We start from the raw sequence: 50,525 nt of genomic DNA on the forward strand, positions 1-50,525 counted from the left end.
CTGACGGCAACGTCCCTAGCCGAGGGCATCCCCCAGCTTCCGCAGCGCCGCCCGCTTGTCATCGAGCGAGGTGTGAGCGTAGATCGTCATCGTGACCCCGATGTCGCTGTGCCCGACGATGTCCCGGACGACGTTCGGGGCGATGCCCAGGTGCAGCAGCAGCGAGACGCAGGTGTGCCGCATGTCGTGGAAGCGCATCGACTCCAGGCCGGCGGCAGCGCGGACGCGGCCCCAGCTACGGCGAAGGTTGTCCGGCTCCATAGGCGTGCCGCGCCGAGACGGGAAGACGAGGCCGTGGTCTTCCCAGTCATCCCAAGCGTCGGCCCGTTCGGCCGCCTGCCTCACCTTGTGCTCGCACAGGGCCGTGATGCAGACGAGCGGCAGCGGAATGGTTCGCTCGGAGTCGCCTGTCTTGGGACGGACGAACCGCAGCGCTCCCCCGACCCACTGAAGGGTCTGAGCGACTCCAAGGGCGGCCCGCTGCGTGGCCCCCGCTTCCGGGTTGGGCTCGGTCATTTCATGGAGGGCTGAGAACTGTGCGGTCGCCGTCCCGTTCGTAGGCCACGACCTGGACGACCGGGAGGCGGGCCGTTTCCGGGGGTGTGCCGCCGGCGCGTGGGCCCGGTACCACCAGCAGCGGCGTCCCGCCCGGCCGGTCCTGGCCCTTCTCGTGTGAGCCCAGTTCACCGACCGTCTTCAGTCGTACGACGCTCGGACCCGCCGCCGCCACCAGATGCCAGCGCTGGGGCGACCGCCACCACAGGACGGCGGCCATCGTCCCTGCTGAGGAGGTGGTGTCGCTGTTCGTCCTGCCCCGCTCGGACAGTGCCCGTCCATCGTCGGAGATCAGGATCGAGATGCCCGGGGCGCCCCGCGGCGAGGACGCGTCAACGGTCAGCAGCGTTGCCCGGTCGCCGCCGTCAGGCAACTCGCCGCTCCACAGGTGGCCCAGCAGCAGGTCGCCCGACTCGCTCAGCGTCATCGCCGACTCGCAGGCGACGGCGTGCAGCGCCGCCCAGCGGAACCGCTCCTTTTGTTCCGGCGGGTCGCGGAACCACACCCGCGGCGCCGGGGACCGCGGGTTGTTCGAGGCGAGCTGCGTGACCGTATGTTGCCGCCCGCCAGTGGCCGGTCGGAACGTCATCTGGAAAACCACGTAGTTCTGGCAGCGCGGTGTGAACCAGTGCCACGGCAGCGGATCGCTCAGCCCGTCCCGGACCGTCACCGGCAGCCAGTCCGGAGAGCGTTCGGACGGCACCGCCGCCCGCACGTCCTCCAGCCATGGCGGGACGAGGTAGCGCCACGTCATGCCCAGCATGATCAGTTGCCCCGCGCCCGTCCCGAGCCTGCCGACCGACTCCACGCCGCGTGACAGGCGCCGCTCGAAGTACTGCGCCACGCTGGGCGTCTCCCTCGGCCCGGGAGAGTCGCGCAGCACGACGAGGGACGCGCCGTCCACCATCCCGGCGTACAGGACGACGACGCGGCCGATCGGCGGGTCGCGGCGGTCGGCCCGCCAGGCGTCGGCGGCCCGGCGCAGCAGCCTCGCGTCGTGTCGCAGCCCGCCCTGGGCGGGCCATTCGTTGATGGTGGGCGTGCCGGTCGTCCGCCACGCGCGCGGGTCGATCGCGGAGGGCTCGCCGGCCCCCTCGTCCGGCCGGGTGAGGACGAACCCGGCGACCACCAGCAGCGCCCCCGCGAGCACGGCCGCCACGGCGGTGCGCCAGGCGGGCGGGCCGGCGGGTGGCGGGCGGAGCCGGACGAGGTCGGGTTCGAACGCCTCGATCTCGGCCCGCTGCGCGGCCTCGTCCAGTCCCGTCCGGCCGTCCACGGCGGCGGTGGCCCGGTCGACGTCCCGGAAGTCGACCCGGATGTGGACGCCCAGCTCGGCGGCGACCTCGGGTGCGGTGAGGCCGTTGCGGCGCAGCAGGTAGGCGAGCCGCTCGTGCGGCGACAGTTCCAGCAGCGCCGCCTGGACCGGCCCCGGCGGGGTCCGCGCGGGCTCGAAGACAAGGCGGTGCAGCCGGTGCCGCCCGGTGGGCGGCTCGGTCAGCAGGATCGCGACGAGCCGTGCCCGCATGGCCGGGTAACCGCCGTGCCGCACCCGGGTCGCGGCGGCGGCGACGCGACGGGCGCGCATGAGTGGGGCGTCGCCGTCGTCCAGCACCAGGTACGCGAGCCGCAGAAGGTTGGCGTAGTGCTCGCGGTCGACCATCCGCATCGGGCACCTCCGTCCGCATTGTGCGCACCGGCCGGTAACGGCTGGATTGAGATGGCCGTCATATGCGCCGCGTTGAGTTCAACCCGGCAACTTGGCGGATACGGCCCCGCTTCGACGAAGGTTGTCCGGTTCCAGGGGCTGTCGATACGGGACGGGGAGGCCTTGCCGGTTCTGCCAGTGTCTGTGCGTTCGGTCTGCTTTCTCGGGGGTGATGCGCGAGGCGGATAGCGGGATGATGCACTTGGTGTCGTCGGTTTCGGCCGGATGAGCCCAGCGCCCACCGCTCGCGAATGAGAGCTCTGTGTCGCTGCCGGAAGGACCAGGACTCGTGTTGGTCGACGAGAGGCGGCATTGCCTGCCCTGGAGGGGGCCTGAGGTGTACGAAGAGTTGGCCAAGTGGGCTGTCGTCGAGGGGGAAGTAGTCGCCCACATGCACTACGGCCTGCGCGTTCGGGTTCCGTCCGGAGAAGTCGGCGTGGTCGACGTCTCGCTGGTGGGACTTGCCCGACAGGACTGGCCGCCGGTGGGCGAACGGGTCACGGTGGTCGGCGCCGACTACACGCGTACAGGACCCGACCGCAAAATCCGCCGCCAACTCAGGCTGACCATGCGCCCTGAGCATCTGCGCGAGGCCCGAGCACGGCAGAGGGGACGAGTGCCAGCGCAGCCGACGCCCGTAGAGGACGATCGCCGGCCCGCTGGATGAGACCTTGGATGAAGCTAGGTGGCGTGGTCGCCTTGCGAGAGATGGGCCTGCGGTCTTGCGTTGTTGCTGAGGATCAGGTCCGGAATCGTGGACGCCCGTCACACAGAATGATCATCCAGGGCTAGATGGGCTGGCCGCCTGCGATCGGGACCAGCTCAAGCCCGGGTTCCGTGACGGCGCGGAAGACCTTGGCGCCCTCGGGCGGGAAGCCGGCTCAGAGGACGTCTGCTTGAGCCTCGAACAACGCCCGCGCGGTCTCCCAGCCGTCGCCGGGTTCGAATCGGCAGACGAACCATGGCTGATCGACGTCCGCCAGATACAGCGTGCCGATCAACGTCTCGCCGCGCTGCACCCGCCAGCCCGATACCGCTTGGGGACCTTCGGCATGGCCCGCCTCTCCAACACTGGCCGCGGAACATCATGGCCCACTCCTGGGCCGCGGTTCGGATGCACGTCGAGCGGCAGCCGGTGTCGGCCCTGGGAACGTCTTGGGTCGCGTTATGGGTGTGGCGGGTTTGCAGGCAGTGGGGGAGCTTTCCGAGCATGCGGTTGGATGGATGTCGCAACGCGGCGGTATGCCGGTCGCTGCGGTGGCGTCGGCCGCTGGTGGGGGTTGCGGGCGGGATCGGCTTCGGATGCCGCGTACAACGCCTGGCTGAACCCGGTGGCCATTGCTCTTATTCGAGTACCGGGTGACCGAGACGGGCTGTTGGTGGTTTCCCTTACGCCTCTACTTGTGAGGCGGGACGGTCAAGGCCATGGGATAGCTGGGCTTCGGCGTTGTCGAGCCACTGGCGGTACCACCGGGCGAATCCCATCGGCGTCCCGTCGGTGTCGAGCAGCGGCCGGAAACCGCAGCCGTCAGCGGTGTCATCAGCCCACATCTGGCCCCGAGCCGGGCCGCTGACGACGAGCGCCTCGCGATTTGCACAGCCCAGGTGACACAGGTAGAGAAGCCCAATCGAATGCTCAGGACGGTAGACGACCTCGTCGTGCTTCTCCCAGTAGGCGTCCTCGGCCGCGTTGAAGGCCTCCAGCGAACTGTAGTCCTCTTCGTCGGGCGGGTCAGGCAACGCGTCGGCCGGGTTGAACGCCTCAGTGTGCGGAAAGGGGTCTGCCAGCGTGTCGAGATCGGTCAGATCGGCGCCGTCGCCCTCCCAGCGCCATCGCCCATCCACGCGACGGACCGGGAAGAGGCCATACGCGGGTCCTGCCCCTCCTCTGCCTGCCTCCAAGAGGAACGATCGATACTCGCCAGGCAGCTCCACCCGCAACTGCTCCTCGATCTCTCTAATCTCGGCGGCGCTCAGCGGCGGCTCAAGGCGCCATCCGTGACTCTCCGCCCCGAAGACGTTGCCCGCGTCTGTGTCAGCGGCCAGGCGCGCGAGCCGTTCACCTACATCCGACCAGTCAGAGGGCGTCACGGTCGGCACGATATCCCAGGGCCGTCCGACCTCACGAGGTGACGGCGACGCGTTCACGTCGGTCGGCGCGAAGGGCTGGTCGCGGTGAGCCGGGCCATCTGCGCCGCGGCCAGCGCGGGGGTCCCCTCCACGACCCGCAGGACCCGGCGGAACCGCGCGGCGTCAGCGGGATCGCCCTCGGCGACGGCGCGCAGCAAGCCGTGCAGCGCCTCGAACAGCGCGGTGAACGGCCGCTCGCGGGCGGGACGGGCCGCCAACTCCTCCTCCACCAGGAGGTGGTCGTATTCCGGACGGGCGCCTACAAGCAGGCGACCTTGGAACCGCGACGGCACATAGGGCGTTTTGAGCCGGTCTGCGGGCCGAGGCGGATGGATGAAGACGAGGGGCTAGGGGTGCTCTTGGGAGGGGCGGGGGGTGGTCAGGAAGGCTGTGGCGGCGGCCAGGGTGGCTATTCCTTCGCCTATGAGGCTGATTGTTTTCTCGGTGTACCAGGCGGGGTCGTGCATGGCGGGGATGGGGCCGAGTTGGCCGACGTCCACGTAGTAGTAGAGGAGGAGGGCGCCGACGGCGCTTCCGGCGACGAGGAAGGCGACCGCGTACGTCCATTTGCGGGCCCAGGCGAGGACGAGGACGCCTGATACCGCGGCGAGGACGGCTTGGGCTCGGAAAAGGTCGTCGCCGGGGATGGTGCCGTCGCTGCCGCCAGGGCCGGGGGCCATGTCCGGTGCGAACTGCCAGTGGACGTAGGCGTCGGCCGCCAGGCCCGCGGCTGTGAGTAGACGCAGCAGGATTCCCATACCAATGGAACGGTGCGCCGGCCGCTGACGGATCAATTCAGTGGTCCGGGAAAGCCTGGGTGTGGTTGGTGATGGCGGCGGGGCGGTCAGCTCCTCGGCGATGCTGGCGGCGGTGGTCTCGTTGGTGAGCTGTTCGATGAGGCCGCCTGGGTGTCTTCGCGGGCGGCGGTGCTGCCGAGCTCTTGGTGGCTACCGTCCTGGGGTTTTGGGTTGTTTGCGCTGGTTAGGCAGGGATGCTTGGGATTTGGGGCGTGGCGTTCGGGCATTTCGGGGTGCGTTCGGTGTGTATGTTCTGGGGGCATGCATCTGGCGCGGGTGTTCGACGAAGGTGCGGGTAACGGGAAGCGGCCGTCGGTGTCGCGGCCTCCCGTGCCAGAGCACGAGGTCGAGCGGGTAGTGCAGTACCTGCGGAACGGAAAGGTGGTCATGGCGGCGCGGTCGTACGCGCCGGACCAGGTCGATCCGTCCCGGGGCGACGAGGTGCCCCTGGTCTTCCACACCGACGGGACGTGGGTGTGGGCGGGGGCCGTCTACTACTACCTCAAGGAGCACGGCATTCCGCCGCAGCCCGAACTGGTCCATCACATTCGGGCGCGGAACTTCCAACCGGCTGAGGTGGACGACGCCACGATGGATGTGGCGATCGAAATCGCGACGGGTCAGCGGGAGCCGGATCCGCCCGCGCCGCTGCCTCCTCCTGGGCCGCCCCAGCCGGGGCCGCCTCCGGCACCGTATCCGGGGCCGTTCCAGGGGGCGCCGGGGGCGTACGGGCCGGGTGCAATGCCTTTCGCTGGGCCTCCGCCCGTTCCGCCCGCGCCCGCGTGGCCGCAGGGGTACGGACAGCCTTTCCCGGGTGGGCCGGCGCCGTTTCCTGGGGCGCCCCCAATGCCACCGCCTCACGCGCCCGTACCTCCGCAGCCCGTACCTCCGCAGCCCGCACCGCCGGAAGAGTGGGCGGCAGAGGTGAAGCGGCGCTTGAAGGAACTGGGTGTGGACTCCGGCGCGTACCGGATCGGCGAGGTCGTGGACGGCGCCTGGTGCATGGTGCCGGAGGGCGGTCGGTGGGCGGTTTTCCAATCGCGTCATGGGGAGCGCCGCAGGCACGCCATGTTCGACGCCCCTGAGCAGGCGGCGACGTATCTCGTCGGCGGTCTGCTGTTCAAGCGTGGGCGCAAGCGTAAGGACGGGTCGATCGAGCCGCTTCCGGGTGAGCCCCCACTCAATCTGTTCCGTAACCGGCAGATGATCGAGCTTCCTCCGGGGACGACGGTCGATCGCTACGGCGACAACAGCGGGAACGTGGCGTTCACCGCAGGCACGCCCGTGCCGCAGCGGTCACTGCCACCGGACTGGGCTAACCGTCCCTACCAGGCGTTCCGGTTGCAGCGGCCGCTGAAGGTGCTGATGGGCGTGACGCTGCCGTCCTTCGAGCAGCCCGGGGGCGGCACCGCGTACATCTTCGAGCGCTCCATCGCCGAGTTGCTCGCCGACGGTTCGATGGTCGTCGCTCACTAGGTGTTCGCCGCGCGGCCCGTCATGTCGGTGGCTTCGGCAGGGTGAGGGCGGCTGGGGCGTCGGGTGGGACGGCGGGGCTGCGCGGCGGGACGCTTTGGACGCGGCGGTAGGGGGTCCCCAGCGGGGGGCGCGGGTCGGCGTCGCCGCGGTTGGGCCAGAAGCTCATGGCGCGTTCGGCCTGGGCGGTGATGGTGAGTGACGGGTTGACGCCCAGGTTCGCCGTCACGGCGGACCCGTCGACGACGTGCAGGCCCGGGTGCCCGTAGACGCGGTGGTACGGGTCGATGACCCCTGTCTCGGGGGAGTCGCCGATGACGCAGCCTCCGATGAAGTGGGCGGTGGTCGGGATGTTGAACAGGTCGAACCACGTGCCGCCAGGGGTGGCGTCGAGTTCTTCTGCCAGCAGCCGCACGGCCTTGTGCGCGACGGGGATCCAGGTGGGGTTGGGTTCGCCGATGCCTTGGCGGGCCGTCAGGCGGCGGCCTAGGAGGGTGCGGCGTTCGGTGACGGTGATGGAGTTGTCGGCGGTCTGCATGACGAGGGCGATGATGGTGCGCCGTGACCAGTCCCGTAGGGAGAGGCCGCGTAGTACGACGTCGGGTCGCCGTACGGCATGGCCCAGGAACTTCGCCCAGCGCGGGATGCGGCCGCCGCCGTCGATGAGAAGGGTCCGGATGAGCCCCATGAGGTTCTGGCCCGGCCCGTAGCGCGTCGGTTCGACGTGCGTGTGCTCGTCGGGGTGGAAGGACGAGGTGATGGCCAGGCCGGTGCTGTGGTCGACGTCCTCGGAGCGGTGCCGCAGGGTCAGGCGTTCCACGCCCAGGAGCGCTTCGGAGTTGGTGCGGGTCAGTTCACCCAGGCGTGGGGACAGGTGGGGAAGAGCGCCCTTCGCCCGCATGCGGTGGAGCAGCCGTTGGGTTCCGTACGTTCCGGCGGCGAAGACGACGTGTTGCGCGGTGAGTCGCACCTGGCGGCGGCCGGGGAGCGCCCCGGAGCGGACGGCCTGTATGTCGTAGCCGCCGTCCGGCCGGGGGAGGACAGCCGTGACGGTGGTGTCGGGGACGATTTCGGCGCCGGCGCGCTCGGCCAGGTAGAGGTAGTTCTTGGTGAGGGTGTTCTTCGCGCCCACCTTGCAGCCGACCATGCAGCCGCCGCAGGCCGTGCATGCGCTGCGCCGGGGGCCGGCGCCTCCGAAGTAGGGGTCTTCGGTCTCCTCCCCCGGCTTGGTGTGCGCGTCACCGAAGAACACCCCGACGGGGGTCGGGTGGTAGGTGTCGCCCACGCCCATCCGTTCGGCGACGCGGCGCATCGCCTCGTCCGCTGGGGTGACCAGGGGGTTGAGGGTGACGCCTAGCATTCGGCGGGCCTGGTCGTAGAACGGCTGGAGTTCGTCCTGCCAGTCGGTGATGTGTCCCCACTGGCGGTCGGTGAAGAACGGGCGGGGCGGCTGGTAGAGGGTGTTGGCGTATACGAGCGAGCCGCCGCCGACCCCGGCACCGGCCAGCACGAGCACCCCGGCCTTGCCCCGCACCAGGTGCATTCGCTGGATGCCGCGCATGCCGAGGCGTGGCGCCCACACGTACCGTCGCAGACGCCAGGAGGTCTTGGGCAGGGTGGACTCGTCGTAACGCCGCCCGGCCTCCAGGACGGCGACCCGGTAGCCCTTCTCGGTCAGCCGTAGCGCCGACACGCTGCCGCCGAACCCCGATCCGATCACGACCACGTCGACGTCGAAGCCGCCGGGGTCAGCCGCCATGGGCAACCTCCCGAGTACACCCTGAAGCCAGAACACGGTCTCCGACTATCGGCCTGTCGCGGTGCCGCGCACCACGCAGAAAAGGTGGCAACTATGGGTGAGAACTGTGAGCAGCGTGATAAATGCCGGCTAACGGGCCATCCGAAAGGGCGCCCAGTGGAGGGGCGGAATCGAGGGCCTTGCTCAAGGTGTTTGTTCGACGTTTGGGTGCACGCTTCGGATGTCAGCCCTCATACGGAACTTGTACGTTGACCGCGCGCGCTTGGCCCGGCCAGGCCGGGCGTCCGCTCGCGGGCCACTCGATGCGGTTCGTCTGGCGTGGCATGGAGGGCGTACGGGCGCGGCGCCGTTCGTGCCTGGGGAACGTCAGCACTGCCAGTACGGCCGACACCACCGCGGCGGCACGCAGCAGGAAGAGGGCACGGTCCTGGGGCCAGGGCTCCCCGAAGATGAGGGTCGCCGACAGCAGCAGGTGAATCTTCGCCGTCAGCGTGAGGACGGTGACGAACACGCCCAGCCGGCAGCGTTGCAGCCCGATCGACAGCAGCCCCAGGCCGAGCAGCCCGGCGAGCAGGAACAGGTAGGGATGAGGGGTGCGGTGCACGCCGAGGCGTCCGTCGGCAAGCATCAGGGCCGTGCCCAGGCCGAAGACCTCGGCCGTCCCCAGGAGCACGCCGGCGCCCACGCCGTAGGCGATTCCGGTCAGGCGGCGGGCGTGGCGTCCTTGGACGGCGCGGTCGCCCACGCTGAACATCCACAGCGGGATGACGAGCGACGGCACCACGACCACCGCGACCGTCCACCAGGGCGCGTCCGGCGCGGCCAGTGCCTCGTCCCTGCCGGGGAGGGCGAAGGCCGCTGCGCGCGTCTCGAGGACGACGGACGCCGCCGCCAGGAGCATCCCGGTGACCGTGAGGGCCACCCCCAGCCATTCCCGTCCGGCGAAACGCTCGCCGAACCACCGGTGCCCCACGAACAGCACGAGGGCCAGGCCGAACCCGTAGGCGGGCAACGCGGCCACCAGCGGGAGGCTGAGCAGCGCGACGTCACCCATGGCGAACCCCGCGACGAGCAGCAGCAGGCCCAGCAGCCACAGCGCGCTGCCCGCCGCCTGCGTCAGCACCGGCAGGGGGCGGCGTCCCGTCAGCGGAGACATCGCGCCTGTGGCTCTTTTGAACAAGACGAACGCGACGATGTAGACGACCTGGGCGGCGCATGCGAGCAGTACCGCTGTCACGGCGCACCTCCGGGGGCGGGGCTCACCACAGTGGGGAGCCGGGGTGAAACCGGCGGGCGGCGTCCGTCCGGCCGTCGACACGGAAGGAATACATACCGCCAACCGGTGGACACCGCCCGTGATAGCGATGTTGGCACAAGCGTCTGGCCGTTGAATCTGCGTGAATGACGGAGATTGTCGTGGATATGTGTGCCGGATTGAGCAACTCGGCACCCGAATGACGCCCCGTGGGCGCAAGGTTTGCAGGCGTGTCCACATCAGGTCAACATCGGTGTGCGCGCCACATTGCCCATCACTCAGCGCAGGGGAATGATTGCGGTGCGCACCCGACCGCGGAATGGTGATCACGTGATGCTCGGCAGGACGAACCCGGCCCCGGCCCGACGGACGCGGGACCTCCCGCACTCCGCCGCGCGGCGGCCCCTACCGGCAGTGACGCCATGACCGCCGCGATGGACGCCCTCGGCGACCGGCTGGCCCTCACCGAGGGCGCACGGCAGGGACGGGCCGCCCGCAGGCTCGTCCGGGAACGCGCCGCCAAGGTGGTGGGCGATCCGGCGGCGCTGGACGACATCGAGCTGATGACCGCCGAGGCCGTCGCCAACGCCGTCCTGCACGGCACCGGGGTGGTGCAGATCGGCGTGGCCACGGACGGCCGGCGGCTGCGCGTCGAGGTCCGCGACGAGGGCCCCGCGCGGCGCCCGGGTCACGCGTCCGGGGCCGAGGACGGGGACGACGCGCCCTTCCGGCCGGGATCGTTCCAGCCGAACCGCCCCGCGGCCCCCGAGGCCGCCCGCTCACCGGCCGGGGACGCCGACCCCTCGTGCCGGCACCCGGCCGACCATGGCCGCGGGCTGATCGTCATCGACAGCCTCGCCGAAGAATGGGGCCTGGAGCAGACCCCCACCGAGACGCTCCTCTGGTTCGTCATCAACGCCTGACGCCGCTCGCCTCCCGACGACGCCGAAGGGGAGTGGCAAAAGCGTCTGCGCGCAGGTGCCGCAAAGGGACTCACGACGGCTCAGTGGCGGGATGGTTTCTTGTCACCGGAGCCCATAGTTCTGATCGTCTTGAGCGTGGACACTCACCCCCGGGAGACGCGCGGCCGTCTGGGGAGCGCGCAGCGTTGCGAGTGGGGGACACATGACACGCTCCGTCCGTCGCCGGGCCGTGAGCACTTGGCGGGGTCGGGCGGCTGCTGGAGCGGTCGCCACGGCGACGTTGGCGGGAATCGTCGCGGGCGCCCCCGGCACGGCCCAGGCACAGGTGCGTGCGGACGACGGTGCGCGCGTCACCGCCGAATCGCGGCGCGGCACCTACGAGATGGACGTCACCATCAACTCCCCCGCGCTCGGGAAGTCGGTCAAGGCGCGGCTGCTGCTGCCGAAGAACTGGTCGCGCAACGCCAGCACGACGTGGCCGGTCGTGTACGCGTACCACGGCGGCCAGGACGACTACACGTCCTGGACGCGCAACACCGACATCGAGTCGTGGGCGCGGAAGTACAACGTCATGGTCGTCATGCCGGAGGGGGCGGACGGCTCGTACACCGACTGGTACAACTACGGCAAGGGCGGTACGCCCAGGTGGGAGACGTTCCACACCCTTGAGGTCCGGCAGCTCATGGAGCGCAACTACCGGGCCGGTGGCGCGCGCGCCGTGATCGGGAACTCCTCCGGCGGCGGCGGCGCGATGACCTACGCGGGACGTCACCCCGGCATGTTCAAGTACGTGGCGTCCCTGAGTGGTGTGCTGTCCATGCGTTCACCCGGTATGCCGGTGATGCTGGTGCTCACCAACGCGGGCAACGGGCAGGACCCGTTCGCCATCTGGGGCATTCCCTATGCCGACGACGCGAACTGGGCCGCGCACGACCCGTACGAGCTCGCGCCCAAGCTGCGCGGCACCGGGCTGTTCTTCTCCGCCGGGACGACCGGTCGTCCCGGGCCCGGCGACCCCGACGTGGCGCCCTGGGACATCGGCCTGCTCAGCGAGATCGCCATCGGCGCCAACAACAAGGACTTCCGCAAGCGGCTGGACGCGCTGCGCATTCCCTACACGGCGCACATCTACGGCGACGGGCGGCACAACTGGCCCGCGTGGCGTCGCGAGGCGTCGTCCGTGTGGCCGGCGATGATGAAGGCGATCGGCGCCAAGAAGGTCTGACCTCGCGCTCAGGTCGTCGGCACGCGGATCGTCTCGGCCCAGGACGGCGGCTCCGGGCCGCCCGCGCCGATGAGCACCGCGATCAGCCGGCACGTGGCGGGCTCGTCCGGCCAGGGCGTGTAGCCGTCGGTGAGGACGATGACGACGCTGGGCGGGTGCGGCGCGTCCAGGGCCCGGCGGATCCCGACGCGCATGTCGGTGCCGCCGCCGCCCTTCAGCTCGATCTGGTCGGCTGTGGTGACCCGGGACGCGGCCTGCACGTCGGCGTCGACGCTGAGCACGGTGACGCGGTCGCCGCGCACGCCCACCTCGCGCAGCACCCCGGTGACCTCGGCGAGCGCGGTGGCCAGCGCGTCGTCGCCCATCGAGCCGGAGGTGTCGATGACGACGGCGACGCGCGGCAGCGGGCGGCGCAGGCTCGGCAGGACGACGCCGCGCAGGGCCGGGCCGCGGCGGGACGGGCGGTGGTAGGTGTAGTCGGCGGCGCCGCTCGCCCATGACAGCGCCTCGCGGACGGCCCCGGCCAGCACGCGCCGCCAGTCGACGGTCGGTTCCAGCACCTGTTCGGCCCAGCGCCGCCATCCGGCGGGGAGGTTGCCGCGGCCGCGGTGGTGGGCGCGCATGGCCTCGGCGGTGTGCCTGCGGATCGCCTTGGCCTCGGCCTCGGTGACGCGCGCGGCGTTGCCGTCGGTGTCGCCGAGGTCCCACGGGGCGGGCTCGCCGTGGGCGCCCGATCCGCAGTCGAGCGCCCCGCCGGAGGCGGGCACGCCGGACAGGTACTCCTCGAACAGCCGTCCGGGCGGCAGGTCGTAGGTGGCGGGCGTGACGCGTCCGGCGGGCAGGCTCAGCCCGTCGGCGATCAGGTCGTCGTTGATCTCGCAGTCCTGGGCGATGTTGACGCGCAGCCGGTCGCGGCGCAGCCCCGGCGCCAGCAGGTCGGCGCGGCCGTGGTGGTCGCGCAGCAGGTGCGCGGCCTCGTGGATCCACACGCCCGCCAGCTCCTCCACGGGGGTGGCGTCGACGAACGCGGGCGACACGTAGCAGCGCCAGTACCGGTCGACGCCCATCGTCGGCACGGTGGTGGTCGGGACGACCGACAGCGAGTACAGCGCGGACGCCAGGTAGGGGCGTTCGGACGCGGCGCGGAACCGGGCGGCCAGCAGTTTCGTCCGGTCCAGATCGGGTGCGTGCCCGGTCATCAGCGGTCGCCGGTGAGCGCGCCCGACAGTTGCAGCAGGTCGACGAACGCGTCGATGCCGCTGGGCACGGGCCAGTCGACGTCGCGCAGGGCGGCCAGGTCGACCGCCGCGCGCGCCGCGACGTCCGGGACGCCCGCGTCGACCGCCTTGGCCAGCACCGTCCAGCCCGCCTCCCAGCGGCTCTGCGTGAGCCGTCCCTGGACGGCCGCGACCACCGAGGTCAGGAACGCCAGCTGCCGGTCGCCGCGGTCGGGCAGCGCGAACGCGTCCGGGTCGGCCAGCACGCGGTCGGGGTCGGGCAGGTCGAGGTTCTCCAGGTAGGACAGCAGTTCCAGGCCCGCGCCCTCGCCGACGGCGCCGACGACGACGGCCGACAGCGCCTCGCGTCCGGCGCCGGTGGCGTATCCGGTCGCCAGCAGCCGCAGCACCATCTCCCAGCTGCGGGGCGGGCTCGATCTTGGGGACGGAGACCTGCGGCCAGGTGCCCGCCATGCCGCGCGCCACCGTCCGCGGGTCGTGCGTCCAGTGCAGGTGGACGAACCGGTTGGCCAGCGGCGGGCTCAGGTGCCAGCCGTCGGCGGCGCTGGACGGCGGGTTGGCGGCCGCGACGACGCGCACCGGCTCGGGCAGGGTCAGGCTGCCGACGCGGCGTTCCAGCACCACGCGCAACAGGGCCGCCTGGACGGCGGGCGGCGCGGACGACAGCTCGTCGAAGAACACCAGGCCGCGTCCGGCGCGGGCGACGCGCACCGCCCAGTCCGGCGGCGCCATCGGCACGCCGGTGACCGCCGGGTCGTCGCCGACGATCGGCAGCCCGGCGAAGTCGGACGGCTCGTGCACGCTGGCGATCACCGTCTCCAGGGGGACGCCGAGGCCGTCGGCGACCTGGCGCATCCCGGCGGACTTGCCGATGCCCGGTTCCCCCCACAGCAGGACGGGCAGGTTCGCGGTGACCGCGAGCACCAGCGCCTCGAACCGGTGGTCCTGGGCGGGTTCGGTGCGCCACGCCCCGGCACGCCGGTTGAGCTCGTCGGCCACGGCCAGGGCGTCGTGACCGCTGGTGGGTTCGTCGGTGGTGGCGGTCATGTGTTCCTCTCCCCCTGTGCGGCGATCCGCACCTTGAGGAAGTCCAGGTCGCGACGCCTGCGGATGTCGATCAGCTCGGCGAGGTTCACGTCGCCCCCCGGGTAGACGTAGCCGTGGACGTCGGTGCGCGCCCCGGCGTCCACCAGGGCCCGGACGACGTCCGCCGAGGCGCCCCAGGCGACGGCGCGGAACAGCGGGGTGTGGCCGCGTTCGTCGGACGCCTCCAGGTCGAGGCCGGCCGCCAGCAGGCGCGGCAGCAGCAGCCGGTGGTCGACGTGGCCGATCAGGTGCAGGAGCGTGGTTCCTTCGCCGTCGCGGGCGTGCGGGTCGTGGCCGAGGTCGAGCATGCGCAGCACGCCGGGGGTGTCACCGTGCCGCATCCTGTGGAACAGCTCGTTGCGCTGGACGCGCAGGGCGCGTGGCATCCGTCCGGTGGACGTCCAGCCCTGCCGGACGGCGAAGCAGCCGACAACCTTGCCGCCGAACGCCTTGAGCGCCTGCTCGCGCCGCCGTTCCTCCTCGGTGTGGTCGTGCGTGTGCAGGACCCCACCCTGGTACGACACCCTGTGCCACACGCCTCGGCAGCGGACGCGGATGACCGGAGGCGGCCCGGGGTCGGGCGGGCCGATCGGGCGGCCGTCGCGGGGCGCGTCCCGTGCCGGGAACAGCGCCGAACGCACCAGCGGGTGCAGGTCGTCGGGGGTGAGCCGTCCGGCGCGCAGCAGCTCCAGGTCGGGCAGGCGTCGCCAGTACACATCGGGCAGCGGGACGGTGGCGACGGCGGGGCGGCCCTGCCGCCGGCGCTCGGCGGGACTCATCTCGCGGTGGAGGGTGAGGCGCAGGCCGTCGCCGGGGCACGTCGGGTCGTCGGTCTGTTCCACCGTCGCGACGAAGTAGCGCAGCACCCAGTGCGTGACCTGCTCGCCGATCGGAACGTGCCAGTTCCGGACGATGCCCTCGCGGGCGAGTCGCCGCAGTTCGGGACGCAGCCGGTGGAGGGCCAGCACGCTGGAGCGCAGCGCGTCCAGCAGATCGACACCGTGGCGGCGGGCCTCGTCGATCTCCAGGGCGACGTTCGCGGCGACGAACGCCCGTTCGACCTCGCCGCGGTCGTGCAGCAGCGTGATCCATTCGGCGAGGCGGACGGGATCGTCCGGGCCCGGGTTCTCGGTGGGCAGTTGGTCCGGGCGGCGCGGGGTGCCGTCGGCGTTGAAGAACGGGGCGCGGTCCAGGCCGCCGTGCCGGGCGAGGAGTTCGTGCGCGTGCCGCACGTCCCAGACGTGGCGCGCCGCCGACCAGTCGAGCTCGGTCCGCGAGGTCTTCGCGGTGCCGACGGCCACGGAGCCGAACCGCAGCGTCAGCCGTTGCCCGCCGACGCCCTCGGGGGTGACGATCTGCAGGGTGGCGCGCAGCCGCGGCCGGTCGTAGGCGCGCAGCACGATCACGCGGCGGGGCGTGATCATCGTCTGCGTGCTCCACTGCGGCTCAAGGCGGGGCAGGTGCCAGCGCAGCAGGTCGGGCGCGAGGTGCCGCAGGTCGTCCTCCAGCGCCTCGGCGATGGCCGGGCCGTCCTGGCGGGCCACCTCGGCGAGGTCGAAGGCGACGTCGACGCCGGCGGCGGCGCAGGCGCCCCGCCAGTCCCCGGCCAGGCGCCGTTCCGCAGCCTCCTCGATCATCCAGCGCGGCACCGCGTACCGGCGGGTCCGCGCCCACATGCCCGCGCGTTCACGGTCGAACGGTGCGCACGCGTTGGTGCCCGGTTTCGGCTGGACGGGGGTGTCGCGCTTGCTCACCGATAGACGCTCCCGATCAGCTGAATGTCGGAATGGGCCGGGGTCAGGGGACGCATCAGCGCGTTCAGCGCGCGCTTGACGCGGCGCGGAACGTTGGGGCCGAGCCGCACCCGCTCCAGGCGCGTCGCGTTGCCGCTTGCCCGGGCCAGCAGTGCCTTGGCGCCGCGTCCGGTGATGCCGGAGTGGGCCAGGTCGAGCGTGCGCAGGGGGCTGCCGGGGAGGGCGTCGGCCAGCGCGGAGGCGCCTTCGTCGCCGGTGGCGTTGGCGGGTGCGCCCAGCGCGCGTTGCGAACGTGGACGCCCCAGGTCGAGCGTTTCGATGCCGTCGAGGGCGTCTGCCAGAGCGCGCGCGCCGTCAGGGCCGATCCCGTTGCCGCCCAGCCCGAGCCGTACGGGACGAGTCGGGTCTGCCGCCCCGGCCAGGGCGGCGGCGCCCGCGTCCCCCAGGTGGCTCGACGAGACGTACAGTTCGCGCACGCCCGCGTCGCGTATGAGGGAGGCCAGTAGGGGCGCCGCGTCGGCGGCGAAGCCATTGCCCCCGAGGAAGAGGCGTTCCACCGGTTGCGGACGTTCTGCCAGCGCGTCCAGCAGCACGCGCAGCCCGTCCACGGTGATGCCTGTGTTGACCAGGTCGAGGGTGCGGATCGTCGTGTTGCGGCGGAGCATGGCCGCGAGCGCGCGCACACCCTCGTCACGGACGGGGTTGCGCTTGAACCACACGGCCCGCACCGTGTCGTCGTCCGCCAGCCGTTCGGCGAGCATGGCGACACCCTCGCCGTCGATGCGGTTGCAGCCCATGTAGAGCGTTTCGACGCCGTGCCCGGGGACGAGCGCTTGGGCGATGGCACGCGCGCCGTCGTTCCCCATGGCGTTGGTGCCCAGCAGCAGGTGCACGGCGTGCGGCGACGCGGCGGCCACCGGCAGGAGGCGCGCGGTCCCCTGCGCACCCAGGCCCTGCTTGCACAGGTCGACACGACCGTCCGGACGTAGCGTGCCCAGGGGGAACGTCTCGTCGGCGTCGACCGCGGCCGCGTCGCCCAGGCGTACCAGCAGCGGTTCCAGGGCGGCCGGGTCGGCCGCCGGGACGTCGGGGTGTTCGATGGCGGGGCAACGCACCGGGGTGGGCTGTGTCTCGGGCTCAGTCATCACCACTCCACTGGGCGGTAGTCCTTGAGGAACAGTCCATGGACGGGTTCGCCGCGCACGCCCCGCACGATGGGGTCGTACACGCGGGCGGCCCCGTCGATGACGTCCAGCGGGGGGCGGAACCCAAGCGCGCGCTGCGCCGTCCGGCTGGGATGGGGCCGCTCGTCGGTGACCCAACCGGTGTCCACACTGTTCATGTAGATGCCGGACGCGGCGTAGTCGGCGGCCGACGTCCGGGTCATCATGTTCAGCGCCGCCTTGGCCATGTTGGTGTGCGGATGCCGGACGGACTTGTACGGCCGCGAGAAGCTGCCCTCCATCGCCGACACCTGCACCACGTACCGGTCCGGGTGCGGGGACGCCTCCATCAGGCCGCGCAGCCGGGAGGTCAGCAGGAACGGCACGAAGGCGTTCACCACGTGCACCTCCAGCCATTCCCCGGGCGGCACCTCCTCCAGCCGCAGCACCCAACTGTTGCGGTCGCGCAGGTCGAGCGGCTGGCCGGTCTCGTCCGTCCGCCCGGCCGGGAACAGCGCCTCCCAGCCCGCGTCCGGCAGCGCCTCCAGGGCCTGCCCGGCGGTGAGCGCGGGACGGGCCGCACCGGAGACGGTGACGCGCGCGGCGCCGCCGGTCAGCGCACGGTCCTCGGCGGCGCGCACCTCGCGGTGGTAGGCGGGCGGGCGGCGGATCGTCTGGGCGGCGTTGTTGACCAGGATGTCGAGGTGGTCGAACCGCCGGTGCGCCAGGTCGACGAGGTCGGCCACGGCGGGCAGATCGAGGAGGTCGACGCCGTGGACGTGCAGGCGGTCGAGCCAGTCGTGCGCGTCGGCCACGGCGGCGAACCGGCGCGCCGCGTCCCGGGGGAACCGGGTGGTCACCAGCACCTCGGCGCCGTCGCGCAGCAGCTTCAGCGCCGTGTGGAAGCCGATCTTCACCCGTCCGCCGGTGACCAGTGCGCGGCGTCCGCGCAGGTCGGCGCGGGCGTGCCGGCGGACGGCGTTCTCCTGCCCGCACGGCGGGCACATCATGTGGTACTGCGGATGCACCTGCCGGTAGGGCGTCTTGCAGACGTAGCAGCGCCGCGCGCCGATCAGCCGCCGCGGCGCTTGCCCACGCGCGGGGCCGAGCGTGGGGCCGGGTGCGGCCTCGGGTGCGGGCTCGGGCGCGGGGTTCTGCTCGCGGTGACGTTCGGACGCGGCCAGGGCCTCCCTGTCGTGCCGCCGCCGCTCCTCGCGCCGCGCCGCCTTGCGCGCCTTCTTGCCCGCCCGGTACGCGTTGCCGACGGCGCGCCGGACGTGCAGCCAACGCGGATCGTCGGGGTCCGCCGAGGCCGCGTGCTCCAGCACCCGCAGGCACGTGTCGATGTCGGCCTGTGTCGGCTCGGATTCGGTCGACGCCACCGCGCTGGCTCCCCCACGGACGAAACGGGGTGATGGACCGGCCGGATTCGAACCGGCGTCCTCCCGCTTGGCAGGCGGGCGTGACGACCTCTGCACTACGGCCCATCACCGACGGTGAGCCTACCGACCGACCTGCCGGACTTCTTTGGATTTATCCCTCGTGCCGTTGCAGTTCGTCCAGCACCTCGGCCAGAGCGGCGCGCGGATCGAACAGCGCGGTGCCCATGGCGCTGCGCACGTGGTGGTGGACGTCCACGGCGGTGCGCAGCCACCGCGCGGCCTCCTCCAGGCGGCCCTGGCCGCGCAGCGACAGGCCCAGCCAGTAGGCGGCCTCGTGCAGCGGGCGCTCGTCGTGGCGGCCGTCCCAGGCCAGCCGCAGCAGCGGCTCGGCCTCCGCGTACGCGCCGCGCCGCACCATGCTGCGCCCCGCCGGCCAGCCGCACCACGCCACCCCGCGCCGCGCCGCCAGCGCCCACATGCGCTCGGCCTCCTGCACGTCGCCGTACTCGTCGGACCTGTCGCCGCACCACCACGCCGCCTTGCCGTGCCCGAGCCGGGCGGCGCGGCGCAGCCACTTCTCCGCGTTGAACGCGTCGTTGGCGATCATCAGCAGGTGCCCGACGCGCTCGACGAGCCCCACGTCCTCCTCGTCCGGCTCGGACGCGGCACGGGCCCGTTCGTAGGCCGCCTCGGCCGCCGGAAGGAACCACCCGACCACATGCCGCGGCTCGGCCTCGCAACGTCCGTAGAGCAACTCCCCCAGAGCCAGCCCGGCCGCGACGTCCCCCCGCTCGGCCGCCATGCCGTACCAGTGCGCGGCCTCGGCGAACCGTCCGGCCTCTTCGAGCAGCCCGGCCAGTTCGACGGCCGCGTCCACGTTCCCGCCCTCGGCGGCGGCGCGGAGCCCCTCCAGCCGCCCGGCGTCCGCCGCCGTGGCCGCTCCGGCCGTCCGCCGCAGCGTCTCCACGCGCTCCAGCGCGCCTTCGACGTCGCGGTTGTCGTTGTCACCGGCGTGCTCGCCGTAGGCCGCGTACCAGTCGCGCGCCTCGGCGAAACGGCTCTGGCGCAGGCACAGGCCGGCCAGCTCCCACATCGAGGACGCGTCCGCGAGGGCGGCGCCCCTCCTCAGCCAGTGCTCGGCCTCCCCCACGAGCCCCCGCTCCCTGCACAGGACGCCCAACGTGAACGGCGCGTAAGGCCTGCCGGGAAAACGCCGTGCCGCCTCCTCCAGCGTCCGGTGGGCCTCGTCCCATCGGTCGACGCGCTCCAGCAGCAGGCCCTTCCAGACGAGCGGCCTGTCGTCGTCCGTCAGGTCGACGACCTTGTCGAACAGTTTCACCGCGTCGTCCTGGAAGTACGGATAGGCGCGGAAATCGGCGACATCCTGCCCGAGTTCGGCGACGGCCTGAAGCGCAGTCGCGTAGTCCCCTCCCGCGATGGCCTCGGCGACCATGTCCTCGCGCTCATAGACGAAGGAGCGGAACCGCTCCATCGCCTCCAGGGCGTGCCCGGCCGTCTGGTCTCCCCGTGCCAGGGCCTCCTCCAGACGCCGCTCCGCCTCGTCCTGCCGCCCCTGCGCGGCCAGCAGCAGCGCCCCGTTCGTCCGGCACTCCGCGCTGCCCAGCTCGGCGCCCCGGGCGTACCACCGCGCCGCGCCCGCCGTGTCGCCCGACTCCTCCAGCAGCGTGGCCAGGCCGAACGCGCACCCGCCATCGCGCTCGGCGGCGACGTGGTACCACCGCTCGGCCCGCTCGTACTCGCCGCGGTCCCGCAACGCCGCGGCCAGCGCGCGGACACACCACGCGTCCCCCGCGCCGCCTGCCTGTTCAAGCCAGGGCAGGGCCCCGTCGATGTCTCCTCGGTCCAGAAGCCGCCGGGCGTACGCGGCCGGATCGTGCATGCGGTTTTCGGTTGGGGGCGGGGAGGCGAATACGGACATCCGGCATAGGTACCAGAGAACACCGTGACGCGTCCGCGATTCCCCGAGGGGCGGGCCGACCGGATTCGAACCGGCGTCCTCCAGGTTTGGGAGACCCGGCGCGACGACCTCTGCGCTACGGCCCGCCGCCCCGCAGCATAACGGCAGCCTCACCCGGCCGGCCTTTACGGCATGACGACCGGACGCCCCGAAGAGTCGCGCACGTCCAGATCACATCCGAGTTCCCGCATGCGCTGCAAACCGGGCCCGTCGCGGTGCCGCGCCCGGGCCATCACCTCACGCCGGTAGGCGCGCAGGCGCCTCGGCAAGCGGACCGTGCCCTTCCCCCAGGCGTCCAGGACGGCGAAACACCCGGAACTACGGCCGCCCAACGCGACCATCGCCTTCTCGCGTAGCCACTCGCCGTCGTGGTGCCTGGCAGGACGCAGAACACCGTCCACCATCACCAGTTCGTGCCACTCCCCACGGCACCGCACCCGCACGACAGGAGGCGGACCCGGATCAGGCGGACCGACCGGCCCGTCCGGGGCGGGCCGTTGCGGGAAAAGCGCCGAACGCACGAGCGGATGCAGTTCGTCGGGCGTGATGCGTCCCGCCCACAGCAGGTCCAGATCCACGTACCGTTCCCAGTACACGCGGGGCAGGCGGCGGTGAGGCCCGTGGAGCCGCGGGGGCGCCTTGGTCACGCCCAGCGTCCCGCCGTCCTCGTCCCACTCGAAGTGCAGGGCGAGCCGCCCGGCGCGGTCCTGTCCAGCCAGGTAGTGATAACCGAAGGCGTCGATCGCGTCCTCTACGAGAAAGTGGCGCGCGTTCCATCGGCTCATCACCTGCTTTAGCCGGAACGGAGCCAGGGGGAAACGATGCGCCCGCTCCAGGGGATCGCCTTGGGGGTCTGTCTCGATGCCCGCCACGGCGAAGGCCGCCGCGATGTCGCCACGCTGGTGCAGCAGCGTGATCCATTCAGTGCGTCCCACCGGATCGGCAGGGCCGGGATCACACGCGGGCAGCTCCGATGCCGTGAGCGGCGTGCCGTCGGCGTGGAAGAACGGCGCCCTCCCGTCGCCGCCGCACCAGGCGAGGAGTTCGGGGACGCGCCGCACATCCCACAGGTGCCGAACCCCGGTCCAGTCGTTCGGCGTCTCCGGCTGCCGCCCACCCAGGTAGACCTCTAGGACGACGCCGTGCAGATCGGACCCGTGACGTGCGGGGCGCACCCGCAGCAACGCGCCCTCGTAGGAGGCCAACACCAGCGGCGAACGCAGCGTTATCTCGTCGTCGCCCCACAGGGTGCGATCGCGGGGCAGGTGCCAGCGCAGCAGGTCAGGTGCGAGGTGACGCAGGTCGTCCTCGATCGCCTCCGCGACCGCCGCGCCCCGCTCACGGGCGACGCGCGCAAGGTCGATGCCGGCCGTGTCGACGTTCGCGACGACGCAGGCGCCCCGCCAGTCCCCCGCCAAGCGCCGCTCGGTCGCCTCCTCGATCATCCAGCGCGGCACCGCGTACCGCCGCACCCGCGCCCACACACCCGCCTGCAGCCGGGGGAAGAACGGGCACGCGCCCCTCCACGACGTCACCTGCACCTCCACAACGGTGTGGGCCGACCGGATTCGAACCGGCGTCCTCCTGGAATGCGGTTCCAGGCGCGACGACCTCTGCGCTACGGCCCACCGGACAACGCCTTCGGGGAGCGGACCGGCCGGATTCGAACCGGCGTCCTCCCGGATGCGCCGCCGGGCGCGACGACCTCTGCGCTATGGCCCGCCGCCCGCAGCTTAGGGCCCACCGGTGCACCGCGAATAGCGATAAAGGATGCGGGCACGACCCAGAACATGAGCAGACCGGCCAAGCCCAGGGTGCGCCGGGCCTACGACGAGCCCGAACCCCAGGACGGCACGCGCGTCCTCGTGGACCGTCTCTGGCCGCGTGGCCTGTCCAAGGACTCCGCGCGGATCGACGAGTGGCTCAAGGACGTCGCCCCGTCCACCGAACTGCGCCGCTGGTACGGTCACGACCCGTCCCGCTACGACGAGTTCTGCCGCCGCTACGAAGCCGAACTCGCCGACGAGGCCCACACCAAGGCGCTGGACCATCTCCGGGAACTCGCCGCGTCCGGCCCCTTGACCCTGCTCACCGCCACCAAGGACATGGACCACAGCCAGGTCCCCACTCTCCTCAAGGCCCTGTCAGGTTGAGCCGGAGGCGCCCCCCACTGCAACGGTGAGTTTCAAAGCCCTACGCCCATCCAGGCCCCGCTCGCCGCGTTCGCCGAACGGGAACTGACGGACCGGTGCACGGCACTGGCGTGGAACAAGGAGGCTCCGCGAAGGAGGTCCTGCGCACGTCCCCGCACCAATACGTCGCCTGGGCGCTGGAGCACCCGGCCCGTTCAATCCCTCCCTTCGGCACCCGGTCAACGACGCGCCATGGTTCGCAGCGGGACTCGCCTGACGCCACCAACCCAACCGGCACTATGGAAAGGGTGAAGGACATCTTCTTGTCGCCGCCGACGTCCGAGCCGATGGAGTTCGTCTCGGACCTGCTCGGAGACCTCTCGGTGCCCGACCCGGACGCCCGGACACTCACCGATCCGCAGGCAGCCGCGAAGCTGATCGCGGACGAGACCCGCTCCCGTGTGCAAGCGGTGCTCGAACGTTTCCCCGGCACCCCGTCGATCTTGCTCAGCGGGGGCGTCGACTCGATCTACGTCGCCGCCATGGCGGCGGATCTTGGCGTCCGCGCGCAGGCGATCACGATCGTGACCGGCGATGGGGCGGACAGGCCCCATGCCGCTGCCGCAGCGGCCGCGCTGGGGCTTCCGCACGACATCATCGAGCTCACGGCTGATGAGGTCGTCCAGCTCGCACGGGACGTGATGGGCCGGATCGGGACGTCCGAACTGTGGGAAGTCACCGCCGGCATCCCCTTGCTCGCCGCCCGCCGCAGCCTGGACCGTATCGCGAACCCGGGGCCGATCCTGACAGGCAGCGGTGCCGACGCCATCTTCGGCGGTGGCAGGAAGCCGACTCACCCTCTGGACAGCGACGAGGCCCGGGCCGAGATCGATCGGCTGATCCGTGAGGAGTCGGCGGCGAACTTTCGTTACGACCGCCTCGTCCCAGATTTCTATCCCGCCCTCCTGGACCGCTACGCCGACCGCCTGATCCATGTCTTCCAGACCGTCCGCTGGTGGCGGCTCGCCGCGCGGTTCGCACCGCGCGCCCTGTTCGGCGACCATGACGGCAGTCCTGTCGACAAGCTCGCGCTTCGGATCGCCTGTGACGCGCTGTTGCCCAGCGGCGCGAAGCACCTCGCGTGGACCGCTAAGTCGCCCATACAAAGGGCGTCCGGCTTGATGGGCGCACTCGCCACCGCCGCCCGCGCCTACGCGGCCGGCCTGCCCGGTGCCACGACCTACACGAATCCGAAGACGGAAGACCCCGAGGCCGTGGCCACCCGGCTCTATCTCGCCATCCTGAAGGGCGACTAGCTCGACCTGTTTCCGCTGAGCCGAAGTGCCCGTTTGCGCGAACGGCGGCGCGGCCCCGTGCGCGTGTCGCCGAGGCGCTGGTCGCTGCGTCCGACCATGAGCACGGTCGTTCCGGCGGCCGCGAGCGAGCGTGCGATCGCCTCACCGATGCCGGAGGTCGCTCCGCTGAGGCCGCCGCGAACCCCTGACCAGCTGATCGCGGCACGCCTGCCCGGCGCCACGACCTACACGAACCCGAAGACGGAAGACCCCGAGGCTGTGGCCACCCAGCTCCATCTCGCCATCAGCGAGCCGACTACGTGACCCGGAGCCCCGCTGTTTCGCCCTGGCTGGGGTGATCGCCGCCCGGCTCGGCGTGGCCGCCGCGCTGCTCACCACGACCGTCACGTTCACGCTGGCCGCCATCCGGATTCGCGGCCTTGTTCCGCACTGGCCGATGAGCGCGATCTTCATCACCGTGGCCGTGCTGTTCGCCGTGCGTGCCCACTCGCGCCGCACGGCCCTGCTACGTCGAAAGCAGAACTCCCTGGATCCGACCTGCCCTCGACGCCGTGACGCGTCGGGCCGCAATCCGTGGTGGGTCGGGTGCGGCTCGGTTCGATCAGGCGGAGTCCTGCGGGCGTCGCACGACGGCGGTTCCCGCGTCGAGATCGATGCGAGTGCGCGGCGGGCCGCTGTCGCCCTCCTCGTCTCGCAGCATCAGCGAGGAACGGCGCTGATCGATCGCGTGACGGTGCGTGCCGTGGAAGAAGGCATCCAGCTCACCGACGGCGACCGCCGAGATGGGGCGGCCGGCCTCGTCCTTTCGCCACGGCAGACGGAACCTGCGATGTGCCCACAGACCCGCACGGTCGAGGACGGCGAAGGCGACCAGTCCGAGCACGAGGCCAGGGATCGACACAAAAGCGATGAGTGCCACGTCCCCTCAACGAACACACCATGTCAGCGGTTGCCGCTCACAGCGACGCCCTGAGCGGTCGGTTCACTCTGCAGGGCCGGCCTCGCCATATGCGGGAGAACGCCGCTTGGAACGTCAGGCGCGGTCGCGGGCTTCGTCGCGCGCGGTCTTGTACTCGCCGAGCCACTCGGCGTCGGCCTGGTCGGCCGGCATCGCGCGTAGCCCGGCGTCGAGCAACGCCACAGCGTCCGCGTACGCGCCGATGTCGCGATGCACCATGCCGATGTTGAGCTGGAAGAACGGTTCGGAGTACCAGTACACCGGCGGCGGTGGTGCAACGCCGTCCGCGGCCCGTTCGGCGGCCGAGTCAAGCAGACGCCGCACCTGCTCGGTCTCACCGAGGGCGGCATACCCCTGGGCGGCCTGCAACTGGTCGAACGTCCGCTGAACAGGGTGCCCGCCCGGCGTCGCCAAGGCCGCACACGCCGCGCGCACGACCGCGCGCGGGCGCCGCTGCTGCCTGGCCACATACCCACGGAAGCTCGTGGCGAGCGCCGCGATGGTGCCGTCCTCGAATTCGTCGGCGAGCTGTTCACCGCGACCGAATAGCGCGAGCGCCTGTTCGTCCTGACGGAGTGCCGCGTGCAGCCACCCGGTATAGACCGTCCACTCGGCCACGATCCGGCCAAGCCGATCCCGCAGCGGCCCGGACGCATCCCGCAGCATCCGCGTGGTCGCGTCAAGCTGCCCGGCGACAGGTCCGAGAAGGGCCGCGGCGCCGATGGCGTCCTCAAGCCGCCGCTGTCCGGCGAGCACGGCCGCGAGCGCCTCCAGCGCCCCACGATCCAGCCGCGCCGGACGCAGCGTCACCAGAGTGAGTCGCTCCTCGTCGTCCGGGGTGAACTCCCCGTACCCCGATGCTCGCCACGGGGACGTCCGGGCGTCCGTGTGGGGGCCGAAAAGCTCCTCCACGTCCATTCCGAACGCGGCGGCGTAGGCGAGTTGGTAGCGCTCGCTGATGCCGACGTTGCCCGCCTCCCAGCGCTTGACGTACGAGATGAGCGTGTCCAGATCGGGACACTGGTCAGTCACATTCTGGGCGATTCGGCGAGCCATTTCCGGTTTAGTCCAGTGGCGGCGATTGCGCTCGCTCCGCAGGCGGACGCCGATCCGCCGCCGTTCATCGGCGCTGGTCATCTCATGCCTCTCGGTTCGCCGTAATCTGAATTACTCCCCCTCTACACGCCATTGTGCCCGTGCGCCTGCGGCACGTGACCAGGTTCTCCAACACGATCACCTGCCCACACTGCGACGGCGGCCGAGCGCGGTCCGAGCATGGATTCGCATAATGGCGAGCATTGCCACGGCGCGAATTCTCTTGCAGGCGGAGACTCCCCGGCGGTGGCCCGACCGCCGACCGGGTGACGTCTGCGCCTTCGGGCAGGATGGCGGACGGGCATTGAAAGGGAGGGTTCACATGGGGCAGACGGCGGGGTTCTTGTACGAACTGGGGCTGCTCAAGCGGTACAAGCGGACCGGGTGGCTCATCGCGGGTATCAGGGATCCGGAGAGCATCGCGGAGCACTCGTTCCGGGCGGCGGTCATCGCGAGTGTGCTCGCCGAGATGGAGGGGGCCGATCCGGCGCGGGCGGCCCTGCTCAGTCTGTTCCACGACAGCCAGGAGACGCGGCTCACCGACATCCCCTACCTGGCCAGGCCCTATGTGACGAAGGCGTCCAATGAGGAGGTCACCGGGCATCAGGTGCGCGGCCTGCCCGAACCGGTCGCCGAGATGATCAAGAGGGTCGTCGGGGAGTACGAGGGCAAGGCCAGCGCCGAGGCCGTGTGCGCGCGGGACGCCGACAAGCTCGAATGCCTCCTCCAGGCCGTCGAGTACCGGGAGCAGGGCAACCAGAACACCCAGCCGTGGATCGACAGCTCGCTGACGCAACTCCAGACCGAGTCGGCCAAGCGGCTTGCCCGGGAGGCGCTGGAAACAGGGTCGCTGGAGTGGCTGGCGCGGGCGATGAACGGAGACTAGCCAACGAACCAAGGCACGCAAGGCCGCGCACAGATCCAGTGCGTCCACTCCAGGCAGCGCCATGGCCCCACCCCCGCGCCAACCCCGAGCCGGTCCGTGTGCGGCGAGCCGGACCGGAGAGGCCAAGCGAAACGGCAGTGGGTGTGCCTGGTCGAGCCATGTCCGCGGTGCGCGGCCAGGTCATATCCGCCGGACAAAGCCAGGCCGCGTCTGCGGCTCCGGGTCGGAGCGTGTCCGGAGCGCCGGACGGGGGCGTGTCCGGTGCGCGGCCGGGAGGCAAGGGCCCGGAGGGTGATCTTGATTCCCCCGTGTGGGGGAACAGGTCGTCGGCGGTTCCTACCGTGGCGGGTCCCGCGTGGGTGGTGGGTCCGGAAGGCTCGCCGGTGTCCAGATCGGTCGGCGCGCGGGGAGAGTTCAGCGTGACGCAGGGATCAGCGGCTGCGGTGGGGGTCGGTGCGCGTTGGAGCGCGGTGCGCAGGGTCGCCGGTTACGCGGCGGCGCTCAGCATGGCGCTCTACCTTGTCGTCAAGCTCGTCTGGGTCGCTGCCGCCCTGCTCGGGCACGGTCCGGACGACTTCGGCACCGCGGACTGGGTGGTGCTGAACTTCGTCACCGTGGTGATGGCGGCGACCGGGGTCGCTCTGGGACTGGCGCTGGCCCAGCATTGGGGACGTCGGCTGCCCGCAGCGCCGGTGATCTTCTTTTCCTGGGTGGGCGCGGGTTTCCTGGTCCCGATGCTTCCGTACGCGCTGATCAGCGGAATTCTCGGCGCGTTCGGAGGCGAGCGGGGTGACGGCGGCGGATCCGATGCGGCTCCGCGCTGGGAGACGGTGTTCATCACCATCGGGTTCGCCGGGATGGCCGTGGGCCTGGCGGTGGCCCTGCCGATCTATCTGAGGGAGAGATGGCCGCGGGCCTTCCTCGGCCGGGTCGGGGACGGCCGTGCCCGCCCGTCGCCGGTCGTGACGGTGGCGATGGCAGTGGCCGCCGGGCTGGGTCTGCTCTGGTCTTACCGGGCGCTGGGCGGGACGCTGGGGCTCGACCCGGCTCATCGTGATCAGTGGGATCTCAATGGGCGGCTGCTGAACGCCAACTCGGGGCTGTGGGCCTTGCTCGGCGCCTGGGGCACCTGGGCGCTCACGCACGGTCGGCCCGCCCGGCTTCGGGTGTGGATCGCCATGACGCCGGCCTACGCGGCTTCGGGCTCGTTGTTCGCGTGGAGCTGCTGGAAGCTGCCGATGGTGATTTTCCAGCCTGGAGGCTTCGTGGCCGCGGAGTACACGCCGTTCGCAGTCGTTCAGCACGTCCTGGGCATCGTCGTGGGTCTGACGCTCGTGGTCGCCGTACTGCGCTCCGTCCCGACGGCGCCGGGAGATTCTGAGTAGTTAATACATGTATTAACTATCGGCGGCTAGCCTGGGCGCATGGCGGGTGAGGGTGGGACGGACGCTCTGGACTTCTGGTCGTTCGTCGAGCTGGCCGAGCGGAGGCTGGCGGAGGAGTTCGGGTTCCGACACCGGACGGCCACGCGGCTGTTGCTGACCCTGAACCGGGCCTCGGCGATCGTCACCTACGACCTGGAGGCGGCGGTGCACCGGCCGCGCGGGCTGTCGTGGGCGGGGTTCCGGCTGCTGTTCGTCACCTGGCTGGCGGGTCCGCTGGAGCCGGGACGGGCCGCCGCCGTGGCCGGGATGACCAGGGCGGCGGTGTCCAACCTGGCCAAGTCGCTGGAGGCCGACGGGCTGCTGGTGCGGTCGCCGGGCGAGCGGGACGGCCGGACGGTGGTGCTGTCGCTGACCGAGCAGGGGCAGCGGGCGATGCTGGACGTGTTCGCCGCGCAGAACGCCCGCGAGCACGAGTGGGCGGACGCCCTGACCGACACAGAGCAGCACATCCTGATCATGCTGTTGAACAAGCTGATCGCGGGCCGTCAACGGTTCGACGTGCGCGAACGCAGCTGACGAACCGGCCGGCGCGGTCGCCTGGCCGATGGTTCGACTGCCCAGTTGAGCGCTCCAACGGACGCACGTCCGGTTCGCCCCTCCCAGGGGGTGGCGGACGGCGGCGGGCGGTGCGATAGTACATGTGTTAACTACTTTGCCCCGGTGGCGGCGAGGAGGGACGCATGGCGTACTACCGGCGGGTCGGCGACGTGCCGCCCAAGCGGCACACCCAGCATCGGGACGGCGGCGGACGGCTCTACTTCGAGGAGCTGATGGGCGAGGAGGGCTTCTCGGCCGACTCCTCGCTGCTCTACCACCGCGAGATCCCGTCGGCGATCGTGGATTCGCAGCCGTGGGAGATCCCGGACGTGACCACGACGCCCAACCATCCGCTCAGGCCCCGGCATCTGAAGCTGCACGACCTGTTCCCCAAGGAAGCGTGGGGCGAGACCGACGTCGTCACCGGCCGCAGGCTCATCCTGGGCAACGGGGACGTGCGCATCTCCTACGTGGTCGCGGCCGCGCCCTCGCCGCTCTACCGCAACGCGCTGGGCGACGAGATCGTCTACGTCGAGTCGGGGACGGCGACCGTGGAGACCGTCTTCGGCGCCCTGCGCGCAGAAGAGGGCGACTACGTCGTCATCCCGACGTCGACCACGCACCGGTGGCTGCCCGAGGGCGACGGGCCGTTGCGCGCGTACGCCATCGAGGCCAACGGGCACGTCGCGCCGCCCAAGCGCTACCTGTCGCGGTTCGGGCAGTTCCTGGAGCACGCCCCGTACTGTGAGCGCGACCTGCACGGCCCCGAGGAGCCGATCCAGCGCGACGAGACGGACGTGGAGGTGCTGGTCAAGCATCGGACGTCCGCCGGGGTCGTCGGCACCAGGCTCACCTACGCGCGGCACCCGTTCGACGTGGTGGGGTGGGACGGCTGCCTCTACCCGTTCACGTTCAACGTGAACGACTTCGAGCCGATCACGGGACGGGTCCACCAGCCGCCGCCCGTGCACCAGGTGTTCGAGGGCCCGGGGTTCGTGGTGTGCAACTTCGTCCCGCGCAAGGTCGACTACCACCCGCTGGCCATCCCGGTGCCGTACTACCACTCGAACGTGGACTCCGACGAGGTCATGTTCTACTGCGGCGGCGACTACGAGGCGCGCAAGGGCTCGGGCATCGCGCAGGGGTCGGTGTCGGTGCACCCGGGCGGGACCCCGCACGGGCCGCAGCCCGGCGCCTACGAACGCGGCATCGGCGTCGAGTTCTTCGACGAGCTGGCCGTCATGGTCGACACGTTCCGGCCGCTGGAGCTGGGTGAGGGCGGCCTGGCCTGCGAAGACCCGGCCTACGCGTGGAGCTGGGCGGGAGGGCGGCGATGACCGTTCCCGCCTTCGCCCGAGGGCTGTGCGATGACGCGGCGGTGTTCCCCCCTGGGTCGATGCCGCTGCGCGACGCCGTTCCCGCGCACCGCGCGCACAAGCGCGCCGGGTACGCCGAGCTGGTCGGCTCGTTCGTCGTCGCGGCGCCCATGCTGGACGACCTGCGCGCCCTGCCGGGAGAGCCGCTCTCGCTCATCGTGACGGCGCCCGAGGGGCCGCGCCAGGCCGCCGAGGCCGCCGAGGCCGAAGGCGTGCGGTCCGTGGAGGTCGCGGTGCCGGCGGGTATGCCGGTGGACGTGTTCTTCGCGGAGTTGCGGCAGGTGAAGGGCACGACCGTGGTCGTGGAGGTGCCGCGGGACGAGCGGCGGGCGCAGATCGTCGCCGGGCTGGCCGGCACGGACATGAAGGCCAAGTTCCGCACCGGCGGCGTGCGGGCCGAGATGTATCCGGACGAAGGCGAGCTGGCCGCCGCGATCAAGGCGGTGGTGGACGCGGACGTGCCGTTCAAGGCCACCGCCGGGCTGCACCACGCCGTGCGCAACACCGACCCGGAGACGGGCTTCGAACAGCACGGCTTCCTCAACGTGCTGCTCGCGGTCGACGACGCGCTCGACGGGCGTTCCGAAGGCGAACTGGCGCGCACGCTGGGCGAACGCGACGGCGCCGTCCTCGCCGACCGCGTCAGGCGGCTGGACGGGGCGCGGGTCGCCGCCGTCCGGAGCCGGTTCCTGTCGTTCGGCACGTGCAGCATCGCCGATCCCCTGACCGACCTGGTGACGCTGGGGCTGTTCCCGGCGGCGCTCGCGGAATCCGAAGGAGATGTCCGATGACCCGGATCGACGTTCCCGACGGCTCGCCCTTCGGCGTCGGCAACCTCCCGTACGGCGTTTTCTCCACGCCCGGCACCGAGCCCCGCGTGGGGGTGCGCCTCGGTGACTCGGTGATCGATCTGGCGGTGGCGCTGGACGACGACGTTTTCGCCCGGCCCACGCTCAACGCGTTCATGGCGCAGGGCCCGCGCCGCTGGGCGGAAACACGAGAACGGATCACCGAACTGGCGCAAGGGGACGTACCGGACGCGGCAGTTCATGAATCGTCCCAGGTCAGGCTGCATCTGCCGATCGAAGTGGCGGACTACGTCGACTTCTACGCCTCCGAGCACCACGCGTCCAATCTGGGCCGGTTGTTCCGCCCGGATTCCGAGCCGCTCATGCCGAACTGGAAGCACCTTCCCGTCGGCTACCACGGCCGCGCCGGGACGGTCGTGGTGTCCGGCACCGACATCGTCCGGCCCAGTGGGCAGCGCAAGACCCCGGCCGACGCCGCGCCGGAATTCGGGCCGAGCCGCCGTCTCGACATCGAGGCCGAACTCGGATTCGTCGTCGGCGTCGGTTCGCCGCTCGGCAGCCCCGTGGCGTGCGAGGAGTTCGCCGAGCACGTTTTCGGCGCGGTGCTCGTCAACGACTGGTCGGCCCGTGACATTCAGGCGTGGGAGTACGTGCCGCTCGGCCCGTTCCTGGGCAAGAGCTTCGCCACGTCGGTGTCGCCGTGGGTGGTGCCGCTCGCGGCGCTGGAGAACGCGCGCGTCCCCACCCCGCCGCAGCAGCCCGAGCCGCTGCCCTACCTGCGGGAAAAGGAGCCTTGGGGGCTGGACATCGAGATGACCGTCACCTGGAACGGCCAGGTCGTCTCGCGTCCGCCATACCGGGAAATGTACTGGTCACCGGCGCAGATGCTGGCGCACATGACCATCAACGGCGCCAGTGCGCGCACCGGCGACCTGTTCGCCTCCGGCACCGTCTCGGGCCCGGAAAAGGAGCAGCGCGGCGCGTTCATCGAGCTGACCTGGGGCGGCCGCGAGCCGCTGCGGGTCAACGGCGAGGAGCGCACCTTCCTGGAGGACGGCGACGAGGTCGCCATCTCCGCGACCGCGCCCGGCGCCGACGGTTCCGTCGTGGGGTTCGGTGAAGTGCGCGGACGCGTCCTCCCGGCGGCGTCCGGCCGCCGGAGCGAGTGACCACCGTGATCGACTGATTCCAAATCGTAATGTCGCGGGCCGTCCCCGCAGTCTGAACAACCGGTATTTTTCCAACATCATCTACTTTTGACCTATCATTCGAGGTCACTCCTGTCCTATCTGCAGGGCGGGAAAAGTCGGGGACGGCCTGGGGTGGCACAGTTGCGCACACGCGGCATCGCTAATCGACGTTGGGCGGCCGGAATCGTTCTGCTTGTCGGAACGCTGGGGCTGACGGCCTGTTCATCCTCCGAGACCCACGAGACCACCACGGCGGGCGGGGACACCAAGGTGCCCGCCGCCAAGGTGACGATCACCCCGGCGCAGGGCTCCGAGAAGGCGCGCCCCGACCGCGGCGTGGTGGTGAAGGCGGCCGGCGGGACGCTGCAGTCGGTCAGCGTCACGGCGGGCGGCAGTCAGGTGGAGGGCGCCTTCAACGCCCAGCGCACCGAGTGGCGGTCCAAGTGGACGCTGCGCCCCGGCACCAACTACACGGTGACGTCCACGGCCAAGAACTCCATCGGCACCGTCTCGCAGGCCACCAGCACGTTCCGCACGCTCAGGCCCACGGCCGCGCAGACCGCGACCGCCTCCCTGGACTGGATCCTGGAGGGCAACCGCGGCAAGACCTACGGCGTCGGCACGCCGATCATCGTCGACTTCAGCCGTCCGGTGGCCAACAAGAAGGCGGTCGAGCGGGCCCTGGAGGTCACCGCCGAGAAGCCGGTCGAGGGCGCCTGGCGGTGGATGGGCGACCAGAAGGTCATCTACCGCACCAAGACGTACTGGCCCGCGCACCAGACGGTGAAGCTGAACGCGCACCTGGCCGGGGTTCGGGTCGCCAAGGGCGTCTACGCCACGAAGGACCTCAACCGCACGTTCAAGATCGGCGCCGCCCGCATCACCACCATCAACATGAAAAAGCACCGGATGGTCGTCAAGGTGGACGGCAAGAAGGTGCGCTCGGTGCCGGTCAGCGGCGGCAACGGCACCACGCTGGAGTACACCACCACCAGCGGCACGCACCTGACCATGGAGAAGGGCAACCCGGTCCGGATGATCGCGCCCGGCCGTAAGAAGGGCGACCCCGGCTACTACGACCTGCTGATCAACTACGCGGTCCGCATCTCCAACAGCGGCGAGTACCTGCACCAGACGGCGGGCGAGGAGTACTGCCTGGGCCGCGCCAACTGCAGCCACGGCTGCGTCCGCCAGCCCGCCGACGACGCCCAGTGGTTCTACCGCACCGTGCAGCCCGGTGACATCGTCAACATCACCGGCACCCGGCGCAAGCTGCAGTACGACAACGGCTGGTCGTTCTGGCAGCTCCCCTTCGAGACCTGGAAGAAGGGCAGCGCGCTGCACTGAGCCCCCTCCCGACTCCACCGACGGACGCGGTCACCGGCGACGGTGCCGCGTCCGTCGGCGTTCACGGGTCCACGCCCCCCGCGACGCCCCCTAGTCGGCGGACGGGAGGACGGGCTTGATCGTCATCTCGTCCGGGACGTGCGGCAGGACGTTGCGGAAGTAGTCGCGGGCGGCGGTGGTCGTGCCGACGTCGCGGCCCAGCTTCTCCGACAGGAACCAGCGGTGTTCCAGCACCTCGTGGAACAGTTCGACCTCGTCCAGGCGGCCGCGCAGGTCGTCGGGGACGGCGCGCACCACCGGGTCGTACACCTCGGTCAGCCACCTGCTGGCCGCCACCGCCTCCGGCACGGGACGGCCCGACTCGCGTTCCAGGTGGCCGCGGTAACCGGCGATGTCGTTGAGCAGGCGGCGGGCCTGGTTCTCCTGGGCGTTCAGGCCGGTGCGGGCGAACAGCAGCCGCCGGTGGTGGCCGGGCTCGGCGACGAGCGTGCGCACCCGCAGCATGTTGCCCGGCCTGCCGTCGGCGGTCTCCCCCGCGTCGACCAGCTCCACCTCGTCCACGTCGAAGCCCAGCTCGTTGATGCGGCGCAGCCGGTCGGCGATGCGGAACCGCTGCTCCTCGGGGCCGATGACCTCCTCGCGGGTCAGCTCGTCCCACAGCGCGGTGTACCGGCGGACGGTGTCGTCGGCCACCGCCACCGGGTCCAGCTCCGGCGGCAGCAGCCCGGCGGCGTGCAGGTCGAACAGCTCGCCGGCGATGCGCTCGCGGGCCAGCTCCACGTCGTAGGTGCGCTGCCCCTCCGACAGCGACGGATGCAGCTCGGCGGTCTCGGCGTCCACCAGGTAGGCGGAGAACGCGCCCGCGTCCAGCCGGAACAGCGTGTTGGACAGCGAGCAGTCGCCCCACATGAAGCCCGCCAGGTGCAGCCGGACCAGCAGCTCGACCAGGGCGTCCAGCAGCCGGTCGGTGGGGTGGTGGCCGCCGCGCGGGTTGGCGAACAGCGCCCGGTACGAGCTGGCGTGGTCCAGGAACCGCGTCACCAGGACCGCGTCCTGCCCGTCCGGGCGGTCCACCACGATGCCGGTCACCTCGACGGCCGGGATGCCCAGCTCGCGCAGCCGCCGCAGCAGCCGGTACTCGCGGCGGGCGAGCCGCTCGTCCAGCTCCTTGAGCGCGTAGACACCGCCAGCCTCGGCGACGAACCGCACCGTGTGCCGGGACAGGCCGCGGTGGCGGATCTCCACCAGGCGCTCCTCGCGCCACTGCCCCAGCGGCCGGTGCCAGGGCAGGCTGAGCAGCCCGCTCGCCGCCTCGGCCGGCGGTTTGAAGACGAACCTCATCCGCCGCCTACCCGGCCGCGGCCTCGGCCCCGTCGCTCTCGGCCCCGGACGCGGCCGTGCCGCCGGACTCGGACGGCGTGCCCCGCTGGACCCGCCGCTGCGCCTCGCGCTCCTTGTCGGCCAGCCGTCCCAGCGCCGCCACGCGCTCCTCGTCACGGGTGAGGTTCTCGCCCGTCGCCGGGTCGAACAGGTGGATGCGCGAGGTGTCGATCCACAGCTCGGCCTCGTCGCCCGGGCTGATCAGGCTGGACGCGTCGAGCGCGACGACCGCCTGGGTGCGCATCTGGTCGCTGTCGAGCTCCTGCGACAGCTCGCGCAGCTGCGCGGCCACGTCGGCGGGCGCCTCGTAGGGGATGTAGGCGTACAGCTCGTTGCCCAGCCACTCGGTGACGTCCACGTGCACCCGCAGCACGGAGCCGCGCTCGCGCCGCTCGTCGCCGACGAGCGAGGCGTCCTCGAAGTGCTCGGGACGGATGCCCACCAGCACCAGACTGCGGTCCCCGACCGCCTCGACCTTGCGCCGGTCGCCCACGTCGAAGCGGCCGAGCGGGGTGTCCAGGACGGTGCCGTCCACGGTGGCGGGCAGGAAGTTCATCGACGGCGACCCGATGAACCCGGCCACGAACAGGTTGGACGGCTGCTCGTACAGCTCGCGCGGGCTGCCCACCTGCTGCAGCACGCCCTTGCGCAGCACCGCCACCCGGTCGCCCAGCGTCATCGCCTCGGTCTGGTCGTGCGTGACGTACACGGTCGTCACGCCGAGGCGCCGCTGCAGCCGGGAGATCTCGGTGCGCATCTGCCCGCGCAGCTTGGCGTCCAGGTTGGACAGCGGTTCGTCGAACAGGAACGCGTTGGCCTCGCGGACGATCGCGCGGCCCATCGCCACCCGCTGCCGCTGACCGCCCGACAGGTTCGCGGGCTTGCGCTCCAGGTGGTCGGTCAGCTCCAGCAGCTCGGCGGTCTCGTTGACGCGCCGCCGCACCTCGTCGTCGGGCGTCTTGGCCAGCCGCAGCGGGAAGGCGATGTTCTCGAACACCGTCAGGTGCGGGTAGAGCGCGTAGTTCTGGAACACCATCGACAGGTTCCGCTCGCGCGGCGCGACCCTGTTGACGACCTTGCCGCCGATGCGCAGCTCGCCGGAGGTGATGTCCTCCAGGCCCACGATCATGCGCAGCAGCGTGGACTTGCCGCAGCCCGACGGGCCGACGAGGATCATGAACTCGCCGTCCTTGATGTCCAGGCTGACGTCGTTGACGGCCGGATAACCGTCGCCGTACCTCTTGACGATGTTCTTCATCGTGATCTCGGCCATGGCGCAACCCTCCTCGTGTCAGCCCTGTCAGCCCTTGACCGCGCCGGACGTCAGCCCCGCGACGATCCGCCGCTGGAACAGCAGCACGATCACCACGACCGGGATCGTCACCACCACGGCCGCGGCGCAGATCGCCGTGGTGGGCTGCTCGAACTGCGACTGACCGGTGAAGAACGCCAGCGCCGCCGGCACCGGCCGGGCCCGGTCGGTGGAGGTGAGCGAGATGCCGAAGACGAAGTCGTTCCAGCAGAAGAAGAACGTCAGGATCGCCGCGGTGAACACCCCCGGCGCCGCCAGCGGCACGATCACCTTGCGGAACGCCTGCCAGGTCGTGGCCCCGTCCACCTGCGCGGCCTGCTCCATCTCCCAGGGGATCTCGCGGAAGAACGCCGACAGCGTCCAGATCGCCAGCGGCAGCGCGAACGAGATGTAGGGGATGATCAGCCCCGGCCAGGTGTCGTACAGCCCGAGGTCACGCCACAGGTCGAACAGCGGCCCGACCAGCGACACCACCGGGAACATCGCGATGGCCAGCGCGAACGACAGGATCAGCCGCTTGCCCGGGAACTCCAGCCGGGCGATCGCGTAGGCCACCAGCGTCGCGAACAGCACCCCGACGAACGTGGCGATCAGCGAGATCCCGATCGAGTTGATCAGCGCGGAGGTGAACAGGCTGGTGGAGAACACCGTCCGGTAGTTCTCCAGCGTCCAGTCCTGGGGGAGGAACCCCTGGACGTTGCCGATCTCCCCGGGCTGCTTGAACGACAGCATCACGATCCACAGGATCGGGAAGATCGTCCACACCAGGATCAGCAGCGACGCGACGATCCACAGCGCTTTGGAACGCCCCGTCTCCATCAACGATCACCTCTCACCTGGGACAGGTCCACCCGGAAGCCGCGGATGAACACCGCCGCGATCAGCACCACGGACAGGAACAGCAGCACCCCGACCGCGTTGCCCATGCCGATCGCGGTGCGCGTGATGGTCTGGTCGTAGGTCAGGAACGACAGCGTGGCGGTCTGCTCCTGGCCGCGCGTCATGACGAACGGGTTGTCGAAGATCCGCCAGGCGTCCAGCGTGCGGAACAGCACCGCCACCAGGATCGCCGCCTTCATGTTCGGGATCGTGACGCGGCGCAGCCGCTGCCAGACGGTCGCGCCGTCCACCGTGGCCGCCTCGTCCAGGTCGCGCGACACCTGCGCCAGCCCGGCGAGCAGCAGCAGCGAGATGAACGGCGTCGTCTTCCAGATCTCCGACAGGCAGATCACGAACAGCGCCGCCCACCGGTCGGAGAACCAGGCGAAGTCGCCGAGCCCGAACCAGGAGTTGACGAAGCCGGACTGCAGGTCGAAGGCGTACCGCCAGGCGAACGCCGAGATCACCGTGACGATCCCGTACGGCACCAGGATCGCGGTGCGCACGGTGCGCCGCGCGAAGATCGCCCGGTGCATCACCATCGCCAGCCCGAACCCGAGCACCAGCTCGACGCCCACGGTGATCACGGTGATCAGGAACGTGGTGAACACGTCCTGCCAGAACAGCCCGTCCGACAGCGCGGTGGCGTAGTTGCGCAGGCCGACGAACTCGCGGTCCTGCGGGGCGGTGAGCCGGTAGTTGAACAGCGACAGGTACAGCGCGTTCAGCAGTGGGTACCCGGTCACCAGCAGCATGACGACCACCGCCGGCGCCGACAGCAGCAGGCCCAGCCGGCGTTCGGCCCGGGCCCGGTCGGAGATCTCCGCGCGTCCGGCCGGTCCGGCGGCCGGCGCCGTCTCCACCTGGGCGGTCATGACGCACCTCCTGGCACAGCGGGGGCCTCCCGTCTCCTCACAGCACGACCCCCCGTCACAGCAGCGCCTCGTCGCGCAGCACCGCGCGGATGAACTCGGCCGAGCGGCGCGGCGTGGTCTGCGGGTTCACCGACGCGGGCGGGTGCCACCTGCTCTGCACCGCCGCGGACACGTCGGTGTAGTACGGGGTGATCGGCCGGGGCGCCGCCGCGTTGATCGAGTCGCGGATCAGCGTGGCCATCGGGAACTCGCGCTTGATCTCGGGGTCGTCGTACACCTCGGGACGCGCCGCCGGGTTCCCCGAGTCGAGCATGTACTTCTTCATGTTCTCGGGCGTGGTGATGCACCGGACCGCGTCGACGGCGTGGGTGTCCCTGTACTTGCCGAACGCGCCGATGCCCAGCTCGATGCCGCCGAACGGCGGCCTGCTCGGCCGGCTCGCCGTCACCCGCGGGTAGGGCGCCCAGCCCAGGTCGCCCGGGATGTTCTTGTCGATGACGCCGTTCTTGGCGTCGTCGTTCTCGGCGCGCCAGATGTAGCCCCAGTTCACCATGAACCCGCCGCGCGGCCCGTTGAGCATCGACCGCGCCTGCTCCTCGATGTCGGTGGACAGCGACGGGCTGGCCGCCTTGGACCGGGCCAGCTTCTGGATGATCCGGGCCGCCTCGCCCCCGGCCGGGGAGCCGATGTCGATGGACGCGTCGTTGCCGCGCTCGGCCGCGCTGATGATGCGGCCGCCGGCGGACGCGACGAGGGCGTTGACCCACACCATGTAGCCCTCGTACTTGTTGCCCTGCGCGCCGACCGTGAGGTTCGAGCGGACCGCCGCGTCGATCATCTGGTCCCAGGTGAAGCCCGGGGAGGTCGGGTCGACGCCCGCCTTCTGCGCGGCCGACTTGCGGTACCAGAGGATCTGCGTGTTGGCCCAGAACGGCGCCGCGTACAGCCGGCCCTTCCAGGTGGAGCTCTGCACGGCGGCCGGGAACACGCCCTGGGTGAACTGCTGCGCCTCGGCGCTGCCGAACGGGCGCAGGAATCCGGCGTTGGCGGCCTCGGCGACGAACACCGGGTCCAGGCTCATGATGTCGAGCTGGTCGTCCTTGGCGGCCAGCCGCCGGATCAGCTGCTCGCGCTGCTGCGTCGCGTCGTTCGGCAGGATGGACGTGACGATGCGGTAACGGCCGCCTGCCGCCTTCGTGCACGCCTCGGCCAGCCGGGCCTGCCCGCCGTTGTCGGGATTGATGTACCAGTGGAGCGTCGGCGTTCCGCCGTCGCCTCCGCAGGCGGCCAGCCCGCCGGCGAGCAGCGCGGCGGCGACCACGCCCCGCAGTGTCCGCCCGGGCGCCCTTGGCCGGGTTCGTCCTCCTGGACCATTGCGGGCACGTTCACCCTGGTCACCGCGCTCGTCCCTCGCCCCTTCGCTCACGGAACCTCCCGACGGGTCCCCCGCGTTCCGGGCACTTCGGCGGGCCCGTCGCGGCGGGACTGGATCTCCACTCAAGCACCGGCGACTACGGAATGTCGAGATCCGTATCCGTACCGATGCAAAAGCGACTGCTGACTACCCTCCAAGTTCGATAAATCACCCGACTGTGCGATAGAACACACACCCGGCAGATAGATGGCCACACCTGGCCCGCCCGGAAGGCGGCTCGGCCGTCTCCCGGGCTGACGGGTTGTAGAACATACATAAACAACCCGCGATGCCACAACGCACGACGCCAGATGGCACTTCGCCAGGTGTCAGCCGCCGTAGCGCCCACCGGCAGGGCGGATCGGGGCACCCGGCCGCGCCGGGACGGGCGGCCGCCGCCCGCGCCCCGCCGCCGGGCGTGTCGCGCTCGGGACTGTCCCGCCCGCGGGATTCACCGGCCCGGGATTCGGTGTTCCGACAAGGCCGGGCGCATGGGTTTATCAGGCATTCACGTGATCATCAGCGGACGGCACCAGGAAAGGCGATCGCCTTTCCCGGCGGGCGACCACCGGACGAATGAGTCTCCGCTTCCGGGTGGAAAACGTAGCCCTGGTAGCTGATTTTCTTCACGGTCATCCGGATGGGACGGAAACAGTGCGGAGGCAGCGCGCAGAAGCCCGTGCTCACCACATCGCGGTAGACCAGATCGGACACCGCCAGGGCGAGATCCCGGTCGGGCCGCTCGTCGAGCAGGCGGCGCAGCGCCCGGGCGTCCAGCAGGCGGCTGGCCACGACCGGGGCGTCCCCCGCCGGGCCGAACGACGCCTGCGGGCCGAGCACCAGCGTGCCGTGGTGCATCGCCATCCGCACGCGCAGCCGGCGGCCCCGCCCGCGCCCGCCGTTCACCTCGCCGAGGGATCGCTCCAGGGCCGGCGGGAAGGCGCCGACCACATGGGCGAGGTCGATGCCGTCGGGGAGCACGGCGAGCTCGCCGTCACCGGCGCGCTGCAAGTACCAGTCGGTTCGGTCCAGGCGGGTGGCCGCGGCCGCCTCCTCCAGCGCCGCGCACAGGCCCACCTGGGCTTCGAGCTGGTCGAACGCGTGACGGGAGCTGTAGCCCTGCACGTCGACCGCCAGCACCAGGCGGGACACCAGCCGGGGCTCGCCGCCCGCGTCGGCCTCGGCCGGTCCTTGGGGGTCCACCGCCCGCAGCGGCGGTGTCGTCGGAGTCAGCGACATGCCATTCCCCACAGCGGTAGTGACGCCCTTTGCGAAAACAAGGGTCGACGTCGCCAGTTTGGCACGGGAATGGCAAAAATGTAAAGCGAGTCTGTTGACTCACCGCGAAAGAAATGCTATATACCGCACTGCTTTCCGGCGTGCCGATGGGACGCGTACGGCTTCGTGGCCGACCGCCATATGGCAGTCTGAAACGCGCCACTCATGCCAATCGCGTTGTCGCCCTCGGCGGCCCGCCTGAAGCCGGGCGGGCCGGCCCTGCCCGGCCCTGTCCCGTGCATCACGGATTGCTCTGGGAGCCTGTGTGCGAGGATGATCGGCTGTGATCGACATCGGCCCGCTGCGTCCCGAGGACCGCGCCGCCTGGGAAGTTCTGGCGCGCGGCTACAAGGCGTTCTACCGCACCGTCGTGCCCGACAAAGGGTACGAGGAGACCTGGCAGCGGCTGCAGAGCGACGCGGAGTTGCACGGCATCGGTGCCCGCTCGAACGGGCGGCTGGTCGGCATCGCGCACTATCTGTTCCACGTCACCTTCTGGTCGGCCGATTCCTGCTACCTCCAGGACCTGTTCGTCGACGAGGCGGCGCGCGGTCACGGCGCCGCACGGGCCCTGATCGAGCACGTGGCCGAGGAAGCGCGGAAACGGGGCGCCGCCCGCCTGTACTGGACGACCAAGCAGGACAACGTCCCCGCCCGCGCTCTGTACGACAAGGTGGCGCGCTTCCACGGGTTCATCCGCTACGACTACCCACTTGGCGGGTGACCGGCCATCACGCAACGGGTCACGGAGCCGGCTCCGGACCAGGCAAGGCCCTGAGCCGCCTGGCAGCGGTGGAATGGGGGAAGGCGTGGAGACGCCTTGGGCCCCGACCGACCCTTGGCTTCTCCACGCCTTCCGTCTCGGTGCGCGGCCCGGGCCGACCGCGTCGTCGTCGTGGGGATGCGTCCTCGTGGCTCAGTAACCCGAGCCGCCGGCGGATTTGGTGATCTTCGCGCCCTGGGGTGAGACGACCCACCAGACGTTCTGGACGCCCTGGCCCTTGGTGTCGCCCGGCTTCTCGTCCTTGGCGAAGTAGTACATGGGCCAGCCGTTGATCGTGAGCTGGCAGGAGCCGTCGTCCTTGCGCTCGATGAAGCCGATCCGGCTCCGGTCGACGCCCTCCACCTTGAGCTTCTTCCAGTTGGTGAACTTCACCACCGGCCAGGCCTTCTTGCACTGGCCGAAGCAGTTGGTGACCTTGGGCCGGTCCTTGTCGAAGCGGTACATCACGCGGCCCTGGCCGTCGGTGACGATCATGCCCAGCCGCGGGTCCTTCCGGACGTTGACGACCGTCCAGCCCGCCCAGCGGTCCCGGCCGCCGTCGTCACCGTCGTCTCCGCCGTCCTGCTGCCGTTCCCGCTGCCCGCCCGCGGCCTTCTTGCCGTCGGGCGCCGCCGCGAACCAGGCCCCGCCGACGCCCTGTCCCTTGACCTCGCCGGGACTCTCGTCCTTGGCGTACCGGTACAGCGGCCAGCCGCCGAGCGTGACCTGCCAGGAGCCGTCGGGCCGTTTGACCTTGCCCACCAGCCTCTGGTCGACGCCGTCGACCTGGACGGCGCCCTGGGTCGCCTGTACCGGCGGCCAGGTCTTGGCGCACGAGTCCATGCAGGTGGAGGCGGGCGGCCGGGCGGTGTCCCTGTCGAACCGGTACAGCGTGCGTCCCGCGCCGTCCGTCACGACCTTGCCGAGACGGCTCACGCCGGCGGCCTGCAGCACGGGTGGCGTGACGGTCGGGGACGGCTCGGCCGAGGGGTCCTGCCGCGCCGGGTCGGGGGCGGCCTGCGTGGCGCCGACGCCCGCGTTCGCCTGCTGCCCGGCGGGCACCTTGCCGCAGCCCGTGAGGAGCACCCCGGACGCCGCGACGGCCGCGGCGGGGGTCGCCCAGCGGGGGATGTGCATGTCTGGTCCTCCGTTCTCCCGGCGAGCAGTACGCGGACCGTCCCGACCCGGTTCAACGTGGGACATCCCTCACTGGCACCGGCACGGACGAACGAACAGAATGACGTTCACATACGTCGCATAAAGCGGGTGGGATATCGGAACCCCCCAGATGTGAGGTGAAGCGTTGACCACGGCCGGACCACCCGAGCGGCCATACGACCGGTACGACCGGCAGACCCGCGCATCGGATCCGACCGCCGCACCCGCGCCGAGCCTGGTCAAGCCGTCCCCGGCACCTGCCCCGGCACCCGCACCGCCGCGCGAGCGGCCCCAGCCGACCGGCCCGGCGTGGATCGTCGTGCCGGCGCGGATCGTCGCGCTGGTCGTGGTGCTGCCGTTCCGGCTGCTGTATGACGGCGTGCTGCTCGCCGGCCGCGGCCTGGGACGGGCGTTCGCCGGGCTGTTCCGGGGGCTCGGGTGGCTGCTGGCGGCGATCGGGCGGGCGCTGTACGCGGCGGTGCTGCGTCCGCTGGGCCTGCTGTTCGTGTTCCTGGTGGTGCGGCCCGCGCTGTGGATCTACGCCGCGCTGCTGACACCGGCCGGGCGCGCTCTGGTGTGGCTGCTGGAACGTCTCGTGGTCTGGCCCCTGCGTGCCCTCGCTCGTGCGCTGGTGTGGCTCGTCAACGCTGTGATCGTGATGCCCGCCGTCCTGCTGTGGCGATACCTGCTGCGGCCCCCGCTCGCCGGCCTGGCGTGGCTGCTGCGCTACATCGGCACGGCGCTGCTGTGGGCGTGGCGGGCCACCGGCCGCGCGCTGGTCTGGCTCGTCAACGCGGTCATCGTGATGCCCGCCGTCCTGCTGTGGCGATACCTGCTGCGCCCCCCGCTCGCCGGGCTCGCGTGGCTGCTGCGCTACATGGGCACGGCGCTGGTACGGGCGTGGCGGGCCACCGGGCGCGGTCTCGCCTGGCTGGGACGCGTCTTCGTCGTCATGCCCGGCCGGGCGATCTGGGAGTACGCGCTGCGGCCGGTGTGGCTCGGCGTCGCCGCGAGCTGGCGCCTGGCCGGGCGCGGCCTGCGCTGGCTGTGGCGGACCCTGGTCGTGGCGCCGTGCCGCTGGGTGGGACGCAACGTCCTGCGGCCCATCGGCACCGCGGTCGCCGCCACCTGGCGGGTCACCGTCCAGGAGCCCGCCCGCTGGGTGGGACGCAACGTGCTGTCCCCCGTCCGGCAGGCCGGACGCGACGTCCGCCTGTCGATCCGCCGCGCCTTCCGCGGGGCCTGACCGCCCCGGCGGTACCCGGCCGGAGCGGGGACGTGCACCGGCTGGAAGAATCGGCCACACGATGTATCGACTGCTGTTCTCACTGGTCGTCAGCCGGATTCCGGCGGAGACCGTCCACCATCTGACCCTGCGGGCGCTGCGCGCCATCCAGGCGGTGCCCGGCGCGGCGCCGGCGCTGCGGCGTGTGCTGGCCCCGCGCGATCCCGCGCTGACCGTCCGGGCGTTCGGGCTGGAGTTCCCCGGGCCGCTCGGGCTGGCCGCCGGGTTCGACAAGGACGCGGTGGCGTACGAGGCGCTCGGCGCGTTCGGCTTCGGCCACGTCGAGATCGGCACGGTGACGGGACGGCCGCAGCCCGGCAACCCGCGGCCCCGGCTGTTCCGGCTGCCCGCCGACCGGGCGATCATCAACCGGATGGGCTTCAACAACGCCGGATCGGCGGCGGCCGCGCGGCGGCTGCGCCGGCGGCGGCCCGGCACGATCGTCGGGGTCAACATCGGCAAGACCAAGGTCGTCCCCGAGCACGAGGCCGTCGCCGACTACGTGGCCAGCGCCGAACGGCTCGCCCCGTACGCCGACTACATGGTCGTCAACGTCAGCTCGCCGAACACGCCCGGCCTGCGCGACCTGCAGGCGGTGGAGCACCTGCGGCCGCTGCTGACGGCGGTGCGCGAGGCCGCCGACCGGACCGCCGGGCGGCGCGTCCCGCTGCTGGTGAAGATCGCGCCGGACCTGGCGGACGAGGACGTCGACGCCGTCGCCGACCTCGCCCTCGACCTGGGCCTGGACGGCGTCATCGCCACCAACACCACCATCGGACGCGACGGCCTGGGCAGCCCCGCCGAGCTGGCCAAGGAGACCGGCGGCCTGTCGGGCGCCCCGCTCAAGGCGCGCTCGCTGGAGGTGCTGCGACGGCTGCGGGCGCGCACGGACGGGCGGCTGACGCTCGTGTCGGTCGGCGGCGTGGAGAACGCCGACGACGTGTGGGAGCGGATCCGCGCGGGCGCCACGCTGGTCCAGGGCTACACCGGCATGATCTACGGCGGGCCGCTGTGGGCGTACCGCGTGCACCGGTCGCTGTCGCGGCGGCTGCGCGGCAGCGCGTTCGCCACCCTCCGCGACGCCGCGTCCCGCTGAGCAGGGCGGCCTGAATCCGGCTCGCGCGGGGCCTTTTGCCATACCCGGGCGGCGGGCTGGCCTTGTGGTGACCCGTTGGGCGGCACCGTGCAGGTATGTCGGTGGGGACGCTCTCGCGGGACACCGTTGCGGTGCGGATCGCCGTCGCCGTGGTCATCGCGCTGCCCGCGGTGGTGCTGCGGCTGACGGGCGTCCACCCGCCGCCCGTGGCCAGCATGATCTTGTTCGGTGCCGGGGTGGTGAGCGCCGCGGTGCTGCTGCTGTGGGCCGCCGAGACGGCGCGGGTCGACATGTCGGGCGCGCTCGCGCTGGCGCTGCTGGCGCTGATCGCGGTGCTGCCCGAGTACGCGGTCGACCTGTACTTCGCGTACGCGGCGGGCAGCCGTCCCGAGTACACCGCGTACGCCGCCGCCAACATGACGGGCGCGAACCGGCTGCTGGTCGGGGTGGGCTGGCCGCTGGTGTCGCTGGCGTTCGTCCTGGCCGTGCGGCGCCGCCGGCCCGGACGGCACCGCATCGGCCGGATCCAGCCGCCGCCGCAGCGGCGCGACGTGCGGCTGGGCGAACGCCACCGGGTCGAGCTGGGCTTCCTGGCCATCGCGGCGCTGATCGCGTTCATCCCCACGCTGACCGGCGAGATCGGCTGGTACGTGACGGTACTGCTGATCGCGGTCTACGTCGCCTACATGACGGGGATCGGACGCGGCGCCGCCGAGGGCGTCGACGACCTGATCGGCGTGCCCGCGCGGCTGGCGATGCTGCCCCGGCTGCGGCGCCGCCAGACCACCTGGCTCGGCTTCGCGTTCGGCGCGCTGGTGGTGGTCTGCGCCGCCGAGCCGTTCGCCAACGCCCTGGTCGACACCGGCACCGTGCTCGGCATCGACCGGTTCCTGCTGGTGCAGTGGCTGGCGCCGCTGGCCTCGGAGGCGCCCGAGCTGATCGTCGCGACGGTGTTCGCCTGGCGGCTGCGCGACGGCGACGCCATCGGCATCCTGCTGTCCAGCAAGGTCAACCAGTGGACGCTGCTGATCGGCACGCTGCCGCTGGCCTACCGGGCGGGCGGCGGCGCCTGGTCGCTGCCGCTGGACGCCCGGCAGATCGAGGAGGTGCTGCTGACCGCCGCGCAGACCGTGCTGGGCGTGGCCATGCTGGTCAACCTGTCCTTCCTGCGGATCGAGGCGGCGCTGCTGTTCGTGCTGTTCGCCGTGCAGTTCGCGTTCCCCGGCACGCAGATCCGCCTCGTGCTGGCGGGGATCTACCTGGCCCTCGGGTTCTCGCTGCTGATCGCGCGGCACCGCGACCTCGGCGAGTGCCTGCGCGCCGCCGTGGTCTCCCCCACTCGCGGAGTCTCCCCCACCCGCTGAGACGCGGTCAGGCGGGCGGGACGACCTCGAAGAAGCCGTCGGCGATCAGCTCCGGCAGGACGGCGGCGGCGTGCGCCCGCACCTGCGCCGCGTCCAGGCCGGTGAGCTGGGCGATCGCGGCCAGCAGCGGGCCGAGCGGCAGCGTGCCGTCGCAGACGCCCGCCAGGCCCGCCTCCACCGTGCCGACGCCCGCGGCGCGCCGCAGGCGGCCGGTCTGCCGCAGGACGATCCGTTCCGGGTCCTCGGCGCCGGGCGGGCCGATCTGCTCCTGGACGACGCCGAGGGCAGTGCGCAGCAGCGCCGCCTCCTGTCCACAGGCTGTGGAAAACTCCCGGGCGGCGGCGAGACCGTCCAGGATGCCGTCCACGTAGCCGCCCACGGGCTCCTGGACGGCGTGCCGCAGCTCCTCCACGCGCACGACCGGCCGGTCCCGTCGCGCGTTGCGCAGCGTGATCCAGCCGAACCCGATGCCCGTGACCCGCTGCCGTTCGAAGTGGTCGAGCCAGGCGTCGTAGCGCGCCCGGTACTCGGGGGTGCCCGCCTCGCAGGAGTCGCGCAGCCACAGCTCCGCGTACTCGGCCGGGTCCTGGACGTCGCGCTGCACGACCCACGCGTCGCAGCCGGACGCCTCCACCCACGCGCCGACCCGCTCCTCCCAGGGCGTGCCGTCGACGTGCAGCCAGTTGGCGAGCAGCTGGCAGCGTCCGTCCTCGGTCAGCACGCCGGGGACCTCGGTGACCAGGCGGCGGCAGAACTCGTCCCCCGGCAGCCCCGACTCGCGGTAGGTGAACCGGGGCCCGGCGTCCGGCGCGATCACGAACGGCGGGTTGGACACGACCAGGTCGAACCGGCGTCCCCGGACGGGGTCCAGCAGCGGGCCCTCCAGCAGGTCCACGCCGTCCAGGCCCGACAGCGCGAAGCTCATCGCGGCTAGCCGCAGCGCCCGCGGGTTGACGTCCGTCGCGGTGATCGCGCGCGGCGCCGGGCGGACGGCGGGGTCGGCGAGGTGCAGCGCCTGCACGCCGCATCCGGTGCCGAGATCCAATGCGTTGTCCACAGCCCTGTGGACAACGAGACGGGCCAGGCTGGCGGACGCGCCGCCCGTCCCCACCACATGGTCCGGCGCCGGCCGCGCGCCGCCGCCCGGACGGATCCTCAGGTCCGACACGACATGACCGACGTGCCCCGCGCCGCTCACCGACTCCAGCGGCTCCACCCGCAGCAGCGCCCGGACCTCGCCGCCGGAGCGCTCCGCCAGCCCGGCGGCGACGAGATCGTCCACGATCGGGGAGTCGCCGGCGACCGGCACCTGCAGCCAGAACAGCCGGACCAGCGTCTCCAGCGGCGACCCGCCGGCGGTGGCGCGCAACGCGGGCACGATCTCGTCACGTGCCAGGGCGCCGCCCGCGACGGGGCCGAGCAGGTCCCGGACGGCGGCGACGGTGTAGTCCGCCCGTCGCAGGGCGGCGCGGACACGGCTCAGGGAAGCGGCAGGCTGATCGGACACCCGCCCAATCCTGCCCGGTCCGAGGCGCCCGTCACCTCGGAAACCCGGGCGACCCGGCGAAGGTCACGTCAGGTAGTCGTCGATGCCCTTGGCGAGGGCCTCGGCGATGCGCTGGCGGAACGCGGCGCTGCTCAGCTTGGCCGCGTCGCCGCTGTTGCGCATGTTGCCGCACTCGATGAACACCTTGGGCACCTTCGACAGGTTCAGCCCGCCGAGGTCGTCACGCGAGTCCAGGGCGTCCTTGCCCCGGTAGGTGGAGTACGGGATGCCGGTTCCGGTGCGGTAGGCGTCCCGGATCGCCCGGCCCAGCCGCCGCGACGCGGGCACCATCCCGCCGCCCTGCCCCTTGACCGACAGCGGCTGGATCACGTGGAACCCGTGCCCCGAGGCCGGCGCGCCGTCGGCGTGGACCGACAGCGCGGCGTCGGCCTCGGCGCGGTTGCCGATGGCGGCGCGTTCGGTGATGCACGGCCCCACGCCGGTGTCGTTGGGACGGGTCAGCACGACCTTGGCGCCCTCGGCCCGCAGGATCTTCGCCAGCCGGTTCGACACGTCCCAGGTGAACGCGTGCTCGGCGTACCCGGCGTTGGTGCTGGTACCGGTGGTGTCGCACTCCTTGTGACCGTTGCCGATCGCGACCTGCTTGTTGATCTTCGACGGGTTCTTCGCGTTGCCGCCGTTGTGCCCGGGGTCGATCACCACGACCTTGCCGCGCAGCGGGGCCGCGTCGTCGTTCTGCCGGGCGTTGGACGCCCCCGTGGTCGCGTTGCCGTCGCCGGCGGCGGTGGGCGGCTGGGCGGGCCCCGCCCCGGCGGACGGGGCGGACGATCCGCCGCTCCCGCCGTCCCCGCCGCATGCGGTCAGGGCGGCCAGGCACAGCGCCAGGCCGGCGGCCGCGGACGCGCGTCGATGGATGAGCAACGGCCGTCTCCCCGTGATGCGCTCGTTACCAACCCTGCCAGTCTGCACGCACACGACCGTACGTCAAACGGCGGCCGCGGCCGCGCGACCTTCCCGCGTCGCGCGGCCGCGGCCGCCTACTCCCCGATCCCCCGATCGGTCAGCGAAGCGCGTTCTCCTTGCCGAGGAGCGCGGCGAGGGCGCGGGCCTCGTCCGCGTCCAGGCCCAGCACCACGCGGGGACGCCCCCACGGATGGTCGATCGAGTGGGCCACGTAGCTGGCGACGGACTCCGACACCTGCTCGGCCAGCCCGCGCGCATGCCGCCACTGCGCCCACGCGCGTTCCAGCTCGCTCGCCGCGCGCTGCGCGCACGACACCAATTCCGGATCACGCACGGCGTGAACCCCCCTGGGTGAACGATCCTTGCCCGTGTTCCTCGGCGGACCCTCCTGCCGGCCGCGGGTCCGGCCGGAGCAGCGGTTCCCCACCTCCGACCCGCCGAACGGTGCCACCCATTAACCCGTCCGTGACGCCCGTCGGCCGGGTGATTACGGCAGGCTTTCCCGTCGCATTAGCAACGCCTAGCGAACCCATGGCCTGCCGGACGCGCGCCGCCCCACCGGGCACGCGCGAGTCCGGCCCGGCGCGCCGGGGCGACGGCGCGCCGGGCCGGACGTCCCTGCGTCACGCCCCGGCGGGGACGGGCCCCGTCGTGGAGCGGACCACCAGATGGGGGACGACCAGGTTCTGCCGGGCCACCCGGGTGGGGTCCTCGATCCGGGCGGTGAGCAGCTCGGCCGCCACCCGGCCCATGTCGCGGCGCGGCTGGTCGACGCTGGTCAGCGAGATGTGCCGGATCGCCGCCAGGTGCGTGTTGTCGTACCCGACGATCGAGACCTGCTCGGGCACCGGCATCTCCAGCTCGTCGGCGGCCGACAGCACACCGGTCGCCACCAGGTCGTTGGGCGCGAAGATGGCGGTCGGGCGCGGGTCGCGCGACAGCAGCGCGCGGGCGGCCAGGTAGCCGCCCTCCTCGGTGAAGTCGCCCGGCTCCACCATGATCTGCTCGCCGAGGCCGTGCCGCCGCATGGCCTTCTCGTACCCGGCGCGGCGGTAGCGGGCCGTGGTGGAACGCGCGCCCTCGATGTGGGCGATGCGCCGGTGCCCCAGCTCCACCAGGTGGTCGACGGCCAGGCTGGCGCCCAGCTCGTCGTCGTCCACCACGATGTCCACACCGCTGACGTCGCGTTCGCCGACCACCACCACCGGGACGCTGGCGGCGGCCTCCTTCAGCGACTCGGGCACGACGCTGAGCAGCACCAGGCCGTCCACCCGCATCTCCAGGAACGCCTCGACCGCCTCGGCCTCGAACAGCGGGTCCCAGCGGCCGCTGCCGACCAGCATGCGCAGGCCCTCGCCGTGCAGGGTCTCCTGGAGCCCGTCGAGGAACTCGGCGAAGAACGGGTTGTGCAGGTCGGCCACGATGGCGCCGATCAGCCTGGTACGGCCCTCCACCAGGCTGCGGGCCACGGCGTTGGGCCGGTAGCCGAGCTCGCGCGCCGCCTGCAGCACGGCCTGCCGGCGCCGCTCGCTGACGTGCGGCGACCCGCGCATGACCAGCGACACCAGCGACTTGGACACGCCCGCGCGCTCGGCGACGTTGCGGATGGTGGGCTTGGGCGCGTTCGGGGCGGGCGGCACCGCGCGTCCCCCGGCCGCGCGTCCCCCGCCCGCGCGGCCCCGGCGGACGTCGGCGGACGGCCCGCCGTCGCGTGGCGGCGGCACCTGGCCGCCCGGC

At 71.7% G+C, this 50,525-nt stretch carries 45 protein-coding genes, 4 tRNA genes and 1 pseudogene; 18 read left to right on the forward strand and 32 right to left on the reverse strand.

What is annotated here, in order from left to right; genetic code table 11:
• Positions 1-15: 15 nt before the first annotated feature.
• The 6 genes from ABD811_RS28320 to ABD811_RS28345 form a co-directional block, all read right to left on the reverse strand.
• Positions 16-516, reverse strand: coding sequence for a tyrosine-type recombinase/integrase (locus tag ABD811_RS28320; protein ID WP_344953795.1), 501 nt, complete (start codon positions 514-516; stop codon positions 16-18).
• Position 517: 1 nt separating this feature from the next.
• Positions 518-2,221 (reverse strand): sigma-70 region 4 domain-containing protein, encoded by a 1,704-nt coding sequence (locus tag ABD811_RS28325; protein ID WP_344953798.1) that lies wholly within the window; start codon positions 2,219-2,221, stop codon positions 518-520.
• A 920-nt stretch (positions 2,222-3,141) separates the two neighbouring features.
• Positions 3,142-3,279: a hypothetical protein gene (locus ABD811_RS28330; protein ID WP_344953801.1), complete on the reverse strand. Its 138-nt coding sequence runs from the start codon at positions 3,277-3,279 to the stop codon at positions 3,142-3,144.
• Positions 3,280-3,649: 370 nt separating this feature from the next.
• On the reverse strand, positions 3,650-4,351 hold the full coding sequence (locus tag ABD811_RS28335) for an SMI1/KNR4 family protein (RefSeq protein WP_344953804.1): 702 nt from the start codon (positions 4,349-4,351) through the stop codon (positions 3,650-3,652).
• A gap of 53 nt (positions 4,352-4,404) precedes the next feature.
• Positions 4,405-4,620 (reverse strand): hypothetical protein, encoded by a 216-nt coding sequence (locus ABD811_RS28340; RefSeq protein WP_344953807.1) that lies wholly within the window; start codon positions 4,618-4,620, stop codon positions 4,405-4,407.
• Positions 4,621-4,737: 117 nt separating this feature from the next.
• Positions 4,738-5,148, reverse strand: a complete 411-nt coding sequence (locus ABD811_RS28345; protein WP_344953810.1) for a hypothetical protein — start codon at positions 5,146-5,148, stop codon at positions 4,738-4,740.
• 975 nt (positions 5,149-6,123) lie between these two features.
• On the opposite strand from ABD811_RS28345, the gene ABD811_RS28350 reads away from it, so the two are divergent.
• Positions 6,124-6,663: a TNT domain-containing protein gene (locus ABD811_RS28350; protein ID WP_344953813.1), complete on the forward strand. Its 540-nt coding sequence runs from the start codon at positions 6,124-6,126 to the stop codon at positions 6,661-6,663.
• A gap of 19 nt (positions 6,664-6,682) precedes the next feature.
• Here the strand turns inward: ABD811_RS28350 and ABD811_RS28355 are convergent, their stop codons facing one another.
• Positions 6,683-8,419 (reverse strand): GMC oxidoreductase, encoded by a 1,737-nt coding sequence (locus ABD811_RS28355; RefSeq protein WP_344953818.1) that lies wholly within the window; start codon positions 8,417-8,419, stop codon positions 6,683-6,685.
• Between the two features lie 223 nt (positions 8,420-8,642).
• Complete coding sequence (locus ABD811_RS28360; RefSeq protein WP_344953820.1) at positions 8,643-9,656, reverse strand: hypothetical protein; 1,014 nt, start codon at positions 9,654-9,656, stop codon at positions 8,643-8,645.
• 440 nt (positions 9,657-10,096) lie between these two features.
• Here ABD811_RS28360 and ABD811_RS28365 point away from each other — a divergent pair, with 440 nt between their 5' ends.
• The gene (locus tag ABD811_RS28365) at positions 10,097-10,597 is read left to right on the forward strand and encodes an ATP-binding protein (RefSeq protein WP_344953822.1); all 501 of its coding nucleotides are present in this window, start codon (positions 10,097-10,099) and stop codon (positions 10,595-10,597) included.
• Positions 10,598-10,877: 280 nt separating this feature from the next.
• A complete protein-coding gene (locus tag ABD811_RS28370; RefSeq protein ID WP_344953824.1) occupies positions 10,878-11,822 on the forward strand; it encodes an alpha/beta hydrolase in 945 nt (314 codons plus the stop codon).
• Between the two features lie 8 nt (positions 11,823-11,830).
• Here the strand turns inward: ABD811_RS28370 and ABD811_RS28375 are convergent, their stop codons facing one another.
• The 12 genes and pseudogenes from ABD811_RS28375 to ABD811_RS28430 form a co-directional block, all read right to left on the reverse strand.
• Positions 11,831-13,021 carry a vWA domain-containing protein gene (locus tag ABD811_RS28375; protein ID WP_344953915.1) on the reverse strand — a complete coding sequence of 397 codons (1,191 nt, stop codon included), beginning with the start codon at positions 13,019-13,021 and terminating at the stop codon, positions 11,831-11,833.
• Positions 13,021-13,452, reverse strand: a complete 432-nt coding sequence (locus ABD811_RS28380) for a hypothetical protein (RefSeq protein ID WP_344953922.1) — start codon at positions 13,450-13,452, stop codon at positions 13,021-13,023. Before ABD811_RS28380 ends, ABD811_RS28375 begins: the two co-directional genes overlap by 1 nt.
• A 166-nt stretch (positions 13,453-13,618) precedes the next feature.
• A pseudogene (locus ABD811_RS28385) lies at positions 13,619-14,107 on the reverse strand (AAA family ATPase); the annotation flags it as partial.
• Positions 14,104-15,900 carry an ankyrin repeat domain-containing protein gene (locus ABD811_RS28390; RefSeq protein WP_344953827.1) on the reverse strand — a complete coding sequence of 599 codons (1,797 nt, stop codon included), beginning with the start codon at positions 15,898-15,900 and terminating at the stop codon, positions 14,104-14,106. The pseudogene ABD811_RS28385 and the gene ABD811_RS28390, both read right to left, overlap by 4 nt.
• Complete coding sequence (locus tag ABD811_RS28395; RefSeq protein WP_344953829.1) at positions 15,897-17,045, reverse strand: leucine-rich repeat domain-containing protein; 1,149 nt, start codon at positions 17,043-17,045, stop codon at positions 15,897-15,899. The genes ABD811_RS28390 and ABD811_RS28395 overlap by 4 nt, the downstream gene beginning before the upstream one ends.
• Complete coding sequence (locus ABD811_RS28400; RefSeq protein WP_344953832.1) at positions 17,045-18,445, reverse strand: SDR family NAD(P)-dependent oxidoreductase; 1,401 nt, start codon at positions 18,443-18,445, stop codon at positions 17,045-17,047. Before ABD811_RS28400 ends, ABD811_RS28395 begins: the two co-directional genes overlap by 1 nt.
• Positions 18,446-18,477: 32 nt before the next feature.
• Positions 18,478-18,550 (reverse strand) — tRNA-Gly (locus ABD811_RS28405).
• A gap of 46 nt (positions 18,551-18,596) precedes the next feature.
• A complete protein-coding gene (locus tag ABD811_RS28410) occupies positions 18,597-20,345 on the reverse strand; it encodes a tetratricopeptide repeat protein (protein ID WP_344953835.1) in 1,749 nt (582 codons plus the stop codon).
• 89 nt (positions 20,346-20,434) lie between these two features.
• A tRNA-Gly gene (locus ABD811_RS28415) sits at positions 20,435-20,509 on the reverse strand.
• 39 nt (positions 20,510-20,548) lie between these two features.
• Complete coding sequence (locus tag ABD811_RS28420; RefSeq protein ID WP_344953838.1) at positions 20,549-21,958, reverse strand: hypothetical protein; 1,410 nt, start codon at positions 21,956-21,958, stop codon at positions 20,549-20,551.
• Between the two features lie 18 nt (positions 21,959-21,976).
• A tRNA-Ala gene (locus tag ABD811_RS28425) sits at positions 21,977-22,051 on the reverse strand.
• A gap of 19 nt (positions 22,052-22,070) precedes the next feature.
• Positions 22,071-22,146, reverse strand: a tRNA-Arg gene (locus tag ABD811_RS28430).
• A gap of 67 nt (positions 22,147-22,213) precedes the next feature.
• Between ABD811_RS28430 and ABD811_RS28435 the strand changes: the two genes are divergently transcribed.
• From ABD811_RS28435 to ABD811_RS28450, 4 genes are all read left to right on the forward strand, one after another.
• The gene (locus tag ABD811_RS28435; protein WP_344953841.1) at positions 22,214-22,576 is read left to right on the forward strand and encodes a DUF488 domain-containing protein; all 363 of its coding nucleotides are present in this window, start codon (positions 22,214-22,216) and stop codon (positions 22,574-22,576) included.
• Between the two features lie 287 nt (positions 22,577-22,863).
• Positions 22,864-23,871 carry an asparagine synthase C-terminal domain-containing protein gene (locus ABD811_RS28440; RefSeq protein WP_344953843.1) on the forward strand — a complete coding sequence of 336 codons (1,008 nt, stop codon included), beginning with the start codon at positions 22,864-22,866 and terminating at the stop codon, positions 23,869-23,871.
• 96 nt (positions 23,872-23,967) lie between these two features.
• Positions 23,968-24,174, forward strand: a complete 207-nt coding sequence (locus ABD811_RS28445; protein WP_344953846.1) for a hypothetical protein — start codon at positions 23,968-23,970, stop codon at positions 24,172-24,174.
• Positions 24,175-24,205: 31 nt separating this feature from the next.
• Positions 24,206-24,844, forward strand: a complete 639-nt coding sequence (locus tag ABD811_RS28450; protein WP_344953849.1) for a hypothetical protein — start codon at positions 24,206-24,208, stop codon at positions 24,842-24,844.
• 60 nt (positions 24,845-24,904) lie between these two features.
• Here the strand turns inward: ABD811_RS28450 and ABD811_RS28455 are convergent, their stop codons facing one another.
• A complete protein-coding gene (locus ABD811_RS28455; protein WP_344953852.1) occupies positions 24,905-25,966 on the reverse strand; it encodes an NsdA family TPR-like regulatory protein in 1,062 nt (353 codons plus the stop codon).
• A gap of 280 nt (positions 25,967-26,246) precedes the next feature.
• On the opposite strand from ABD811_RS28455, the gene ABD811_RS28460 reads away from it, so the two are divergent.
• The 7 genes from ABD811_RS28460 to ABD811_RS28490 all read left to right on the forward strand — a co-directional run bounded on the left by ABD811_RS28460 (position 26,247) and on the right by ABD811_RS28490 (position 33,514).
• Positions 26,247-26,810, forward strand: coding sequence for an HD domain-containing protein (locus ABD811_RS28460; protein ID WP_344953855.1), 564 nt, complete (start codon positions 26,247-26,249; stop codon positions 26,808-26,810).
• 470 nt (positions 26,811-27,280) lie between these two features.
• Positions 27,281-28,195: a hypothetical protein gene (locus tag ABD811_RS28465; protein WP_344953858.1), complete on the forward strand. Its 915-nt coding sequence runs from the start codon at positions 27,281-27,283 to the stop codon at positions 28,193-28,195.
• A 39-nt stretch (positions 28,196-28,234) separates the two neighbouring features.
• On the forward strand, positions 28,235-28,771 hold the full coding sequence (locus ABD811_RS28470; RefSeq protein ID WP_344953861.1) for a MarR family winged helix-turn-helix transcriptional regulator: 537 nt from the start codon (positions 28,235-28,237) through the stop codon (positions 28,769-28,771).
• 164 nt (positions 28,772-28,935) lie between these two features.
• Positions 28,936-30,129, forward strand: coding sequence for a homogentisate 1,2-dioxygenase (locus ABD811_RS28475; protein ID WP_344953864.1), 1,194 nt, complete (start codon positions 28,936-28,938; stop codon positions 30,127-30,129).
• Positions 30,126-30,959, forward strand: coding sequence for a hypothetical protein (locus tag ABD811_RS28480; protein ID WP_344953867.1), 834 nt, complete (start codon positions 30,126-30,128; stop codon positions 30,957-30,959). Before ABD811_RS28475 ends, ABD811_RS28480 begins: the two co-directional genes overlap by 4 nt.
• Entirely contained in the window at positions 30,956-32,146 is a 1,191-nt protein-coding gene (fahA, locus tag ABD811_RS28485) for a fumarylacetoacetase (protein ID WP_344953870.1), read from the forward strand. Before ABD811_RS28480 ends, fahA begins: the two co-directional genes overlap by 4 nt.
• 291 nt (positions 32,147-32,437) lie before the next feature.
• A complete protein-coding gene (locus ABD811_RS28490; protein ID WP_344953873.1) occupies positions 32,438-33,514 on the forward strand; it encodes a L,D-transpeptidase in 1,077 nt (358 codons plus the stop codon).
• A 90-nt stretch (positions 33,515-33,604) separates the two neighbouring features.
• Here ABD811_RS28490 and ABD811_RS28495 read toward each other — a convergent pair whose 3' ends face one another.
• The 6 genes from ABD811_RS28495 to ABD811_RS28520 form a co-directional block, all read right to left on the reverse strand.
• Positions 33,605-34,855: a DUF4032 domain-containing protein gene (locus tag ABD811_RS28495; protein WP_344953875.1), complete on the reverse strand. Its 1,251-nt coding sequence runs from the start codon at positions 34,853-34,855 to the stop codon at positions 33,605-33,607.
• A 7-nt stretch (positions 34,856-34,862) separates the two neighbouring features.
• The gene (locus tag ABD811_RS28500; protein ID WP_344953878.1) at positions 34,863-36,167 is read right to left on the reverse strand and encodes an ABC transporter ATP-binding protein; all 1,305 of its coding nucleotides are present in this window, start codon (positions 36,165-36,167) and stop codon (positions 34,863-34,865) included.
• Between the two features lie 27 nt (positions 36,168-36,194).
• A complete protein-coding gene (locus ABD811_RS28505) occupies positions 36,195-37,025 on the reverse strand; it encodes a carbohydrate ABC transporter permease (protein ID WP_344953880.1) in 831 nt (276 codons plus the stop codon).
• The gene (locus ABD811_RS28510) at positions 37,025-37,960 is read right to left on the reverse strand and encodes a carbohydrate ABC transporter permease (RefSeq protein ID WP_344953883.1); all 936 of its coding nucleotides are present in this window, start codon (positions 37,958-37,960) and stop codon (positions 37,025-37,027) included. Before ABD811_RS28510 ends, ABD811_RS28505 begins: the two co-directional genes overlap by 1 nt.
• Positions 37,961-38,015: 55 nt before the next feature.
• The gene (locus ABD811_RS28515) at positions 38,016-39,281 is read right to left on the reverse strand and encodes an extracellular solute-binding protein (protein ID WP_344953885.1); all 1,266 of its coding nucleotides are present in this window, start codon (positions 39,279-39,281) and stop codon (positions 38,016-38,018) included.
• 612 nt (positions 39,282-39,893) lie between these two features.
• Entirely contained in the window at positions 39,894-40,613 is a 720-nt protein-coding gene (locus ABD811_RS28520; protein WP_344953888.1) for a hypothetical protein, read from the reverse strand.
• Between the two features lie 322 nt (positions 40,614-40,935).
• Between ABD811_RS28520 and ABD811_RS28525 the strand changes: the two genes are divergently transcribed.
• Positions 40,936-41,376, forward strand: a complete 441-nt coding sequence (locus ABD811_RS28525) for a GNAT family N-acetyltransferase (RefSeq protein WP_344953891.1) — start codon at positions 40,936-40,938, stop codon at positions 41,374-41,376.
• Positions 41,377-41,568: 192 nt separating this feature from the next.
• On the opposite strand, the gene ABD811_RS28530 is transcribed toward ABD811_RS28525, so the two are convergent.
• The gene (locus tag ABD811_RS28530; RefSeq protein ID WP_344953893.1) at positions 41,569-42,552 is read right to left on the reverse strand and encodes an SCO0930 family lipoprotein; all 984 of its coding nucleotides are present in this window, start codon (positions 42,550-42,552) and stop codon (positions 41,569-41,571) included.
• 166 nt (positions 42,553-42,718) lie between these two features.
• Between ABD811_RS28530 and ABD811_RS28535 the strand changes: the two genes are divergently transcribed.
• The 3 genes from ABD811_RS28535 (at position 42,719) to ABD811_RS28545 (ending at position 46,318) form a co-directional block, all read left to right on the forward strand.
• The gene (locus ABD811_RS28535; protein WP_344953896.1) at positions 42,719-43,819 is read left to right on the forward strand and encodes a hypothetical protein; all 1,101 of its coding nucleotides are present in this window, start codon (positions 42,719-42,721) and stop codon (positions 43,817-43,819) included.
• A gap of 61 nt (positions 43,820-43,880) precedes the next feature.
• Complete coding sequence (locus ABD811_RS28540) at positions 43,881-44,954, forward strand: quinone-dependent dihydroorotate dehydrogenase (protein WP_344953899.1); 1,074 nt, start codon at positions 43,881-43,883, stop codon at positions 44,952-44,954.
• A 95-nt stretch (positions 44,955-45,049) separates the two neighbouring features.
• On the forward strand, positions 45,050-46,318 hold the full coding sequence (locus ABD811_RS28545; RefSeq protein WP_344953902.1) for a sodium:proton exchanger: 1,269 nt from the start codon (positions 45,050-45,052) through the stop codon (positions 46,316-46,318).
• A gap of 7 nt (positions 46,319-46,325) precedes the next feature.
• On the opposite strand, the gene ABD811_RS28550 is transcribed toward ABD811_RS28545, so the two are convergent.
• The 4 genes from ABD811_RS28550 to ABD811_RS28565 form a co-directional block, all read right to left on the reverse strand.
• Entirely contained in the window at positions 46,326-47,825 is a 1,500-nt protein-coding gene (locus ABD811_RS28550; RefSeq protein ID WP_344953905.1) for a DUF7059 domain-containing protein, read from the reverse strand.
• Between the two features lie 63 nt (positions 47,826-47,888).
• Positions 47,889-48,746 (reverse strand): N-acetylmuramoyl-L-alanine amidase, encoded by an 858-nt coding sequence (locus ABD811_RS28555; protein ID WP_344953908.1) that lies wholly within the window; start codon positions 48,744-48,746, stop codon positions 47,889-47,891.
• A gap of 139 nt (positions 48,747-48,885) precedes the next feature.
• On the reverse strand, positions 48,886-49,122 hold the full coding sequence (locus ABD811_RS28560; protein ID WP_285497459.1) for a hypothetical protein: 237 nt from the start codon (positions 49,120-49,122) through the stop codon (positions 48,886-48,888).
• 289 nt (positions 49,123-49,411) lie between these two features.
• Positions 49,412-50,512, reverse strand: coding sequence for a LacI family DNA-binding transcriptional regulator (locus ABD811_RS28565; RefSeq protein ID WP_344953919.1), 1,101 nt, complete (start codon positions 50,510-50,512; stop codon positions 49,412-49,414).
• Positions 50,513-50,525 lie beyond the last annotated feature (13 nt).

Origin of the sequence: Actinomadura miaoliensis (assembly GCF_039536785.1) — a bacterium.
GTDB lineage: Bacteria > Actinomycetota > Actinomycetes > Streptosporangiales > Streptosporangiaceae > Spirillospora > Spirillospora miaoliensis.

Coding starts and splice junctions, on each gene's coding strand:
- ABD811_RS28410 (WP_344953835.1), bottom strand. CDS start 20,345: ATGCACGATCCGGCCGCGTACGCCCGGCGGCTTCTGGACCGAGGAGAC.
- ABD811_RS28320 (WP_344953795.1), bottom strand. CDS start 516: ATGACCGAGCCCAACCCGGAAGCGGGGGCCACGCAGCGGGCCGCCCTT.
- ABD811_RS28435 (WP_344953841.1), top strand. CDS start 22,214: ATGAGCAGACCGGCCAAGCCCAGGGTGCGCCGGGCCTACGACGAGCCC.
- ABD811_RS28540 (WP_344953899.1), top strand. CDS start 43,881: ATGTATCGACTGCTGTTCTCACTGGTCGTCAGCCGGATTCCGGCGGAG.
- ABD811_RS28345 (WP_344953810.1), bottom strand. CDS start 5,148: ATGGGAATCCTGCTGCGTCTACTCACAGCCGCGGGCCTGGCGGCCGAC.
- ABD811_RS28455 (WP_344953852.1), bottom strand. CDS start 25,966: ATGACCAGCGCCGATGAACGGCGGCGGATCGGCGTCCGCCTGCGGAGC.
- ABD811_RS28445 (WP_344953846.1), top strand. CDS start 23,968: ATGAGCACGGTCGTTCCGGCGGCCGCGAGCGAGCGTGCGATCGCCTCA.
- ABD811_RS28380 (WP_344953922.1), bottom strand. CDS start 13,452: ATGGTGCTGCGGCTGCTGGCGACCGGATACGCCACCGGCGCCGGACGC.
- ABD811_RS28395 (WP_344953829.1), bottom strand. CDS start 17,045: ATGACTGAGCCCGAGACACAGCCCACCCCGGTGCGTTGCCCCGCCATC.
- ABD811_RS28520 (WP_344953888.1), bottom strand. CDS start 40,613: ATGTCGCTGACTCCGACGACACCGCCGCTGCGGGCGGTGGACCCCCAA.
- ABD811_RS28470 (WP_344953861.1), top strand. CDS start 28,235: ATGGCGGGTGAGGGTGGGACGGACGCTCTGGACTTCTGGTCGTTCGTC.
- ABD811_RS28375 (WP_344953915.1), bottom strand. CDS start 13,021: ATGACCGGGCACGCACCCGATCTGGACCGGACGAAACTGCTGGCCGCC.
- ABD811_RS28510 (WP_344953883.1), bottom strand. CDS start 37,960: ATGACCGCCCAGGTGGAGACGGCGCCGGCCGCCGGACCGGCCGGACGC.
- ABD811_RS28325 (WP_344953798.1), bottom strand. CDS start 2,221: ATGCGGATGGTCGACCGCGAGCACTACGCCAACCTTCTGCGGCTCGCG.
- fahA (WP_344953870.1), top strand. CDS start 30,956: ATGACCCGGATCGACGTTCCCGACGGCTCGCCCTTCGGCGTCGGCAAC.
- ABD811_RS28460 (WP_344953855.1), top strand. CDS start 26,247: ATGGGGCAGACGGCGGGGTTCTTGTACGAACTGGGGCTGCTCAAGCGG.
- ABD811_RS28475 (WP_344953864.1), top strand. CDS start 28,936: ATGGCGTACTACCGGCGGGTCGGCGACGTGCCGCCCAAGCGGCACACC.
- ABD811_RS28495 (WP_344953875.1), bottom strand. CDS start 34,855: ATGAGGTTCGTCTTCAAACCGCCGGCCGAGGCGGCGAGCGGGCTGCTC.
- ABD811_RS28545 (WP_344953902.1), top strand. CDS start 45,050: ATGTCGGTGGGGACGCTCTCGCGGGACACCGTTGCGGTGCGGATCGCC.
- ABD811_RS28505 (WP_344953880.1), bottom strand. CDS start 37,025: ATGGAGACGGGGCGTTCCAAAGCGCTGTGGATCGTCGCGTCGCTGCTG.
- ABD811_RS28530 (WP_344953893.1), bottom strand. CDS start 42,552: ATGCACATCCCCCGCTGGGCGACCCCCGCCGCGGCCGTCGCGGCGTCC.
- ABD811_RS28480 (WP_344953867.1), top strand. CDS start 30,126: ATGACCGTTCCCGCCTTCGCCCGAGGGCTGTGCGATGACGCGGCGGTG.
- ABD811_RS28500 (WP_344953878.1), bottom strand. CDS start 36,167: ATGGCCGAGATCACGATGAAGAACATCGTCAAGAGGTACGGCGACGGT.
- ABD811_RS28365 (WP_344953822.1), top strand. CDS start 10,097: ATGACCGCCGCGATGGACGCCCTCGGCGACCGGCTGGCCCTCACCGAG.
- ABD811_RS28355 (WP_344953818.1), bottom strand. CDS start 8,419: ATGGCGGCTGACCCCGGCGGCTTCGACGTCGACGTGGTCGTGATCGGA.